Source organism: Streptomyces filamentosus, from assembly GCF_014654895.1.
Classification (GTDB): Bacteria; Actinomycetota; Actinomycetes; order Streptomycetales; family Streptomycetaceae; genus Streptomyces; species Streptomyces filamentosus.
Genome location: NZ_BNBE01000003.1, coordinates 1 through 49,971 on the forward strand (window position 1 = coordinate 1; position 49,971 = coordinate 49,971).

Consider the following 49,971-nt stretch of genomic DNA (forward strand, 5'->3'; position numbering starts at 1 on the left):
GAACCTGAATGAGTTCGCCGTTGGCACTGCGGATCTCCGCGCGGGCGATAGCCCGCACCGGCTCACCGTCGATGAGCACCTGCAGGGACATGTCCCCGAGGCCCCCGCCGGCCGACCCCTTGGCCAGCGCCCCGAACTGGGCCCGGGTCAGTACCGGCTCGGGGCGGCCGGTGCCGTTGTAGGCGAGGTTCATGCCCGGCTGGAGGAAGCCACCCGAGTCGTAGGACGCGGCCGGCACGAAGCCGTAGAGATCGGTGAAGAGCGAGCTCTTCGCTCCGCGGGCCCTGGAACCGACGATCACGCCGTCCCCGCCCCGCGACTCCACATTCACCCCGCCGAGGGTCCCGGCCGTGTGGCCGACGCCGGCGTTGGTGATGCCGATCTGGAACGGGCTGGCCGCGCCCCTGACCCATCCGGGCGGGGCCGTGTCGCCACTGAAGGCCATGGTGGACCAGCGGCGGTGCGGATCCTGCCCCCGCAGCACGGACTCGATCGCCGACATGAAACCGGAGCAGTCCCAGCTGGGGTTTCCGTTGCCGCCCCACTGATAGGGCAGGCCGTTCTGCGTGCGGGCCCACCGGAGCGCGGCCTGCACTTTCGGGCCTCCGAGACCGCCACCGCCCCGCTTGTCAGCCTCCTTCGAGTAGCCGAACAGGGCGTCGATGATCCGGGTCGGGATGCGGCGGATCGACTGCCCGAGCGCGGTGTCCATGCCAGGGAACGACCGCAGCAGCGGGTCGACCACATGGTTCACACCGGCGCGAGCCGAGGCCTCCAGCCCGTCCTTCAGCCAGGAGGCGCCCTTCTTCACCCCGTTCCAGACCGCGGTGCCGGCGCCGGCAACCAGGTTCACACCCGAGCCGATCCAGTCGAAGATGCCGCCGTCCGCATAGCGCTGCGTCGGCATGTCCGGGTTGCCGCCGAACGCAGGCGCCAGTGCCGCCTTGATGCCGCTCGCGCCCCGCGAGCGGGCGATGCTGTTCATGCTGTTGACGAACCCGGCGCCCACCGCGCGGGTGAACTCGGGCCGCATGATTGCCTCGCCGCCGGACAGTTCCAGGGCACCGCCCGTCGGGGAGACGAACCGGTGCACGTCACGGCCCGGCGTGTAGCCCGGCATCACGCCGCCCCGCGCGAACCTGAACTCCTGCAGTTCATCGGCGCCGAAGGCCGTCGCCACCTTGTTCCAGACGCCGACGATGCCCTTGTTGTAGACGATGTCGACGACGTACTGGATCGGCGCACGAGCGATCTTCTTGAGGCCGTTCCAGGCTCCCTTGATGCCCTCCCGGGCCGCCTCGAACGCGCCGACCATCTTGTCCTTGAGGCTGGTGCCCCACCCCGGGATCGTCTTCGTAAAGAAGTCCCGGATCGGGAACAGGATCTGCGTCTTGATCTGCTCCCAGCCGTCGCGGAGACCGGCCTTCATGTCGTTCCAGCCGGCGACCGTCTTCTCGCGGAGAGTGCGAACCCACCCCGGGATCGTCTTCGTGAAGAAGTCCCGGATCGGGAAGAGCACCCACTCCTGAACAAGCCGCCAGCCCGCCCGGAACACGCCGGGCAGCGTCTCCGTCCAAAACCGGGCGAAGGGGCCGGCAAACCATGCCTTGACGTCGGCTGCAGCGTCCTTGATGCCCTTCCAGACCACGCGGACCGCGTCGCGGAACCACTCGCACTTCGTGTACAGGAAGAAAATCGCGGTCACGACCGCGCCTATCGCCAGCGCGATCCAGCCCCACGGGCCAGCCATGGAGACCAGGTTGAAGGCGGCCATCGCGGCCGCCGCGAGGAGCATCGCACCCCGCCAGGCCAGCATCATCAGCCGCCAGGCGCCCATCGCGACGACGATGCCGTATATGCCCTGGATCACCCACGGCGCGTTGTCGGCAAGCCACTGGACCGTGGTCGCGATGGCGCCGATGCCCCGCAGCAGCTGCCCAGTGATCGGAGCGAGCGCCTGGGAGATGGCGAACAGGGCACTGAAGACCTGCCCGAGGGTGGTGGAGACGACCGGCAGCATCGTCGACGAGTACGAGAGGAACCGCTCGAACGCGGGGCTGCCCTTCAGGTTCGTACCCCAGTCGGCGAACCGCCCGCCGATGTCCTGCATCCGCTGGCTGATGGAGTCCATGTGCGGCAGGAAGGCCTGGATCACGCCCGCCATGCCCTTGAAGACGCGACCGAAGGTGATGCCCATGCCCTCGATCGCAGGCCCGACAGCGTCGGTGAAGTCCTCCTTGAACGACTCCCACCAGGGCGACTTGAACCCGGCCGACACCCTGTCCTGCAGGCCCGACACTGCGTCCGCGGCCGCCAGCACGATCGGCGTCAGGCCCGGCAGGGAGTTCTTCAGCCCGTCGAGCGCGCGCGTGAAGATCGGCATGATCGCAGGCTGGAGCGACCGCGACCAGCCCCCGAACGCCGTGCGCAGCCCCTCGAAGGACCGCATGGTGTCCCGGGCCGCCGGAGTCAGCTTGGCGAGAGCGTCCTGGTACTTCTGCTGAGCGGTCGCCGCGGCGGACACGGCCGGAACCGTCTCGATGTACGACGACGCAACCTGCCGCTGAGCAGATGCGACCTGCCTCTGGGCAGCCGCCACCTGCCGCTGGGCCGAAGCAACGGACTCCGCGCCCTGCACCTGGGCCTCGGAGACCTTCTCCACCGCGTCGGCGACACGCTCCTCGGCCTCGACGATGTCGCGGGCATTCTGCTCTGCGGCGCGCGCCTGCTCGGTCTGGGCGTCCGTGACGTCCACCGTGCGGTCGGCAACCTTCTGCTGTGCCTCCTGCAGCCGCTCCTGGGCCGCGCGGACACTGTCTGAGCCGTCGACACCGGCCCGGTTCGCCTGCTCCACCTCAGCCTTCAGCCGCGACTGCTCGTCCCGCTGGTCGGCGAGCGCCTCCACCGCCTGGTCGTAACCGAGCTGGGCCCGGTCGCGGTCCAGCTCGGTGGCCTTGGCGCCCAGCTTCCTCACCCGGGTCAGCTCGGCCTCGGCCTCCTGCACCCGCAGGACAGCGCCCCGCTCGTCAAGAGCCGCATCCGACAGCCGCTCGTTGAGGTCACGCAGCTGGTCTGCGGCCTCCTGCCGGGCCCGAGTCAGATCCTCCTGCACCCGCAGGACATCCCGCTGGGCATCCCGCAGGGCCCTCTCGGCATCCGCGACCCGGCGGGCCGCATCCTCTGCGCGCACCGCCGCCTGCTCGGCCACGAGGGCCGCCTGCTCGCGGGCCCGCGTGACCTCCGTCTCGGCGTCGACGATGCGACGGGCCGCGTCCCGCTCGGACGAGGCCAGGTTCCGGCGCGCGTTCGCCAGGGACTCCGTTGCCGCAGTCACAGCCTGCGCGGCGCCCTCCTGCTGCAGGGCCTTCTGCTGGGCCCGCGCGGCCGCGTTGGCGCCCGCGTTCGTCGACACGTTCGCGGCATCCTGCGCAGCCTTCTGGGCCTGCAGGGCGCCGGCGATGTCCTTGATGGCCGGCACGGCAGCCAGACCGAGGGCGCCCAGGCCCACGGCGGCGGCCGTGCCCGCAGCAGCGACGGAGCCGAGGCCTGCGGCCACGATCGGCAGCACCGGCAGAATCGCCGGGCCGAACGCGACAGCGGCCGCGGTGAGGAGCCGGAAGCCGTTGATGGACGGATCGACCCGGATGTTGATGTCCCGGCCATCGAGCCGGTTGATCTCGGTTCGCAGCGCGGCCAGCTCCGCAATCGCCGCCGCAGTGTTGATGCGGACGTCGACATTCGGGTGCCGCCGGCCGAGGTCCCTGAGCTGCCGCTCGACCAGCTCGACCTGACGTCGCGCGGTCGCCGCGTCCACGTCGATGCCGACGCGCTGCGTCGACAGCCGCTCCAGCTGCGAGCGCAGAGCCCGGATGTCCGACTCCGCTTCCGACGTGTCCGCGCCGATGACGATGTCGGGGAGACTGCGCACCGCTGCCTCCACGCGGGTACGGAATGTCCGGCCGAACGTACCGCCGGCATCCGAGCCCTGCCGGGACGCGGCGGCCGACGCCTGCTGGCCACCGCGCTGGATCCCGCTGCGGACCGCACCCGCCACCGAGTTGGCCACCCGGCGGCCGATGATGTTCCCCATCTCGGTGCCGACCTGCTCAGCCGGAGCGGTCAGCCCCGACCGGAGCCGGGCGTAGATGTTCCGGGTGTTCGGGACGACATCGACCTCGACCGAACCGACCTGGATCGCCACGGAAGGCCTCCCTTCCGCGCGTCAGGCCGCGCCCCCGTTGATCAGCGTGAACAACTTCTCGGCGGCCGCTTCCGACATCGGCTCGCGCCGCCTCTGCCGGGCCGTCCCCGGCCGGCGGATCGGCTCCGGGCGCCGCGGCTTGCGGGCCTTCTTGTCCGAGTTGACGAGGATGAGGATGTGCTGGAGCTCCCGCACAGCGTCTGTGATGCCGGCGAGGAGCTGGTCCGTCATCGACCAGCGGCCCTCCTCGGGCCGGCCGTCCTTGGCCTGTTGCTCGTACTCCTCGTCGGTCAGAGAGTTCCGCAGGGCCGTCATCGTCGCCGACTCCGGCGGCAGGTGCTGGATGAGAACCCGCAGCTGCCGCCACGTCATTGACCCGCGGTGGACGTCGAGCAAATCGCGGTGGTAGTAGCGCCAGAGGTCAGCCTCTACCGCTTCCGCGTACTCCTCGACGACCTGCTGGGTCCACTGGACTTTCCCCGCGGCTCCCCGCCGGCGGAGTCGACCTCCTCCATGAAGGCGTTCAGGTCATCGTTGGTCGGGTCGAGGTCGAGGTAGACGTCGTAGGACTCGGGGCTGAGGACGTCCTCCAGGAAGGCGTCCATGTCGCCGCTGCGCAGGATGCGCATCGTGGACTGGCGCCAGGCGCCGGCAGGCATCACCTGCAGTTCCTGGCCGCACAGAGTGGCGGTCAGGTAGTGGCCGGACGCCTCGATCTCCTGGGCCTCGGCGGGGGTGGTGTCGGTCTGGTCGGTCATGGCGCGGGCCTCCAAGGTCGCGGCGCGGGCGAAGAGGGGGTAAGGATGAGCGGGCCGGGCCCGCGCCAACGGTGTGTACGGCCCGCTCATCCAGCTCAGGACAGCGGATCCGCCGGCGTGACCGGGATCTTGTCGGCGTGGTAGACGGTGTTGCCGGAGGCGTCCGGGTAGGTGGTGATCGTCCACTCGAAGCCGGACATCGTGTCCTGCTTGTACTCGACGTCACCGCGCTCGGAGATCTCGCCGTCGGGGACGTAGAAGCCCCGGTAGTTCTCGCCGTCGACGACGAGGAACCAGAAGGCGCGGCGGTCCGGGGTCGGGGACGCGGTCTCCGCGAAGCGGGTGATGCCCTCCACGTCGGCGGTGAACTCGGTCTCGTCGATGCGGTACTGCAGGCTCATGACGGACTTGCGGGACGTCTCCCACATGGTGAGGCTGAACGTGCGGACCGACTGGGTGATCTGAGTGCGGAACGGGCTGGTGAGGCCCCACGGCGTGAAGGCCTGGGACTCCTCGTCCCAGCCGTTGGTGAGGCCGTCCTCGGAGATCGCACCGAGCGCCGCCCAGGGGGCCAGCGGGTGAGTGAGCGGGGAGTCGGGTGCGGCCGTGCCGACAGGGGCTACCCAGGCGCCTCCGTTGGCGCCGACCATCGTGAGGTCGGCCGCGCGGGTGATGTTGACCATGGTGTCTCCAGACATGGAAGTGGCCCGCGCTCGGGCGGGTGACTGTGGCTGGCGCGGGCCCGCACCGGCTCACGCCGGGTGGCTGTAGATCTGGTAGGTGGCTCCGGCCCTGCGCAGGGCGGTGTTCTCGTAGGGGCGGATCGCCGGAGGGGACGTCGTCGTCACCCGGCCGACCACGGCGCCGCCGGTGGTGGCGCCCGGCAGCTCGGACAGAAGCCAGCCGCGGACCGTGGCAGCCAGAGCGATCGCCTCGGCGCGAGATGCGGCGTAGACGTCGACATCGACGAACGCACGGTCCAGTCGGAAGCCGTCGTCAGCGCCCGCCGGAAGACGCTGCACCTGAATGGTGGGCAGTTCATTGAGCAAGCTGTTGTCGAGCTCGTCGCGCACGACAACCCCGGAACCCGCCTTGGCCTGCAGCCACTGGATCAGGGCCAGCTCGATGTCGACGCTGCCGACAGGCGCCATCAGTCGCCTCCCGCCGCCTGGGCTGCGCGCAGCAGCACGTGGTGGGCGGGCACCCGCTCGGTGCCGTACTCGACGTGTGCGCCGTAGGAAGACGAGTTGCCGACCACCGCGATCGCCCGGTCCCGGCGCCGGCCGCCGCGTGACACGGGGCGGACGAAGAAGGAGGCCTTGTAGTGGCCCCGGTGCGGGTCGCCGGGGCCGCCGACGGGAGCGATGCCCTCGGCGGCGGTCTTGATGGCCTCGGCGCGGCGGACCATCTCGGCGAGCACCATAGGGCTACGCAGCAGCTGCCCGACCCCTCGCCTCGACATCCGGAATCGTGCGGCCATGTGCACCTCCTGGACGGTTCATCCGGTCACCCGGTCTGCTGCGAACTGGACAGGGCCGGGAGTGCCCGTGAAGACGCTGTGGCCCCAGTCGCCCGGCTCGCCGGTGATCTCACACAGCTCGCCGCGGATCCGGACCTGGTCCGTGGTGCGCCAGTCCGAGCCCGGCGGCGCGTACACGGTCCAGCCGACGATCACCGTGTCCCGGCCCTGTTGCTCGTCGCCTCCGACATCCGGCGCCGACTGGCGAGGGGTCACCACGCAGCCGGTGACAGTCGTCTCGGTGAGTGGCCCCGGGATCGGCTGGCCCCGTGGATCCCGGCCCGGAGAAGGGCCGCGACGCAATCGGACGACGTCCTCCCCGAACGGGTACGGACCGGGCATCAGGGCCACCCCCAGCCGGGCTCGTAGGGCTCGCCCGTGTACAGGTCGTCGATCGGCCACGTCGGAGACGGATCCGCGTCCGCCGGTGTCGGATCGACCGTGAACGCGCCGCCCCGGCCCGCCAGGGACTTCAGAGCCGCCTTGTCGGCCTTCGTCAGATACAGACCGCCCGAGCCGGCGGGCCGCTGCACGGTCTGCGGGCCGATTGTCTCGTAGGTGACCTGCTGGGGGTTGACGTAGGCGCGTCCCGCCACAGACAGCACCACCGCGGTGGCCTGGTCCGGCAGGGGTTTGACGACCGATTCGGCCAGTGCGATCGCCTGTGTGATCAGGAGGTCCGCCCGGGGACCGTCGATCTCCCCCAGGCCCAAATAGAGGGCCAGGTCCTCGGCTGTGGGAGGAGTGAACGCCATGGCCGCCTCCTAGCGGGTCAGGGCCTCCACGGCCTCACACCAAGCGGCCAGATCCGGCGCCGGGTCCAGCTCGGCAGATCGGGCGCGGGCCCGCTTCACGGCCAGCCGGTACTCGGCCGGCGCCAGAAGCTTGCGAAGCACGACCTCGTAGCCGTCAAGGTCGTTGCGGTCGACGAAGAGGCCGCCCTCGCCGAGTGACTCGCACAGCCCCGGCGTGGGGTGAGCGACCACAGGAATGCCAGACGCCAGCGCCTCGACGCCGGCGCGGCCCCAGGACTCATACGAGGAGGGCATCAGCAGCACGCGGGTGTGTGCGTAGACCTGCTCGCGCATCTGCTGGCCGTCGACGTGCTCGACGATCTCCACGTTCGGCAGGTCGGGCAGCACCTGCTCGCCGTAAGCGCCCTTGACCGCCAGGAACTGCTGGTCCGGCATGCGGCGGGCGAGGGCCGCCAGGACATGCCCGCCCTTCTCCGGATTGCAGTTGATCAGCGTGATGGCCTTGCCGGGCTTCGTCGCGTACTCGTCGGCGAACACCGGCGGCCGCACAATCAGAGACTCGGCCGGCCGGACCGCCTTCGGGTACTCGGCGAAGAACAGCTCGGCCTCCGCCTTCATCCACCGGCTGTTGTAGACCGCGAGTGCGGTGCCCCCTGCGGCCATGTCGCGGAACGTCGGCCGGTGCGTGTTGTGGCAGATCGTCACCATCGGCCTGCCGAAGCCGCGGGCCAGAGCCGACGTAGACGGCACACACTCCAGGTGCGAGAGCAGAACATCGGCCTTGCGGACCGCGGAAGGGAAGTCCAGGCGGGCCTCCAGCGGCACCACACGGATGCCACGGTAGTCGTAAGGCTCGCTCGCCTTCCCGTACCGGGACAGCCACACCTGCACGTCATGGCCGCGTTCCACCAGCGGCCGCAGCATCGAGACGAGCATGTGCTCGGCCCCGGCATTGTGCTGCGGTGGCATGAGGTGAACGCGGGCCACGACCGACAGCGGCCTGGCCGTCCCGCCCGGCGCGGAAGCCGGGACAGCCCTGCCCATCAGGTACCCGACGGGGTGCCGGTGAACTTCACGAACGCCTCGACGTCACCCAGGACGAAGCCGTAGTAGGCCTCGGCCAGCAGGAGGACCAGGTTCTCCTGGAACGCCGAGTGCACGCCGCCGTCCTCGTCGATGTACGTCGCCTCGCGGGACAGCTTGACCGTGATGTCCATACCGACGCCGTAAGCAGCCTGGGACCAGTCACCGCCGATCGCACGCAGCCCGGAGTCAGTGCTGGTGGACTGCCGGCGAAGCTTGCCGGAGACGCTGCGGGAGTAGGCGAGCGGCTCGCCGATCAGCTCGCCCTGCAGAGCCGCACCGGTGCCGGCGCCCGGCTGGCGGGTCGCCACGAACAGCGGCTCGCCCGTGGTGGACGTCGCGGCCAGCAGCTTCGGCTTGAGACGGTTGTCGGCGACGGTGCCGGTGTAGTCCCAGTCGTCGTCGATGATCTCTTCCATGCCGGCGACGAAGTCGCCCCAGATCCCGCCCTGGTTCTGCGCGGTCGTACCGAGCGCGACCGCCTTTGAGGTGGCAGCCAGGTAGTCGGCGAACGGGCCACCGCCGCCCTTCATGTTCTTGCCGTGGATCGTGGCCATGTCGAAGGCGCGGGCGAACGCGGTCGGCAGGTCGCGCTGCAGCTGCGTCCACAGGCCGGCCGCGTTGGACTGGGCGACCTCCATCGACACGGGGATGAGGACGGCGACCTTCTTGCCGCTCATCTGCTTGACCTCGGTGCCGCCCGAGCTCAGCGGCTTACGGCCGCCCTCGGACACCCAGTCCGCTGTCGGCACGTCCAGCGGCACCGGGACCGCGGTGTTCGCCGTCATCGACAGCGGCACCCGCCGGGCCAGCGACATGACCGCGCTGCTCTCGACGGACTTCTCGAAGATGGGGCCGACCAGCGTCTCCGGCAGGAAGACCGGGTCGACGGCGGACAGCTTGATCGGATTGGTGGCTGCCATCGGAGGCTACCTTTCTCAGCGGCCCTGCTTCAGGCCCTGGCTCATGAACTCGGCGAACACGGTCGCCGGATCGTTGGGGGTGCGGTTGCCGTTGCCCGACGAACCCTGCGTGCGGTCCGGTGCCGGCCGGCGGGGGCCCTCGGCCGGCTTCGCCCAGTGCGGCTTGCGCTGCAGCAGGTCTGCCAGATCGGTCTGGATGCGGGCCTCGTCGATCGAGCCGGACTCGTCGACGTAAGCCGACGGGTCCAGGGCTCCGGCCGCGTCCGTCGGGTCCGCGAAGGTGGTGGCGGCGAGCGCCTCGACCTTGGCCGTGACCGCGACACGAGTAGCGCTGGCGGCACGCTCACGCTCGGCGGTGAGCTGCTCGGTGAGCCGCTCCGCCTCCGACTTCTGCGCGTCCTCCAGCTCCTTCGCCTTGGCGGCCAGGGGCTCCAGCTCCCGCACCTTCGTGCGGTGGCCGGCGTTCTCCCGCCGGAGCTTCTCGATCTCCCTGCGGGCCGCCTCGGGGTCCGCCCAGGGGTCCGTCTTGCTGTCCCCTTCGGGGGACACGTCCGGCTCCTGCGGCTCTTCGGCCTGCTCGACCTCGGTCTCTTCGGGCATGACTGTTTCGCCCTCCTGGGGCTGAGAAAGGCCACCTCCAGGGCGGCCGAGTTACTGAGTGGAGCCCGGCAGCGGATTGCTGTCGTGCTCGGCCAGCGCCCGCCGGAACCGGCGAAGCTGGTCGCCCGGGTGGCCCGCCGCGTACTCCTGGTACAGGCGGTTCCACTCGGCAGCATGAGAGGACAGCTCGAAACGCTGCCCACGGAAGACGGGGACGATCGTGCAGTGGCAGTTGTCGTGGAACTTCACGACCGAGTCGTCCCCGGAGAAGCGCTCGTTCGCGTCACGGCCGGCGCGGTCCGCGTCCTTGTAGACGGCGCCTCGGGAGGCCATGAGCTTGCAGAAAGAGCAGGCGCCCAGAGCCGCGGCCCGCGCGTAGGCGACGGCGCCGCGGTCGCGGTCTGCCGACTCCCGCATCGTCGCCCGGGCCCGGTCCGCGACCAGCTTCTGCGCCACGCCCTCCGCGCGGGCCTGAGCGGCCGCGAGGCGGACGTCGAACGGTTCCTGCTCCTCCTCGGTCGGCCACAAGTTCGCCGTGGCCCACCTCAGGCTCTCCTCGACCTGCTCGTCGGGAGCGTCGGGCGCCGGGCGGGCGTCGAAAGACCCCGCCACATCCGCCATCAGCCGCTGCCGCTCGTAGGAGTCGGCGGCCAGTGTCGCCGCCGCCGCCCCGTATCGGTCGATTAGCGCAGCGACCGCCGCCCTCCACAGCCCGAGGGACGCCTCCAGGCGGCTCGGGACGATCAACCTCTGGAGGCGGTTCAGGTCGCGGACCATGAGGCGGGTCAGCAGTGCCTGGCGGGCGCGGTCTCGGGCCGCGGCGGGAGCGGCATCAGAGACCGTCGTCGCCATCGGGTTCCTCCGGCTCGTCCGCGGGAGCCCCCGCGGACTGCAACAGGCGGTCCATCAACGCCGCGCCTTGAGCACGGCGCCGGTCCGCTCGAACTCGCCTCCGCTGGTCTTCGGTCAGACCTGCCATCTCCAATGCCACGTCCGAGTCAGCGGGGATGATGCCCCCCTGAACCAGCTTGACGGTGGCATCCGTCTGGGCCGCCAGCGTCGGCGTTGCCGGATTGCGCCACACGCACTCAATGCGACGCTCCTTCGGAGGCGGTTCCCCGTTCTGGAACCACAGCGCGAGCCGCATCGAGTCCCGGTGCGTCACCGAGAAGCGCCGGATCCTGCGCTCCGCCTTCTTGATCTGCCGGTTGTCGGCGTAGCGGATCGCATCTGCGGACGCCGGATTGTCGCTGCTGTAGCCCAGAACATGCGGGGCAACCGAAAGCTGCGATGCCATAATCCGCGCGTACAGATCGATGATCTTCGTCTGGCCCGACGGGTCGTGCGAGGAGAACTGGCCAACCTCCGGCACGTTGCCGTCCTCATCCCGCTCCAGCGCCAAGACACGGCCGATGTACGTCTCCCAGGCGCTCTTCGTGTTGCCCTCGGCGTCCTGAAACGCGCTCTCAGACGCTCCCAGGATGTACCGGGCCGGCGCCCCGAAGAACTCGCTAGCTACCTCAATGCCCATCAGCCGCCGGCAAGCCGCGTCCGTGATGGACATGACCTCCGAGGTGATCTCGCTCTTGCCGACGCGGTCCGCAGTGCGCTGCCGGTTCGCCATCCGCAGCACCGGAGGCACCCCCAGACGGTGCTGGTCGCGGTCGATGACCTCCCATCCGCCATTCACCTCGACTGCAAAGATCGTCTCGTTCGGCATGTAGAGGGTGATCAGCCGCTCCTCAGGCGCCAACCCGTACCCGAACTGATCCAGCGACTCCCGCAGCGCGAAACGAGGGATCCGCAGCCGGGCATCCCAGTCGAGCGTCATGTCGAGCGGTGACTCGTAGGTGATCAGCGGCGGGAGATCCGGGTCGTCCGACGAGCCCACCGTCACGTACTCGCGGCCGTAGGTCAGCGCATCAAGATGCGCCAAGCTCGACTCGTCGAACAAGTCGTTGGCCTCGGCGATCTCCTCAAGGTCCGAGGAGTCCGAGCCATCCGCCCAGCGGAACGCCTCCAGATCGAGACGCTCCTCCAGCGACTCGATACCGGTCCTCGGCCAGCCGATCACCGTATGCAGGCCCTTGAGCTGCGGCGGGATCGAGATTCCGAGATCCCGGATCAGCTGCTCGCCGTTGAAGTACGCGTCCAACAGCTCCAGTTTGAACCGCTGGCTGAACAGGTCCGAGCGCAGCATCGTCAGGATCTGGAGCTCTTCGTCCGACAAGCCCACCAAAGGCAGGATGGGGATCGTCATCGCAGCACCACCACCCTTCCCTTGCCAGGCGAGCGCCTCTTGGCGCGCTTCGGTGAGTTGAGGATCATGCGGCGCAGCATCCGCGCCCCGACCATGCAGACAGCGAGGTCGATCTTGCGAGCAGACTCACGGTGCTCCTTGCCGATCGTGACGCCCCACCGGTTCGTCCTGCGACGAGCGTTGATCACGTGAGTGCGGAGCACCTTGTGCCCGTCATGCGCCAGAGTCCGTTCCAGCACGTCGGCGTGCGTTCGCTTCACCGCCTCTGTGAACGTCTCCTGGTTGCGCAAATCGCGCATGTCCCAGCGCACCGCATGGGCCTTCGCGCCTGACGAGACTGACCGCAGAGCCAGCTTTGCGCCCCACTTCTGGCCCCAAAGATCGATGTAGGTGTCCCAGTACATCTCGCCGTCGTCGTCCTGCCCCGATCCCGGGTCCGCGAAGAAGGCCGAAACCTTGAACCGGGCGAACGTGTTCTCGACGACACCGTGCACGTCCTCGCGCGGCACCCGGTACGGAACGAACCCAGGCGTGTTCGGAGCCGGCCAGTTGGGCGGCTTCTGCCACACGCCGAGCGCGGTCACGAACCCGTCAGACACCCGACAAGCGCAAAGCCCGGTAGCGTCGTCCGACTTGGAACCGTCGAAGAACAAGACGACCTCGTCGCCATCCGCCAGTTGCAGGTCATCGCGCTTGCAGGCGTCCCACTCGTAGCGGGCCATCCAGGCATCCTCGGCCGCGACGATCTGGTTGTACCAGAACCGTCGAGACCGGCTCGGCGGGTTACGAGGGTCCAGGATCGACTTGATCAGGCGCGGGATGTTCAGCCAGTCCGAGTCTCCCCGGACCGCCTCCAGCACCTTCGCCAGCCACGGCTTGGTGAGCTTCGCCTCGGGAGGAGCTTCCAGCGAGTCGTAGAGGATCCCTGTGTCCTCGGCGCGGCCGGCTTCGGCCGCCTCGTAGGCGTCACGAGTCTGTTCGGCAACCGAGTCCTCGCCCGGCTCGAATGCGTTGGTGATCGCAAAGGTCCTGGCCGAGCCGTCCGCCGACTTGGTCGCGTTTCGCTCGATCGTCGCGGCCATCTCGTGGCCCTGGTTGGACTCGATCCAGTGGTGCGTCTCGTTCAACAGGGTGAACGTTGTGCGACCGCCCTCAAGGGCTCGCGGAGACGAGGTGACAGCCTCGATCCGGGCCAGCCCCTTGTGTGCGTAGACGACCTCTTTACCGATGTCGATGCCGTACTCGGCTCGCGCCTTCGGAGTGAAGAGCGACCCGAAAATGATCATCGTATTGCGAGTTTGGTCCTTCGAGACCGCCGCCACCTGCACCCAAGGCTCAGGGTGCGGCTCGCCGATCGGCTGCCCCTCCGGAACGCCGCTTTCGTCACCCGGGCCCGCGATACGCCCCGACCAGCGAGACGGACCGACGAACTCCACGGCGCACAGCGTCGCCCCGAAAGGGTCCTTACCCCAGCCCTTCAGGCGCTGCAGCACCGCGTCCCGGTACGCGAACTCGCCCGTCACGGGATCCAGTGCGAACCACCACAGGATCAGGCGGACTTGCTCATTCGTATACCGCCACTCGCTCCCGCGGTGCTGCAGGTACGCGCCCGTCCACACGAGAACGTGCCAGCCCAACGTGAAAGCCGGCCGGACGAACATGCCGTCCTCGCCGCGAGTCCACGTCGGCCCGATGACAACGGGCGTGATCTCGTCCGGAACCTCCTCGACGGGCTGCTCAGCCACCGAAGGCGGAACGGTAGTCATCGAGCGCCGTCACCTTCGCCGAGGTAGCAGCCGGGGGCTTCTTCCGCTCCAGCTCCATCCGAGCCCGCCTACGATCGCCCTCCGTTGTCAGGAGAGTGCCCATCAGGCTGTTCAGAGCGGCCACGTACTGCCCGTTCGGCGGCCGGTCGGACGACAAGCCACGCGACATCAGCTCAGCCGCGTAGCGGGCAACCGCCCAGTCCGACGGCTGGTAGAAAGCCGCCTGCCCCGATGCCTGCAGAGACAGGTACCAGTCGGTGGCGATGGGATGCCACAGCGGACTGGGCTCCGGGAGATCCGGCAGGTCGGCCGGCGGCCCCGAAGGTGCCTTCGTGATCGCGTCCTTCTCGGTTTTCGAGCGGTGGCCCATGCGCTCCTCGGAACGCTTGCCCACAGGTCCACGAGCGCCCATATCGACCTCCAGGGTCCAAGGCGCCACCAGGGCGCCGGGCGGGTAACTAGAGTCCCACCGGGCGCGCCGCCAGGGCGTCAAGCCAGCGAGACCAACCGTTCCGCCGCATCCGGCAGTTCGGCGAGCTCAAGAGGCGTCCCGGGAACCCGGTCGCCCACGATCATGTAGCGGCGGTCGCTGTAGAACTCGACAGCCCGCCCGCCCCGGCGGATACGGCGCCCCGCAGGGACCTCCCCGCGGAACCACAGATGCAGGCCCGTACCGGACCGGCCGCGCTCCATGTACGTCGCCGGCAGCCTGTCGACAATCGCCTTCGCCCACGGTGCCACCCGGCCGTCCTCGACCGCATGGTCCAGGTCGAGGACGACAATGCGGTCCGAGGCTGTGAGGACGAACCCGACGCCTGCCCCCGGCTTGGCCGCCGCCGCGGCAGTGAAGTCCGACCAGGACGAAGGGTCGTTGACCGAGGCGAAGCGGCCATCGACCCTCAGCGGCACCTTCCGCGAGCTATACCGAACCCACCGGGGGCGTGACGTCAGTTCCACAGGCACCCGGGCGGCCTGCTCGCCGGCAAGGGCGGCTTCACGGGCGCGCTTCCTGGCCCGGGCCGCGAGGACGCGGTGACTGCTGGAGCAGTAGCGGCGATCGGAGCGATGCACCATCGGCAGCGGGCCACCGCAGTGCTCGCATGCCCGCTCCATCGTCTCCATGTGCCCCAGGGTATCGCCTGCTGTTAACGGCTACGAGTGCTTGACCTGCACCGTTACCTTCCCGTGATGCCTCGCCAACAGGCGGCCCGCAAAGCGGGACGCGCATCTCCGCAGGTCAGCGGCCTTGGAAACCCGGGGGCGGCCTCAGGTGCTATACGGCCCCGATCGGGAAGATCGCCGGGAGGGGGATCTCCCCCCACCCCGGTCCGGCCGGCGTGATCATTACCAGCCGGTTCGTGATCATGGTTGGTGGGTCCAGGAGTGGGCCCAGACGTCGGTGAGGTCCGGCTCCAGGACCAGCTGGAGGACGCCGGCCTGGCTGGTCATCCCCTTGGTCTGGAGGGCGATCGGGATGGCGACGCCGCAGTCGGGACAGTGGACGTGTGCTGCCTCAGCCTCTGTCATCGTCTCTTCCTCCTCGCTTCACCGTCGCCTCCGGCCGGCCCCCGGCCAGGCCCCGGTCCTCGCCTTGTGGAGCCGCGCGCAGTACCCCTTGGCCCTGGGGCCGAGGTACTTCTGGAGCTGCCGGCTGCACCTGGTGAAGTCTCCGGCCGTGCCCCATCGGATCTTCGCTGCGCCTGGGCCTGTCGCCCAGTACCTCCTGAGGGTGGCCGCGTTGCCGGCTCGTGCCATGGCGATCACTCCTTCGTCGGCGCGGGCTGTTCTTCGTCGGGGTCGATGCGCTGGATGTGTGCGCCTTGGCCTGCCGGGATGGCGAGGCATACGCCGTTCGGGTCGGTGAAGACTGCCCAGCCGGCCTGGAAGGTGAGCTGGAGGCGAGGGTCCTCGATGAGGATGTCCTCCTGCGCCTGCGCGGCGGGGTGCTGTACGAGGTAGGCGGGCATCACTTCATCCCGGGGTGCTGTTCGGGGGGCCGGGTTCTTCCGGGCCGGGGGTTCGCTCGCTGGGCGGCGTTCCCTTCGGCGCTGCTCTTCTGGTCGTGGCATGGTCCGCACACGCCTTGCAGGCCGGTCTCGCTGTGGTCGTCGGCCTTGGCGACGATGTGGTCGCAGAACTGGCTGGGCCTGACCCCACAGATCTTGCAGATCGGGTCGCGGGTGAGGATGCGGGCCCGGATGCGCTGCCAGTTCGGCGGGAGCCGGCGGGCCCGGTTCGAGTTCTGCCAGCCGCCGCTCATCGGCGTCGACTCCACCACCACACGCCGAGCGTCTCGCCTCGCATGGACTCGACGCTGCCACCAAGCTGGGCGAGGACGTTGTCCATGTCGTCGGCGTCCCAGTGGTGGACGTGGGCCTCGTGCGGGTTGCCGTCGACTTCGCCTTGTGGGGCTTCGACGATGGGCAGGGAGATGAGGATGTGCCAGCAGCCGGCCGCCTCGGCCTTGGCCAGCAGGGCGACGGCATCCTCGCGGGGCATGTGTTCCAGGACGTCGCCGAAGATGACGAGGTCCCGGTGGAAGAGGTGCTCGGCGGACTCTCGGGCGTCTTCGACGTGGAGCTCGTCGTACATGGCCCGGGTCTTCGTGGACTTCAGCTTGTGCTTGGCCACGTAGGGCTTGTGGATCTCGATGCCGGTCCACCAGATGCCGTTGTGTGCGGGCCGGAACAGCTTGGCGTAGGTGCCTTCGCCGGGGCCGACGTCCGTCACGGTGTTGGGCTGGTGGCGGGCGAAGTGGCCGAGGGACCAGTCCTTGCCTTCGGCGATGCTGGTGGGCATGGGGGCCTCCTTCGGGTTGCACGTTCGCCTTCGGGCGCATGGGGCGGACGGATACGATCCGGGGCACCGAAGAAGGGGTGGGAATGGGCAAGTTCAGTGATCGGCCGGACATTGAGGCGGCCGCTCAGAGGGTGAAGCCGGCGGTCGGGGCGAAGCGGGAGATCCGGCATCTGCCGACGGTGCTGTGGGAGGGCGAGACGGTCGAGATGCTTGCCGCTGGCCAGTACGGCAACGGCATGGGTCTGGTCGCGCTCACCGACCGGCGGCTGCTGTTCCTGAAGCACGGGTTCATGTCGCAGGCGCTGGAGGATTTCCCGCTGGGCAACATCTCGTCGGTGCAGTGGTCGGCCGGCCTGCTGATGGGGACGCTGTCGGTGTATGCGTCGGGGAACCGGGCGGACATCAAGGCGGTTCCGAAGCCGCACGGTGAGGCCCTGTCGGCGCGGCTGCGGGCGTTGCTCGCTGCTCCGCCTGCGGCCGCGCCGGTTGCGGCTGCGCCGGCGCAGGATGTGGCATCGCGTCTGGCGACGCTGGATCAGCTGCGGGCGACCGGGGCGATCACGGATGCGGAGTACCAGGACCGGCGGACGGCGATCCTGAGCAGCATCTGACCGCCTGCCGGAGCGGGGCGGGGTGGCTGCGCTGCGGTCTACGCGGCCCCCGATCGTTAGGGGCGCCCGTCGCGGGGTTACCAGCCACGGACGCCCCTTCGAGATTAGGGGGTGGGTGTGGCGGCGTCTTCGATGGCCTTGCGGAGGGCGTCCTGGCCGTCCTTGTTCTGCTGCTGGATGACGGCGAGGACGGTTTCCAGGTAGTCGGCGTCGCTGATGGTCGCGCACTCGGGCGGCTTGGTGAGGCTCGCAGCGTCAGTGGCGGCGGTGTCCTTGACGACGGCGTAGACGGCGTCACTGCATGCCTGGGCGGCGGCTTCGACGTCGACTGTAGCCGTGGGCGTGGCCGTGGAGGCTTCGGCACCCTGCTTGTCCGAAAGCGTGGCGGGCGGGTTGTCGGCGGCGCCGCACGCGGTGAGCGTGAAGGCGAAGAGCAGGCTGGCCATGGTCGTGATGGGTCTGATGTGCATCGGGCCAGGCTGCCGGAGCTGAGGACCGTCTCGGGCCGGTGTAGCCGTGCTGTTACCTACGCGGCGTCGGCAATGTGCTCCATCAAGGAGGGGATGCCGCCGATCCGTTCCACCTTGCTCGTATCCGGGTCGCGCAGCGCGGGGACGAACTCGAAGACGTCGTATCGAGTTTCTCCGCCCTCGGTCTTGTACCGCGTGATGCGTCCTTCTGCCGCCCATCGACGAATCGTGGAACTCGGACGGGCTGTGTAGTAGGCGGCCATCTTGTCATCGATGAGAGCCGGCTTCCCGGGCATCGTCACCCCCAGAGGAACGCGAAAGGCCGCCCAGGGAGGGCGGCCTTCGGAAGTCACGATGAGTCCAACGAAGCACATCGTATGCTCGGACCCGGCCTACCAGCAAGTGTCACTTTCTGCGACTATGCGTCGAACCAGTTCTGTCCATCCGGAACAATGGACTTCGTCCACTTCGGAGAGCCGAGTTCGTCCCGCAGCTTTCGAATGTGGTCTTGCAGTGCCGGTCCGGGGTGGAAGTACTCGCCTCCCGCTCTCATGCTGGCGAACTGGCTGTGCAGCGCGGTCTCGTCATCCAGTCCGCCCGGCTGTATCGCCAGGACTTCGTTGGGGCGCAGGCTGGTGAAACGGCGGGCGAGGTTGGTGGTCATCCCGATCTTGACCAGCTGTCCGATGCGAATGAAGTACACCCAGCACTCGCGAGTATCGGGCATCGCCCGCTGCCGCTCCAGTTCGGCTGTCTGCGCGGCGGACTGCTCGGCTCTCCTGGCCCGTTCCCACCTCATGTACTTGGCGGCGATCTCTACGGCTCGCTCATCTATCTCGACGCCGGCGAGCTCGAAGCGGTGGACCATGAGCAGGATGTCGGTTCGATCAGGGTCGTTGGGGTCCACCTTGTCCATGTGGGGGATGCGGCGTCCGGAGTTGTTGGAGTGCTTGGTCGAGAACGGATCTCTTGCGGATACGCGAGGTTTGCGGGGCTGAACCACTGATGCCTCTTCTGTCTGTTCGCGGCTCTCTGCTGCCTGTTTCGTACCCTCTGGCCGGGGGCGCCCTACCAGTCGTCGTCACCATCCATGGTGGGCCCGTCGGGCTGGTGGATGATTCCTCGCCCGTCCCAGAGCGCGTCGTCGTTCACTGGCTGGCCTGCGTGCGCGCGATGGCTTCGCGAATGAGCTGGAGTGCGTCGCCGGCGCACCGTTCGGGCCGGTCGTTCCACCGGTGGTAGGGCTCGTTGATGCCGCGGCGCCGGAGTACGTTCTGCATCTGCTGGCCGGCGGCCTGTGCGGTCTCTTCGTCGCCGTAGCCGAGGCGGTAGAGGACGGCTTGGGCGCCGAGGATGCAGCGTCGTCCGCTGAGGGATCGGAGTCCGCCGCGGTGGTGTCCGTACTGCTCGATGACGAGGGCGGTGAGCTGGAGGTGCTGGGTGACGGTGATGGGGCGTCCGGCGCCGTGGAGGCGGCGGGCGGGGGTGATGGCGAGGGCCCAGTCGGGGATGATGCGCCACCAGCGTGCGGGGGCGGTGAGTTCGGGTGCCGCGGTGGTGGTCTCGACGGTCGGCTGCTGGAGGGCTTCGGCGATGAGTTCGGCGGTGGTCTTGGTGACGAGCGGGTGTGCGGTGCGGGGGGCTTGGGTGGCGAGGTACTGCTCGATGTCGCGGATGAGGGTGGCCGCGTCGACCGTCAGATCGGCGGGCCGGACGGCGGTGGACGCGGCCATCTCGGGTTCTCCTTCGAGTGGTGGGGGCGGGTTACTTGAGGCGGCGGAGGGTGTCGGTGTGCTCGTAGTCGGCGCAGTGGTCGCCGCAGGTGGGGCCGCATTCGACGATCTCGACGCCGAGGAGGGTGGCGGTGATGGTGCCGGCGGCCTTGGTTCCCTTGTCGCCGGCGACGCGGGCTCCGGCGTTGTGGACGGCGGCGACGAGGCGGCCGCGGAGGCTGGGCTTGGGCATGGCGGGCCTTTCTGGGCTCGGGGCTGTCCCGGCTCCCCTCACCGCCCGTGCGTGTCGGGCGGATCGGGCAGCGAGCAGTCCTGGCTCAGCGGTCGGCCTTGGCAAGCTTCTTGGCGTGCTGGGCCCGGTAGTGGTCGATCATTTGCTTCCCAGCGGCGAGGACTCCGGCCTCCGCTCGCTTCGCTTCGGCGTAGTCCTCGCGCTCGGGGCCGCGCAGCCTGATGCCTGCGGGCTCCTGGGTGTAGATCTCGCGCTCTCGCGCGAGGAGGCTTTCGAGGCTGTCCCAACCGCTGTGGGTGGGGGACTTGACGATGGGGTTCCTGGTGAAGGGCATGCGCTCGTCGGTGACGACCCAGATGCTGTAGCTGAGGCCTCCGCCGCGGTGCTCGTTGATGACGTAGAGCGGGGTCCCGGGCGTGATGTCGCGGAGGAGTTCCTTCTTGTCGCCGCGGGTGGCCTTGTAGACGGTCTTCATGTCGGGGTCCTTTCGGTGGGGTTCTGGGTGTGGATGGCGCCGTATCGGGCGAGGAGCTGGTGGAGGGTGACGCGGCCGGGGTGGCCGTCGGCGGGGGTGAGGATGGGGCTGCGGAGGACGCCGGTCTGGTCGGTGACGGTCCAGGCGTGGGTGCGGCCGTCGTGGTGGATGTAGAGGGTGGCGCCGGGCTGGATGGCGGCGGTGAGGGCGGCTGCGTCGGCTCGGGTGCGGTGGTAGGTGGGCCGGAGGGCGTCCGTCGGAGGGCTCCTTCCAGATCGTGATGTTCTTCGCATATAGGGCGTGATGTGGGCTGGTACGGCCCGTGACGCTGCAGGTCAGCGCGTTGCGGGAGGGTGTGACGGGGGTGTGACGCGTAACGGCCTTCAGGGGGCTGTCACGCCCCCGTCACGGGGGTCGTCACGGCCGTGACCTGCGGCGTCACACCCGGCTAGGCGGGCCTTTCGGCGGCGAGGGCGTCGATCGTGGAGAGGTAGTAGCCGCGGCCGCCGCGCCACTGCTTGGTCTTCATGTCGGCGTTCGGGTCGAGCTCTGCGGCCTGCTTGCGCAGGGCGTCCTGGAAGCGGGCCATGGCCTTCGCCGGGTCCTCGTCGTCCTGCGGCGCCCACGTCTCGGACGCGGAGGACACGTACTCGTAGATCTCCTCGCTGGTCATGCGCTCGGGGTCCCCGTTGGCGGTGAACGCGAGGCGGGCGAGCTCGACGGCCTCGGGCAGGGCGGCACTCGGCTTGACGGTGTCGAGATCGTCGAAGGTGACGCCCGCGGTCTTCAGGCTGATGTCGTCGATCCAGGGGCGGCCGGCGGCAGCACGGGCGGCGGCACGCTCCTTGCCCTCGGCGGGGGTCATGGAGATGAACTTGTGGATGAGCGGGTCGCGCTGGCCGCCGCCCATGATGTAGGCCTTGCCGGCGTCCGCCGGGTCCTCGCCTTCCGCGGGGTGGAGCCGGTCGGGCCGGTAGCCGTTGGCCCCCGCCCCGGCACCGAAGACCTGCACGATGTCCTGGTGCCGGGACGGGCCGAGGATCTTCAGGGCGATGCTGTCGGCGATCGCGGCGCCGATCGAGTCCTTCGTCGCTTCCTGGGCGGCGAGACCGACCTGCACGCGGGCCTTACGGCCGACACGGAGGATCGCGACGACGAGGGCCTTGGCCTTCGGGGACAGCTGCGGGTACTCGTCGATGAGGGCGACGATCGCCGGGTACTGCCGCGACGGCACCCAGTTGTCGTCCATGCCGAGCCGGCCGAGGAGCGTGGCCCGGGCCTTCGCGACCTTGAGGAGCTTCTCCAGCACAGCTTCGATGACGTGCATCTGGTCGGCGCCGACGACCCGCACACCGACAGCATCGGCGAGGGGTTCGAGGCCGTTGCCGCCCGGGTCGAGGTCGATGACGACGGTGTCCTCGCAGGCGGTGAGGACGTCGCCGATGGACCGCATGGTCACCGACTTACCGCCGCCGCTGCTGGCGATGACGATGAAGTGCAGGCCAAGGAACGACAGCTCGGTCGGCTGCCCGTCCATCCGCAGGGCGAGCAGGGCCCGGTCCCGCAGACGCCCGCTGTTGGGCGCCCGGTCGGGCAGCGGCGGCATCTTCACGAACGGGTCGCCCTCGACAAGCCGGAGGACGGCGCGGGCCCGGCTGGTGCGCAGCGGCTGGCACAGGAGGCCGTCGACGGGCAGGTCGAGCGGCGTCTCCAGGTCACCGGCCTTGGCAATGAGGTCGGCGGGGGTGCCCTTCTTGAGGCGGACGTTGATCTCCCAGCCCCAGTCGTAGCGGCGGCCGGCCTCGACTTCGGCGACCGCGATGCCTTCGGAGACGAGGGCCCGGCGGACGCACTCGGCGGCCTCGGTGCGGTTGGTGGCGTCAGCGATCGGGAACGGCTCACCCTCCTCGGAGAGGATCTCGATGCGGCCGGGGTCGTCTTCGGTGGCGACGACGGCGGGCTGGCCGCGCCAGGCACCGTAGGCGATGGTGACGATGCCGAGGAGGAGACTGGTCCACACGCCGCCGGTGACGACAGTGACGGTGCCGGCAGCTCCAGCGGTGGCCGTCCAGGCGCCGGTCTTGGCGCTGTAGATGAGCCGGTGCTGCTTGCGGGCGGCCCGCAGCTGGTCCACGCGGCGCTTGGCGGCCTGCTCGGCGTCGCTGTCGCCGCGGGCGGCCTTCACGTCGGCGCGGGCGGTGCGGATCATCTGCCGGTAGTCGTCGTCCAGGCCGGCGTACCACTGTCCGGCGAGGCGCCCGTAGCCGCGGGCGGCCCAGCCGAGGTAGAGCCAGTTCTCGGTGGCGTGCTTGCGGGCGGCCTTCGCACGGTCACCGATGGACAGGATCCAGTCGGGCCGGGTGGCGACGGTGGCGCCCTGGTGCTCGACGACCGTGCCTTTGAGGGGCTCGCTGGCGTTGTCCGTGACAAGGGTGAGCGTGGGCCGCTCGACGGACTGCTGCGGGGCGGTGGTCATGGTCGTGGTCCTCAGCTCTGCTCGGACTGGACGGCGTCACGGATGCGCTGGGCGTACACCTTGGAGCGGCCAAGGAGCTTCGCAACGGCGGGCGTGGAGAACTGCTCGGGGGCGGCGGCGTGGAGCTTGCGGGCGGCGTCGAGGTCCGCTTCCGCGAGGGGCTCCGTGGCCTCCTTGTAGCGCGGCGCGGAATCACCCTCCTTCCCAATCCTCCCAAGGGCTCCCGGGCCCTTGGCGGGGCCTCCGGACGGCTTCTTGGGGGCGTTCTTCGCAGGGCTTCCGCCGCCCTCACCGCCGCGTCCGAAGATGTCGGCGATGAGCTCCTCGACGGCAAGGTGTCCGGCGGTGTCGAGGTGCTCGGCGACAACCTGCTCGACGTACTCGCGGGCAGCGAGCTCGACAGCAAGCGTCTCGATCGTCTGCCCCAGCGGGAGGCCCTTCACGGACTTCCACGCCTCCGCCCACAGGTCGGCCGCCTTCACGTTCGCCGGCCCGTTGAGGGTGAGGATCTGGTAGCGGGCGTACACGTCCGGGTGGTCGGCCGCGCGGCGGGCCTCGTCCCACGCCCGGTCCCGGCTGATGGCGCCGAGCGGGTGCGCGGCGAGGATCCGCTCGTACTGCGTCCACGCCTCCGGGTAGAAGGTGCGGCGCTGCTCGTCCTGCGCGGCGAGCGCCTCGTCGGCAGCGGCCTTGTCCGCGGCGGCCTTCGCCTCGTGTGCGGCCCGGCGCTCGGCCTCGACAGTCCGCTTCTCGTCGGCCTGCCGGGTCTTCTCGACCGCCTCGGCGTCGAGTTCGGCCCGACGCCGGGCCAGCTCGGCCTCGGCCTGCCGTGCCGCAGCTTCGGCAATCTTCCGTTCGATGCGGGTGGCCTTCGCGCCGGCAGCGCGGGCCCCGAACTCGTGGATGACCTTCAGCGCGGGCCCGGCGATCGACGCGAACCCGCCGACGATGCCGAACGCGGCGCCGATCTCGGCGTGGGCGAACCCGTCGTAGACGTTGACCCCGGCGGCGAACGAGGCGCACAGGCCGACACCCAGCAGGTAGTGCCACACCATCCGCCGACCGGAGATCGCGGCCTCCGCCTGGCGGATGAACACCCACGCCAGGCCCTCCAGGAAGATCGGGATGGCAACTTCCCACCAGCGCTCCGGCGTCCAGAACGCCCGCAGCTGCAGCGGCAGAGCGACGACCAGGGCGGCGACCACGCCGACGTTGACGGCCTTCGCGGCCCGCTTGTCGCGCTTGTCGGACTCCCGCAGTCGGGCGGCCTCCTTGCGGGCGGCCGTGTCCTTCTCCTCCTGGGCGGCGCGGTCGGCTTCGGCCTTGGCGGCACGGGCCCGCTCGGCTTCCTCAGCCGCTGCTGCGGCCTCTCGGGCGATGCGGTCGGCTTCGGCCTGGGCGGCGGCGAGCTTCGGGGCGTCGAGGATCTCGCGCCGGCGCCGGTTCGCTTCAGCGTCGGCGACCCTGACCGCGGTCTCGGTCCGGATCTTGTCCGCGTTCGCGGACTGCTCGGTGAACGACGTGCCGCTCACGATGGATCAGTCCCTTCAGGTGTTGGCGCGCTGCGACGGGATGGTGGGCTTGAGGAGGCGGACGGTCGTCGGCGTCTCGGTGAGGCTGGTGGCGAGGGCGGCACTGACAGCGAGGGCGACGAGGGTGATCCGCCACAGGACGGACACCTGCGGGCCGAAGACCCAGGCGAGGCAGCCGAGGACAGCGAACGCGTGGAGGATCCGGACGGCCTGGGGGCGGTCGACGGTCACCGGACCGCCCCCATCAGCACGGACCACAGCCGGTCGTCGCGGCCCCAGACCGGGTCGTAGAAGGTCAGGTGGACGCCGTGGGAACGGAGCTCGCGGAACGCCTGCCGGCCGATGCCCTCCCACTCGCGGGCGAGCTGGTTCCGCGGGTACTTCACCGTAATCCCGGTGATCGGCTGGCCATCGCGGTCGGTGAACGGCACCGGCACCGCCGGCACCCGGTTGTTGCGGATCACGCCCAGTCCGGCAGACTCGGCAGCCCTCATCGCCCGCTTCAGGAGCGGGCCACGGTCGTCGATGAAGGTCTCCACGTAGGCCTTCTGCCGCCAGTGGGCCCCGTCGTAGCCGCGGCCGGCCAGCCCGGGCTGGCTGTCGACGGTGACGATTCCACCTCGGTTCAGCACGACCAGGCTGGGGACCAGGTGCAGCGTCTCCGAATCGGGCCGGCTGTCGAGATAGCCGGGCCGGGCGGAGATCCGACCCTCCAGCCAGCCGGCCATGTTCTGGCCCAGGTCGGCGATCGTGCGGGCGTCACGCCAGACGTTGCCCATCAGGACCACCGCCACTGCTCGTTGGCGGACGCGGCACGGAGCGCGGACTCTCCGATCTGGCGGGCCATGGCGGCCCACTCCGACGGCAGGTAGCTGGCGGCGAGGAGGAGCGCTTCGCCGACCTTCCGGGCCTGCCGGGGCTTCACCTCGAACGAGTCCCCGGACCCGGGGCGCATGACGGAGGTGATGGTGCACTGATCGCCGCGGGTGAGGATGCCACTGCATCGGTGGACGAGCTCGTCCACGTCGCTGTACGAGTAGCCGTGGCGGGTGCCGCCGTGCGAGATGTACCAGCCCATGACGGGCTCCCTTCGGTGGGGTGGTCAGGCGTCGGGCAGGTCGAGGGGCGACGGGCCGCCGAAGTGGGCGAGACGGTCCAGCCGGTACTGGCCGGTCGGGTAAGCCGCCCAGTCCTCCCCGGTGAACGGCATCTCGCCATCGGGGCCGGCCATGTCGACGGCCAGGCGGTCCCCGGAGAGCAGGTCGGCGGCGAAGGTGGTCAGGCCGGCGGCGACATCAGCGAGCTGAACGGTGGGCTTCGGGTGCTTCGGCTTCCGAGAGAACAGGGCCATGACGGGACTCCTCTTCGGCTAGAAGGTGGGCTTGAAGTTGCTGCGCTCGCGCTTCGCGGTCAGCAGACGGGTCTCGGCCTCTCGCAGCTCGTTCTTCGCCTCGTCCCGTGCGCGGATCGCGAAGTCCCGGCCCTCGTGGTCCTCGCCGCGGTTGGTCATGCTGCGGACGATGCGGTCCCACTTGTCGATCTCTCGGCGGGCGTCGGCGGCGGCCTTGGCGGCGGCTTCCTCGCCCGCCTCCAGCCCGGCGGCGAGCTGGCGCATCCGGCCGACGTACTCGGAGTTCTTGCTCTTGCGGTTGAACAGGCCCATGACGGGCTCCCTTCAGTGGGTTAGCGGAGACGGACGGCGCTGGACGGGACGTGGTGGATCTGGCCCTGCCGGGCCCACACGCCGCAGTCCTCGACCTGCACCTCGGCGGTCCGGCCGTTGTCGGCGAGGACCCGGACGCGGATCGTGGTGCCGGTGCGTGTGAGCTCCGGCCAGATCGCGGACTCGTCGACGACGTGCACGTCAGGCCGCGGCGGGCTGGTAGTCGTGGGCGTCGAGCTCGGCGACGAGCGACGAGGCGGTCGGGTTGGCGCGGTCGTAGGCGACGGCCTCCCAGCGGGCCGCGGTGGCCTCCCGCTCGGTCTGGGCCGTGACGTAGGAGTGGATGATCTGGAGGCGGGCGTCGTGCTCCGCCCAGGCCAGCTCGGACTCCAGCGGCATCGTCAGCAGGGCAAACGTGGTCATGGCAGGGCTCCTTCAGGTGCGTGGGATGGTCTGGTGGAGTGCCCCGGGCCGGATCCGATCCGGCAGCATCACGCCGGGTCCGGGGCTGTGGTGGGCTAGTTGGAGAGGCGACGGACCTCGACGATGAGGTCTCAGCGGCAGGCGAGCGGATTCGGGCCGGTCCCGCGCTGCTCGGTGTTCGCGCCGTCACGCTCGGCGATGCTGGCGATGCGGGCGTCGGGGATGGTGAGCGTGTAGTCGCCGTAGTGGAGGACCACGCAGTCCATGTCGCACTCGAAGGTGTCGAGGGTCTCGGAGTCGGCGCCGATCGCGGCGAGTTCCGGGACGAAGTGGGCCTTCTGGCCCTCGGAGTAGACGTCGCCGCTCGTGGTGCGGATGACGAACTTGGGCATGACGAATCTCCTCGTGGCAGAGGTGGAAGGGTGGGGAGCCGGGGCCGGCAGCAGGGGGTAGGACTGCCAGCCCCGGCAGTACAGGGGTGCGGGCTACAGGCCCAGCAGGTGGTACGGGAAGCGCTCCGACTGGTGATCCACGGACCAGGCACGCAGCCAGCACCAGCGGAAGGAGAAGTCGGCGATGCCGAGCTTCAGCAGAGCCAGCGCCCGGTGATGCCCGTCCGAGACGTAGATGTCGTGGTAGCGGTCGTCGACACCGAGGAGGATCGGCTTCCGCTGGCCCTGCGGCAGCGACTCCATCAGCCCGGCGAGGACCTTCCGGTCCTTGCTGCGGCTGTCGAAGTCGCGGGCCGCGTGACCCCACGTGGGGTACGAGCCGGGGCGGATGGCGTCGTCGTTCAGCAGGCGGGTCGGCAGGGTGCCGACGTACCTGCTCACCGTCGGCTGTTCTTGTTGCGCTCGGCGAGCTTCCGCGACAGCTCCTCGCGCTCCTCGTCCGTCAGCGGCGTAGCAGCCGTGCGACGGATCGAAGCGGAGGGCCGAACATAGGAGGCGGCCTCGTGGGCGGCGATGTCAGCCGCAGACATCTCGAACACGGCGATCACCGGGCCGAGGGGATGCGGGCCGGCTGCGGGGCCGGGGCGGGCATCTGGATGACGATCGGGCCACGGCCCGACTTCCGGCCCACCAGGACCAGCCGGCGCTCCGGCGCCGCCGCCTTCACCGGACACCGCCGAACGAGCGGGACTCCAGCGAGGCGGGCAGCGGGGCCAGGTCGGTACCCAGCAGCCGGCCGACCAGCACGCGGGCCATCACGTCCCGGTGCGCCGCCGAACGGGCCTTCGGCAGGACGATCTGGATCCGGCCCGAGCGGGGCTTCAGGGCGACACCCTCGAAGACGTCGTACTCCGCCGGGGCATCCAGCACCTCCGCGTCCACCTCGGCCAGCAGATCAGCCAGAGGAACGGAGAGGAGACGGGCGGGGGTGAGGGGCTGGTCGCTCATGACGCCACCGCCAGGTCGCTGGCGGGGATGCCGCGGTCGGCGACGTACTGGTCGAAGGCGGTGCGGCTGATGCGGATCGTGCCGCGGCCGGCGCCCACGCGGTAGGCGGGGAGGTCGCCCTGGCGGATGGCGAGGTAGACCGTCGACACGTCCACACGCAGGGCGGCGGCAACTTCCTTCGCTCTCAACGGAGCGATGCCGGGGGCGGTTACGACCGCCTCCACGGTAGAGTTCTCCTGCATCGGTTCTCTCCTAAGGGGCACGATGCGCGGCCTCGACGGGCTCAGTGTTCGCAGCACTGAGACACCCCCGTCGGGGCCTTTTGCATGATTTGGCCTGCCTTGCCCTGTTCCCGGGCTCGGCGTAGGACTAGGATGTTCTAGAAGGATTGCTAAGTCAACAAGCTTCCAGAAGATTCTAGGAGATTGAGAGATTCCATGACCCGAGACCTCTCCCACCTGCCCCCCTACCGCCGAATCGCCGAACAAATCATCGAGAGAATTCGCACAGGCGCTCTGCAGCCCGGTCAGGCGACTCCCTCTGTTGACCAGATCATGCGAACCGAGAAGGTGAGCCGCGCGACGGCTGCACGCGTCATCTCAGTCCTGCGTGATGAGGGGTGGGCTAACGCCATCCCCGGGGTAGGCACCATCGTCAAGGAGCGACAGCCACTCACCCAAGGCGCGAGCCGGATCGGCATGGTGCGCGGCGGTGGCTCGGGCCTGCTCGACGGCGAGACGGTCGAGTTCGTTGAGGCCCGTACCGAACCGGCCAGCCAGGAAGTCGCGGACGCGCTCGGCGTCGAGGTCGGCGCTGACGTCGTACTGCGCCGGCGGCGCTACATCGACGGCGCAGGTGTTTCGGTCGTCTCGACCACGTGGGTCACGTCCGCGCTTGCCGAGCGGCTGCCCGCGTTCACGCAGCCCGAGAAGCTGCCGAAGATGACGATGGGCTACATCGAGGACCAGACCGGCCGTCGGGCCACGCAGCAGCGCGAGACGCACTCCGTCGACTCCGTACCCGAGGACATCTCTGCGCAGCTGGACGCTGAGGCCGGCGAGCGAGTCCTGAAGGTGACCAACCGCTACGTCGACCAGGATGGCGAGCCGACGGAGTACGCCGTCGACTGGCACGCGCCGCGGCGTAGTTGGGTCGACGAACGCCCCGTCGAGTAGTGCGGTCAGCGGATGAGCAACACCTCAGCCGCGCGCGAGAAGGCCCCGCCGGATGTCCGGCGGGGCCTTCGCTGTACTGCGGCTAGCCGCCCACTTCCTCATTATTGATCATCTGTAGCTGCATGCGCTTCCACTCTTCAAGGGCCTGGCTCAACTGCTCGGGTGTCGCCCCCTCTGCGGCGCGCACGACGACGATGATCCGCGCGTCAGAATCCCCCAACTCGATGACCTTCGAGTCGACAAGGTCTCCGATGCCGAGTTCGTGAGCCACGGCAAATGGCAGGTCGGCATGGGGCGCCGATGCCTCGGGCTTCGCGGACGGCGGTTCTTTCGCGGGAGGTCCGGACGCCGCACCTGCAAGGAGCTGTTCGATGTGCGCGTCCGGCCAGCCGAGGATGGTCGCGATCTCTTGCATCTTGCGGCTGATCCTCTTGCGTGGATGGCCGCTCTCAAGGTTCTGGATCGTGGAGCGAGAGGTGCCAGCTCGTTCCGCCAGCTCCTCCTGCGACAGCCCCATTGCGAGACGCGACGCCCTGAGCGCATCGGCCACGCTCTGCCAGTTCTCTTGCATGCCCCCATGGTGCACAGGAGCATGGCCTATGCCAAGTTAAAGCCTCAGAAAGTAGAGAACTACTTGCACAGTGACCATCTAAAGCTTAGTTTTAGCGCGACAGGCCCACCCGGTACTTGGCGGTTCGGAGTGGGCCCTGCGATCAATCCACTGCGTGTACAGACAGGAGAGACCATGCCCATGGTCGCATCCCCCGACGGCCCCAGCGAGAGCGGGGCCGTCGAGCGTTTCAGCTTCGAAGGGTCGGAGGTCCGGACAGTGATCCGCGACGGCGAGCCCTGGTGGGTGGCCCGCGACGTCTGTGCGGTGCTCGCCATCCGCAACGTCGCCGACGCGGTGGCCAGCCTGGACGATGACGAAAGGGGGGTCGCCACTACCGACACCCTCGGCGGCGTCCAGCAGGTGGTCACCATCAACGAGCCGGGCCTGTACTCGCTGATCCTCCGCTCGCGGAAGCCGCAGGCGAAAACCTTCAAGCGCTGGGTCACTCACGAAGTGCTCCCTGCCATCCGCAAGACCGGCGGCTACGGCCAGCCCCCGCAGCCTCGCGAGATCACGGCCGCGGCGGGCCCGGTGCCGTACCGGGAGCAGGCGGAGATCCTGTCGATCCTGCGCCCGGTCCTCCCGGAGGCCTACGCGACGGCGACGGGCAAGGTCATCATGGCGCGCGTGATGGGCGAGCGGCCGGAGCTGGAGTCGTCGGAGACGCCGCTGTACGCGTCGACGTTCCTCGCCGAGAAGGGGCACAAGCCGAAGACCGTCGCAAAGTTCCAGTCCGGCTTCGGCTCGCGGGTCTCGAACCGGTACTTCAAGGTGCACGGCCGCCGCCCCGGCAAGATCCCCGGCCCGGCCGGCTCGCGCATCGACCAGGTCGCCGCGTACACCGAGGACGACCGTCCGATCCTGGAGCAGGTCTACCAGGAGATCGCCGACATCATCGACGACTTCGAGGGTGGCGGCCAGCTCCGCATGTCCGCCTGACCCCGCCCCACTCCTGAAGCCCGCCGGCCCACCCCCGGCGGGCTTCGGTTCGAGTGCTGTTCTGTCGATGAGAGGTGCCGTTTGAGGATCGATGAGGCTGTCGCCGAGGCGTTGGACGCGATTGGCGACGATGCTGTTTACGCCGAGGCCCGGGGGCTGTTGGTGAAGGCGGATCGGCTTCTGCGGGAGGGGACGTCTGGGGAGGCCGCACGGGCTCTTGATGAGGCATTGAGGGTGCTGGACGCGGCCTGTCCGTTCTAGTGCCCCTGAACCGCACCCGCCCCCAGCCCGCCGGCCCACCCCCGACGGGCTTCGTCGTACCCGCCCGCAGGCGAGCGCCCGCCGTCGGGGCCAGCGGGCGCTCGGTGGGGGTTCTGCGGGTGGGGCGGGTTCGGATGCGGGGGCGATCAGTCGTCAGTGGGCTTTCGGCGCCAGCGTTTGACAGTGGTGATGCCAACACCGATCCGTTCCGCTGCTGCCTTGTTCGTCATGCTGCGGGTTCTGTTGATGGCGTCCTGCATTGAGGTGAATCCTGAGGCGTGGGCCTTGGCTTCTAGGGCGTCTTGGCGGGCTTGCTGTGCGGCTGGCAGGGTGCGGTGCGCTCCGGCGGCCCGGGCTGCCTGGATGGTGGGCAGGTTGTCGGTGCCGGCCCGTGCCTTGGCACTGCGGCGGAGGAGTTCCTCTTGTGGGAGTGCCGCAGTGCGCATGCGCCCTACGAGGTCGGGGTCGTCGGCCATGGCGGCGGTGCGGGTGCGGGAGAGGGAGGCTCGCACGTCGTCGGCCATGAGTGCTGTGGTGGCGGGGAGGCGGTGCTCGGCCCGGTATTCGGCGGCGGTCATCTGGTGGGTGCGGGCGAGGTGGGGGCCGAGCGAGCGGTAGCGGCGGCCGCAGGTCAGGCAGGTGACGAGTCCGTCGGGGTCGGAGCCGGCGCGTCGCCGGGAGCGCACTTCCCCGCGCTGGCTGATGTCCTGGAGGGCTGCGAGTTCGTATAGCAGGGCGCGGCCTTTGACGCGGCAGGCGACGGGGGCGGGCCAGCGGTTTTTCTGCTGCTGCATGACGGCTTTGAGGCTGCCGGGTGCGTAGCCGAGGAGGGGTTCCGCCTCCCTCCTGGTGACCAGGCGGGAGGCGGGTTCGGGGAGGCTGGGGGTCACGCGGCTACTTTCCGGCTTTGTCGGTGCGTGCACCCTGCCCGGGGCGGCTGGCCAGGGCTTCACGGACGTCGCCGGCGAGGTAGATGGCCTGGGGGCGGCCGGAGTCGGGGTGGGGGCGGTAGCTGTGAGGCTGCACGCTGAGTCGGGACATCGCTTTCGAAGCGGCTTTCGCGGGCTCCTTGGCCTGGGACTTGAGCTCGTCACGGCCGATGGCGTCGAGGGTGAGGAACTCGTAGCGGGCGACGATCTCCCAGAAGTCGATGCCCTCGATGATCTCCTTGATGTCGAGGTCGCCTTCCCAGTCCTTGTCGGCTTCGTAGGCGGGGCCGATGAACTCGTCGCCGGTGAGGAAGACGTGGGTGGGGAGGGCGTCGTTGATGGCCTTGGCCCATTCGTCGGCGATGGCGTCGACGTCGTAGTCGTTTCCGTAGTCGCCGAGGGCGGTGATGACGCTGGACTTGATGGTGAGCTCGTGGCCCTGGTGGTTGAACCAGGAGCCGTAGTTCATGGTGGTGACCATGGTGATGTCGTCCTTCCCGAGGTGGGTGTCAGAGGGCGGTGATTGCGGCGCGGACGGAGGTGAAGATGCGGTCGGCGATCTGGTCGCGGCTGAGGTCGCGGGGCCGGCCCCATCCCCACTTGATGTGGACCTTGCTGTCGGCGGCGTCGAAGTAGACCTTGTCGACGGCGGTGGCGAGGCGGGCGCCTTCGGCGTTGGAGATGAGGTTCCCGTCGAGTGACGCGCCGCTGATGCTGCCGGACTTGTAGTGGCTGAGTTCGAGGCCGGGGACGGTCTCGAAGGCGTTGAGGTAGACGCGGTCCATGCCGTTCTTCTGCCAGCGCCGCCCGCCGATCGCGGTCATGGTCTCGATGGTGAAGGTGGCGGCCTTGCGGATGGGGGTCTTCATGGCGCCGATGGCGATGCGTCGGGCGAGGGAGGCGGTGTCGATGATCCAGCGGCCGGCGTGCTTGGTGGCGGCGATGACGCCGCGGCGGCACCAGATGCGAATGGTGGCGGTGGTGACGCGGGCTTCGGTGGCGGCTGCGGTGGTGTTCATCGGGGTCCCTCCTTTTCGACACCCCCAACCTTGCCGTACGTACGGCGAGGTGTCAATGGAGAACCCCCCACTCGTTCGAGTGAAGGGCTCTACCGCGTCCCGACCCGCCTACAGCCCACCCGCCCGCGTCTGCATGATGGCCCGGACCTCGATGGCATCGGCTTCGGCTTCGATGGCGTCGGCGCCGCTGCGGAGGTCGCATTCGGGGTCGTCGGCGAGGCCGCGGTGTCCGTCGGCTATGGCGCGGAGGAGCTGCACGACTGCGGTGGCGGGGATCCATGCCTGCCCGTCGGAGGCGGGCGCCATGGGGATGACGTCGCCGACGCGGAGGCCCTGATAGTCGCTCATGCCGCGGCCCGCCTGTCGGCGAGGGGTAGCCGGAGAACCTCCGTGTGCCCGTACTCGGCGCCGCAGGCCCGGCATGTTTCCCCATCGGTGGAAAGCGTGACACCGAGGGTGGCGCCACAGGGGCACTGGACTCGGACGCGGATAGGGGGCTTCTCCCCTTCGACAACCGCCGAGCACTGGCGGACCATGCTGTGAATCTCTCGAGCGAACTCATCGAGAGCGGGATGCTTGAGTGCCGCCTGGCCCAGGTTGAGCCGGAGGGTGCGGACGGCGTGGTCGATGCGGTGCTGCAGCCGGCCGCCTTCTCCGATGTCGGCGAGCCCGTAGGTGGCCCAGTCCTTGACCCAGGATTCCAGGTTGCTGACGATGCCGCCGTTCGCGACGAGGTTCAGGACGTGTTCGCTGGGCGGCATGCTGGATCCGCGGGTGCCGGAGACTGCGGGGCCGCCGCTGCTCTTGCCGGGGGTGGTGCGGAGGCAGAGCCGGGCATAAAGGCCGCGGGGTCCGGCGATGGACTGCAGGTTCCGGTCGACGTGCTGCTGGCAGAGCCGGCAGATGAGGCGTCCCTGCTCGTCGTTCCAGAGGTCGCGGTTGCAGATCGTGCAAGCGGGGTTGTGGTCCACGGCGGCTCTCTCCTTGCTGGCGGTGCGGTGGGTCAGTGGCTGATGTGGATCTCGGCTGCGGGGTGGGCGAGGCAGGCGATGCGGAGGCGGGCGAGGTAGTCGAGGGCGCCTTCGTAGTCGCCCCAGCCGTTGCGCGGGTTCATGGCCTGGTAGTGGTCGGGGCGTTGCTGCATGTCGTGGACGGCGCGGGTGAGGGCGTCGCTGCAGTCGCCGGCGCGTCGGCCGTGGAGGTCGGCGAGGCGGTGGCCGAGGGCGTCGTGCCACATGCCGGCGACGTTGGTGGTGTAGTTGCCGATTTCGGCGGCGCAGTAGTCGATGGGCTCGGGGTCGCCGGTGTCGACTTGCAGGTAGAGGCTGATGTCGTAGCTCACGTCTGCTCCCAGTGCATGGCGTAGGCGTCGGTGTGGGGGCCGGCGTGCTGGGCGGGCCGGATACAGCGGTCCTTCGTGGGGGTCTCGGTGGTGCACTGGCTGGCGGGCTGACCGTGGAGGAGGTCGTCGGTGGCGCAGGGGTTGGGGCAGTCGATGCGTGCGCAGGTGACGTGTCCGCCGGTGCCGAGGAAGAGGCTGGTTCCTCGGCAGGCGGGGCATCGGCCTTGGACGGCGGGGTTCGGGTCGGGCGGGGTCATCGCTCGCCCTCCGTACCGCTGACGGGCCCGAGGTCGATGACGTGGTCGCCGTCGACGCAGTGCGAGGAGACGCAGCGGCCGACGGGTGTGGCTTCAAGGGCGGCGTGGACGGCGCGCCAGATCATGGCGTTGCGGTGGACGGGGTCCGGCGGCATGTGGTCGCCGAGCTCGCAGATGTGGGCGTACACGGCGTCGTAGGCGGGCTGTCGGGGATCGGACATGAGGGCTCCCTTGCTAGGTGTGCGGTGGGTCAGTGGCTGGACTGGAGGGTGTCGAGGACTTCCCGCAGGTCGTTCTGTGCGTCGCGGTAGCCGTTGCCCCATTCGCCGCGGTGGGTGACCTCCTCGGCGGCGAGTTCTTCGAGGGCCTGGATGACGCCTTGGAGGCGGCTGACGGCGAGGCCCCGGCGGATGGCTTCGCGGCGCCATTCGGTGAGCTGCTGGTCTCGGACGCGGAGGACGGCGTCGCGGACGGCGTGGACCATGTCGGGGCCGGTGCCGCCGGAGTTGAGACCGATGGCGCATTCGATGTCGCGGGCGTACTGCTCGCTGTCGGAGGGGTTGGCGGGGCCGGCGGTCGCGTCGCCGCGGAGGACGCGGAGGAGTGCGTCGCGCTGGTCGGCGGGGAGGTTGCGTCGGGCCCAGTCGCGGGCGGCGTCGAGGCGGGTCTGGAAGGTGACGGCGAGACGCTGGACGACCTCAAGGCTCTGCGTGCCCTTCTGGGGCCCCGGAGCGACCCGACCCTCCCCGACTACCTCCGTGCCCTGTTCGGCGCTTACGCGGCCACTCAGACCCTCTCCTGCCGCCTTGTTAGGGTTCACGCTGCCTCCTGGTTCGCGTTGCTGCGGTTTCTCATGGCTTGCCGGTGGGCTCGTTCGCCGAGTCGGCAGGGCTCGCACTGGGTGGGGTCTTCGCCGCGGCGGCGGTGGGCTTCGTAGCCGGCGTGGTCGCCGTGGCGTCGGGGCCGGCCGTCGAGGATCCCGGCCTGGCAGGCGAGGAAGACGGCGTGGACCAAGGTGGTGGCGCCGAGCTTGCCCATGAGCCGATGCCTGGCGTCCTGGACGGCAACTGCCGACTTCCCTATGGCGCGTGCGGTGGCGGCGATGGTGAGCCCGTGGGCGGCGTGCTGGAGAACGGCAAGGTCGAGTTCAGTGAGCTGCCCGCCGGGGGCGAGGGCGCGTGTCACAGCGTCTCCAGGACGTCGTCGACGGCCCGGCTTTGCGGTACCCGTCCGCCGCCGCAGGGTCGGCCGTGGTCGTGGAGCGGGTAGAGGGCGGGGGCGTGGAGGTCTCGGGCGGCTTGCTCGTCGGGGTCGATGCCGGCGCGGCGGTCGGCTTCTTGCTCCCAGTCGTCGGGCCAGAGCTCGAACTGCGTGGCGGTGGCGTTCACGGTGCTCCTTGGTGCGGGCCGCCCCTGGTGGTGGGGCGGCCGGGGGTTGGTCGGGTCAGGCGGTGGTGTCGAGGACGGTGAGGGTGGGGCAGGGGGAGCAGACTCCGCAGTGGGCGCAGGGTTGGGCGTGGGCGCCGTGGTGCTCGCAGCCGAACGGCTTCCAGCTCCAGTCCCAGCCGGGGGCGTGGAGGGCGCGGACGCGTGCGATGGCGGTCTCGGCCTGCTCGACGCGGGTGAAGTGCCGAAGGTGCCGGACGCTGCCGAGGATGTCGGTCCCGGCCGCGCGGCCGATTGCGGCGAGGGAGGCGTGCGGGATGTAAGTGCCGCGCTCGTTGACGTCCCACTGGGCGACGGCGCGCTGGTAGCAGGCAACCTTGGACTCGGCTTCCTGGGCCCGCCGGTTGAGGCGCTGGATAGTGGCGTACAGCTGGTCGAGCATGTCGTCGGTGAGCTGGTCGAGGCGGGGCCGGTCGGTCATCGGTTCTCCGGGGTGTCGAGGACGTAGCCGGTCTTGGTGTGCTGCTCGCACTCCCACTTGGCGCCGATGTTCTTGCGGTAGTGGCGCATGGTGATGAGCTCGGCGGTGAGTCCCGCGCGGGCGGCCTGGTCGCGTTCCCGCTTGGTGCGGTGCCAGTGCTCGGCGGCCTGCTCGGGGGTGGCGAGGGTCCAGTTGTCCTCGACGACGGCTACGACGGCGGAGACGATGCAGCCGCAGGGGCGACGCTCGATCCAGGCGCACTCGTCGAGGGGTTCCTGCTGGCCTTCCACGTCTGCGTAGAGGATGGTCATCGGTTGTCCTTGCGTCGTCGGGCGGCTCGTCGTGTGGCGCGGTTGGGTCGGGGCTGGGGTGTGTGCTCGCCGTGGGGGTTGCTGCTGGGGCCGGTCACGGCTGGCTCCCGGTCTTGGCGAGGGCCCGCTTGCAGGCGGTGCAGGTGACGGGTTCGGCGTCGGGAAGCCAGCGGTCCTCGGGGCAGGTGATGCTGCCGCAGGTGGTGAAGACGGCGGCACTCTGGGCGGGCTGGACGGCGTGGATCGGGTCTGTGCCGACGAGCCGGACGCGGGTGGTGGGCTGGGTCACGGCTGGCTCCCGGTGATGGCGCGGGCAACGGCAAGGGCGGCGCCGACGAGTTCGCAGGCGTAGTCGTCGCAGGCTTCGCGGTCGTGGTCGTCGCCGAGCTCGGGCCAGACGTCGACCATGGCGGCGGCGGTGTCGAGAAGGGTGCGGAGTTCGCCTCGGAGGCTGATGTCGATGCGCTGGTCGCCCATGCGGACGCGCTCCTCAGCGGCTCGGAGTTCGTCGGCGGGGCTGGGCTGGGTCACGGTGTCTCCGGGGTGTAGGCGCGGGTGAGCTGGCTGGTGGTGGTCCAGCGGCCTCCGGGGCGGGGCTGGCCGGTGGTGGGGTCGATGTCGGCGATACGGATGCGGGTGCCGGTGGTCTCGGTGACGGTGACGCGGAGGCCGGTGGTGTACCGGGACAGCCAGACGCTGCCGACGGTCGGGCTGGGCTGGGTCATCGCTCGCCCTCCACGGCCATACAGCGGAGCATGCTGACGATGGCGGTACGTTCGCGGTTGCGGTCGACGGCGTCCTGCCCCATGCCCTCGTAGGCCTCCACGCGGCCGAGGACGGCCTCGATGGCTTCGTCGAGGATGGCGGCGCGGTCGACGCCGTGTGCTTCGGCCGGCTGCCCGACAGCGGGGGCGGCGAACTCTTTCCTCTGGGGCAACGGTTCGCTGAGCACCTGGAGGACGGCGTCGGCGTGGTCGCCGTACTCGTCGGGTTCCAGCATGTCGGTGTCCCAGGTGAAGCCCTCGGCCTCGCAGATGGCGCGGCGGAGGCGGTCGCGGAGGGTGGGCTCGGTGTCGTCCTGTCCGGTGGTCTGGCGGGCGGCGGTACGGGCGGCGTCCCGGACCGTGGCGGCGAGCTGGGCGTACACGCGGCTGGCCGTGGGGTACTCAATCCCGGCGGCGTCAATCGCCTCGACGAGGTGCGCAGTGGCGTCGTCGAGAGACGGCGTGCAGCGGTGGCAGAAGCCGTGGACGGCACAGTGCTGGGTACTGCGGCAGGGCTTGGGCTGGTCGGTCATGGTGGGCTCCTGGTCAGGTGGTGGGGTGGGTGATGCGGTACGCCTCAACGGCCGTCCTGCCGTTGACCCGGTAGCCGGGGGCGAGGCGGCGGGCCAGGGCGAGCGCGTCGTCGAGATGGGGCCGGGTGATGGCGGCGTCGTAGTCGAGGGACCAGTAGCCGTCCACGCTGACGATCCAGGCGGCGCCGTCGGTGATGCCCCAGCCGTCCTGGCGGAGAACGACGTTCAGGGCGTAGGCGCGGTGGTTGATGTCGTCGGCGGGCAGGAGGGAGACGGTGTACCGGGTGGCGGTGACGATGACCTCGGGCAGGTCGGTCATGGTGGGCTCCTGGTGGTGGGGGCCGTCCCGGAGGACGGCCCGACGACAGAGGGTCAGGCGGAGACGAGCGGGCGCGGCAGGACCGCGCGGTCAAACCCGGCTCGCCAGGCGTCGCACTCGCAGAACACGCTTCGCGCCGGGTGCTCCTGGCATCCCGCCCGGTACCGGTCGACTGCGGCGACCTGACTGGGGTGCGCGGGCCGGACGAGGCCGACGCTGCCGGTGGGACCCGGGAACCCGTTCCAGGTGGAGCGGACGGCGTACCCGCGTCGCTCCAGCTCGGTGGCCAGGCCCGGCAACTCGGCGGGCGTGAGCGGGTTGCCCGGGACCATGTCGCCGTGGGGGCCCTCCTTCCACGCCGGCTTCGTCACTCCGATGACAACGATGGGCAGTGCGACGGTGCTGGTCGGTGCGAAGGCGAGGAACCGATTCCCGGCGATCGGGATCTGCTGGCTGTGGTGGTGCATCCAGGCGTCGGCGGGCTGCTCGGTCTCGTACAGCCACCGAAGTCCGGCGGTGAGGGCGTCGTCGAGGGAAAGGCGGTCGGTCATGGTGGGCTCCTGGTGGTGGGGGCCGTCCCGGAGGACGGCCCGACGGCTGGGGGTCAGGCGGAGGGGCGCGGCGGGAAGACCTCGTCGAGGAGGGCGCGGATCTCGTTGGCGTCGCGCTCGTCGAGGTCGGCGGTGAGCAGGTTCCTGGACCGGCCGGCGTACTTCGGGCCCATGAGCCGGTAGCCGTGGCCGTTGCCCTCGTCGTCGACGGCGTTGAGGCTGATCTGGTGAACGGGGAACTCGCGGTCTCGGCTCGCAGAGTCGAGGGTGACGGTGAGCCTGCGGGCGGGCTGCTCGGTCATGGCTGCTGCTCCTGGTGGTGGTTGGGATGCTGGGGGTGGTCCCGCTCGCGTGGCCTGCGAGCGGGACCGGGGGCGGGTCAGGCGGCGACCGCGACGGCGTGCTCGGGGACAGCAATGCCGGTGGCCGCGGAGACGACATGCGCGCCAAGACGGGGCGGGACGGCATTGCCGATCTGGAGGGACCGCTGGCCCTTGTTGCCGTGGAACGGGTGGTCGCGGCGGAAGGACTGGAGGACGGCGCCTTCTTCGGGCTCCAGGCCGAGGTGTCCGCCGGCCTGTTTGCCGCCGACGTGGCCGACGGTGCCGGAGATGGTGCGGGAGGGCTGGCGCCAGGCCCAGTGGGTGGGGTCGTTCATGGCGGCGCGCATGGCCTGGCGGGTGGCGTTGCCGAACGGTTCGGCGCCGCCGGTGTTCGCGCCGCCCCCGGTGACGGTGGGTGCGGGGCGCTGGGTGTAGCCCCAGCCGAGGGCCTCGGCCATGGTGATCCAGCGGGGCAGGCTGCTGCCGAACAGGGTGTCGCCCGGGTGCTGGGTGTGCGTGGGGTCGGGGGCGGTGGCGTGCCGGGTGCGGGAGGCGATGAGGATGGCGCGGCGCCGGGTCTGGGGGACGCCGTAGTCGGCGGCGTTGAGGATCCCGGTCCACACGCTGTAGCCCCAGCCGCGCAGGTACACGGTGTACTGCTGCCACAGGGGGAGGACGTCGGGGACTTCCTCCATGCACACCCATTCGGGGCGCAGGTCGTACAGCCAGCGCATGGGTTCGGCGGCGAGGATGCTCCGCTCGTCCTGGCACGCGGTCCGCAGCACCGCTCGGGTGTCGCGGCCATGGGCGAGGTCTTCGACGGCCTGGTGGACGAGGGGCTGGTCCTGGAGGCCGCCGCGCTTCCCGGCGCGGGACCATGCCTGGCACGGCGGGGAGGCGATGAAGCCGGTGGTGCGGCCGGCGAACGGGCCCGTGGGGTACAGGGCTACGTCGGTCTGGACGGTGAGGTGGCCGGCGGCGGCTGCGGTACGGCAGGCGGAGGTGTCCCATTCGAGGCCGATGTCGCGCAGGCCGAGGAGGCGAAGGCCCTCGGACCAGCCGCGGGGTCCGGCGAACAGGTCGACGATGTCGACGGGGCGGGTCACGGGTTCTCCTGGGCGGGTGTGGTGGTCCAGCCGGCGGTGGCGAGGTAGGTGGCGACGCGGGTGGCGCGGTCGTGGTCGGGCACGGCGGGCTCCTTCGCGGGTAGGGTCGGGGTGGGACGCCCCCGCTTACCTCGGGGGCGTCCCGTCTGCGTTCAGGCGGCTTTGAGGGCTTCGAGGAGTCGGGCCCGGTTGGCGGCCTGCTGTGCGGGCGAGGTCGGCATTCGCTTGGGCCGGTAGTCGTCGACGCGCCGGCCGGTCTCCTTGTCGAGGGCCCGGCGGGTCTTGCCGACAGTGCTGCGGTCGCAGCCGAGGCGGAGGGCGATGGAGGCGTCGGAGTGGCCGTCGCGGACGAGGGCGGCGATGGCGTCTCTCGTACTCAAGCGGCCATCTCCTCGGCTTCGAGGTAGCGGCGGGCGTGGACCTCGGCGCCGGGGAGCGGGATGCCGTCGGTGTGGCAGGGGGTGCCGGGGGCGACCTGGCAGTGGGGGCAGACGGCGGTGGCTTCAGCCCAGACGGAGATGCGCTGCGGGTGGGGCCGGTTGAGGACGCGGCCGCTGGAGGGGATGCGGCAGGGCCGGTGTTCGGCGGCACCGCAGTGGGGGCAGGCGACGGCGCGGGCGGGGTGCTGGCCGGCGCGCATGAAGTGCCGGAGGCCGTCGGGCATGGGGGCGTTGGGGCGGATGGTCACTGGTCCTCCTTCTGGGTGAGCGGGGTGCAGCCGGTGCAGCCGCAGGTCTGGCCTTCGTCCATGAACTCGGGGTGGTCGGCGGTGCGGAGCCATTCGCGGTACTCGCCGAGGGCGGCTTCCCAGGCCCCTGGCGGGTACTGGACGGGCTGCTGGGGCTTGGGGGTGGTTCCGGTGGGCCAGGCGCCGGGCGGGCGCCCTGTGGGCCTTCTGGCGGTTTTCTGGGCGGGCACCTGCTGCCGGGCCCTACCGATGGCGATCTGGGCCCGCATCAGGGCGCGGAGCCCGCCGTCCTCCTTGCGGATCGCGGCGATGTCGTCGGGGGTGATGTCGTCACTCACCGGAGACCTCCTGGGCGTCGTCTTCGAGCTGGGCTTCCGCGGCTTTGCGTTCGGCCTGCTCGGCCTTGATCCGCTCCAGGGCGAGCCGGGACGCCTCGCGGATCCGGTCCTCCTCAGCTGCCTGCCGCGCCATGTCGGGCGGGGGCTCGCCGGCGGCGACCCGGATGCGTGCGGTGTGGGGCTTGGCGAGCGGCTTGCCAAGGGGGTGCTTGGCGGTGGCCAGGCCGGAGTGGCACGGCCGGCCGAGGGCGGCGGAGCAGGCGGGGCACTCAACGCCGAGGGGCCCGGCCCGACGGACGGTGTCGGCCAGGGAGCCGGCGGAGACGTCCTCGTCGGGGACAGTGCGATTGCCCTGCCAGCCGCGGGCTTCCAGCTCGCGCATGAACTCCTTCGACGGCCCGCCTTCGAGCATGGGCGCCCGGGTGGGAGCGGGGATGCGGCCGGAGGCGATGGCGTGGCGCTGGCCGCGGAGGCGGGCGAGGTAGTTCGGGTCGAGCTCTCCGGCGGGCGGCTCGTACTGGAAGTTCTCCAGCCGGGCGTCGCGGAGCTTGGCGCGCAGGGTGCGGACGTGGTGCGGCAAGATCCACAGACGCTCGTTCGGGTTCTGCGGCGGGGTCGTGTAGTAGGCGGCGACAGCGGCCTTGGTGTCGTTGTCGAGGGGCACGTCGTACAGGGCCGAGGCCCACGACTTGGCGGCAACGATGGAGGGCTGTCGGTTGTCGAAGCCGGAGCAGTGGCCGAGGAGTTCGGCGGCCTCGTCGGCGTTCATGCGGGGTCTCCTTCCTGGCGGAGCTGTTCGGCGAGGGCCAGCCAGCCAGCGACCTTCGCGTCGGTGCCGACGAGCGGCTGGCCGGTGGGCAGCTGAAAGACGTTGGCTGTGCGCTGGGGGGAGGCGTTCATGGCTTCGTTGACGAAGCTGGGGATGGCGGAGGGGGCGGAGCCCTTGCTCATCCAGCGGCTGAGGCCGGCCCGGATGTCGTCCGGCTCGATGCCTTCGTCGAGGAGCTTCTTGATCTGCTTGCTGGTCTGGCCGATGACGTTGCTCGGGGGCCGCTTGTTCACTCGGCTCAGCCATTCGCCGACGATCGTCTGGGCGCTGACCGTTTCGGCTTCGGCTCCGGGGGCGGCTTCTGCCGCTCCGACGAAGTCGGCTTCGGTGATGACGATGACTTCGCTCTGCCCGACCTCCTCCGCCACCCCTCTCTCTTCCGGGGCTGGGGTAGGGGTAGGGGAAGGGGAAGGGGAAGGGGAATGCGCGCGTGACGCGCCCGCGCGCCCGCGCGTAGAGGGTCTCGGACCCCCCTCGGCACCCCCTTCGGAAGGGGTATCGGAGGGGGTTGCCGAAGGGGTTCCGGAAGGGGTTGCCGAGGGGGGTACGGAACCCCTTCCGGAGGGGTCTGGGGTGATGTCCCCGAAGGCTTTGCGAAGGTCCTGAATGTGCGAGGCGATCTGGGCCCGGATCGACGGCCCATCCTCGCCGCGGTACTTCGTCGGCTCGTCGCTCAGCTCGTCGAGCGGAATCCGGTCCATCTCGTCGAGGAGTGCCCTCCGCAGGTGCTTCGAGGAGATCTCCAGGGCGTCGGACACCATGGCACCCATGACCCGAGGCTGCTTGTAGACGCGGTCGTTGCGGACGAAGGACCGGATGAGGAGCTCCTCGGTGTCCTCGTCGATGACGACGAAGCGTCCGGCCTCCAGAGCGTCCAGGCGCTTCTCCAGCTCCAGCGAGGTGAGCCCCCGGGCCTTGCGGGACCAGCGGCGCAGGGTGAGCGGGAGCAGGCCGGCGTGGTTCAGGTTGGGCTGGGAGATGAGGAAGAAGAACAGCCGCTGCTGCTGCTCGTCGAGGGAGATGAAGTCGTCGTCCTCCCAGATGCTGGAGAGGATCCGGCCGTGGCCACGTGCCATGGGAGGTCTGCTTCCTGGATGAAGAGGGTGGGTGGTCTAGGCGGCAGCTATGCCGCGGCTTCGTACTGGCTGCCGCCGTCGAGTCCCTCGCGGGCGAGGTCGTTGATGTACTTCTCGTTGGCGCGCATCCGCTTGGCGATGGAGGTCACGGACTCTCCGCAGCTGAGGAGGTGCTGGATCTCCTGCCGTCGCATCGAGTCGCGGCCGCCCTTGGCGATCGGCCGGTACGGCTTGCACGTCTCCGGCTTGGCCGCGGGGTCGTCGATGTCGTCCCAGGCGAGCGGGCCGTGCCAGCCCTTGCCGACGGCACAGCTGGCAACCTGGGCGCACAGCCCCTTGACGTTGCACAGGCGCCGGTAGACGCGCGCGATGGACTGTGCCTCTTCAGGACGCACTTCGTTGAGGCGTCCGCGGGCCATGTCGCCGAGCCGGTCGTCGGTGATACCGGTCTGGAGCGCAATGACCTTCCACGTGTGGCCCAAGGTGGCCAGCGCCCGGAGCCGACGCATCGAGCCGACTGCGGGCACGCGGGCTTGGGCGCCGGGTCGGACAACGCGGCCGATCGGAATGGCCAGGATGGCGGCTACGTTGGCCGCGCTCGTGGCCTTCTGGCCGTTGGCGAGGAGGCTGATGAGCGAGCGGGAGATGCCCGTGGCGCGAGAGACATCGGCCTGGCGCCACTTCAGGGCGAAGAGCTTCTCCATGTGCTCGCGGGCCTGAGTGGCGTCCTGCTCGCGGAACACCCCCTGCGCGTGATCCACGCCAAGCTGCTTGCTGTACCGGTAGTTGGCGCGCTGGCATTCGGGGATACGGCAGCCTCGCTGGTAGCAGCCGCGGGTTCCATGTCCCTGTCGCTTGCGGTTGGTCACTGTCCGGTCTCCTTCCGGGGCTGTCGTGCGGGGAGGTTCCACAGGGCGTGGCAGGTGTTGAGATCGGTGATGGCCTGCCGGGTGCGGAGGTCGGCTTGCCAGCGGCGGAGGTCGATGAGGATCCAGGAGGCGGCGATCTCCCGCTGGACCCACGGCCGGCGCCTCACGCGGCGGCCTGCGGCTGCTGGCCCCGGGCCCGGCGCTGCTCGGCTATGACGAGACCCTTGACGCTCAGCCGCCAGACTCCGAGCCGGTGACCGTGGGTGGAGGCCAGAGTGGAGGGCACGACGCGGCCGGTGTGCTCGATGACGCCGGCGGTCCGCAGGCTGTTGATCGCGGCGCCGAGGAAGCCGTGGGCGAGCTCGGGCAGGACGTCGCGCAGGTCGTTCGCCGAGAACTCGCTGTGGCGGGTGCCGAAGTGGTAGACGGCCTGCTCGACGAGGAACCGATCCCAGCTCGACTGGTCGGCGATGTCTTCGAGCAGAAGGTCCTTCTCGGCGGAGGCGAGACGCTCAGCCGGGGAAAGGCGGCGGGTCATGGCAGAGTCCTTCCGGTCGGGGTGGGGTGGCTACTGCTGCTGGCCAGTGATCTCGGCGGCGGTGATGCGGGGCGGCGGGAACGCTTCGTCGCGGCTCATCTCGCCCTTGGCGACGGACTGGAAGACGACCTGGAGGTTTGCGATGTCGGCCTCGTCCCAGCGGGCCCGCGGGTAGCCGACCTTCGTCTCCAGCTGCTGCACCGTGACGCCGACCCGCTTGTAGCTGTCGATGGCCTGCTGGATCCGCTGCTCCAGGGAGGTCCCGTCGCCCTTTGCGAGGGTCTCCTGGCAGATCGTGATGGCTTCGGCCGTGTACCAGGCCGGCAGCATCGCGAAGATCGCCTCGCGGAGCCGGCGGGCGCCGAGGTTCGCGTTGTTCTCGTACACGTCCCGCAGGTCGGTGAGGTCCTTCTTCCCCTTCCGGGTGTCGCGGACGTGCGGGGCGATGAAGATCTGCGACGAGCGGGAGTTGCGCTGGAGGTCCCAGGCGTAGGCGAGGATCTCGGACTGGCCGAGGACCGTGTCGCGGGACAGCTCCATCGTTCCGTGCTGGACGTTGCCCCAGATCAGGGCGAGCTCGCGGGCCAGGTGAATGGAGGGGCCGCTGACGGTCTCGCCGGCCTTCGGGTAGGAGAAGAACGCCTTCTCGGCGAGCGCGTACTGGCGGCAGGCGAACCGCATCTCGTTCTGCGCGTTCTCGATGTTGCGCGGGTTCTGCTGGGCGATGAAGACCGCGGCCTTCACTTCGGCTTCGGCCCGCGACATCTCGATCGCCGTCGACTGGCCGATGCGGCTGGCGGGGCTGGGGCTGGGGGCGTTCACAGGTAGGTCTCCTTGTCGCGGTTCTCGGTCCAGCCGGGGAGGGACACGTAGTTCGGCTCGTCGCCGTAGCCGGTCCACACCCCGGTCTCCATGCAGTCGGCGAAGGTCTCGATGGCGGCCCGGTTCTTGGCGCGGCCGATCTCGCGGGCGAAGTAGTCGATGCCGATGACGTTCACCAGGTAGGGCGGCTTCTTTTCCTGCACGATGAACAGGAGCTCGGTGTCGTCACCGCCGAGGCCGAGGACCTGCGCGGCCTCCTCGTACCAGGCGGCCTGCATGTTGTAGCCGTACTTCGCGACCGCCCTCTGGAAGGCGTCCTCGCTGGCGTCGTCCGACGTCTTGTAGTCGGGGATGATCAGCCGGCCGGACTGGCCGGTGGGGAGCCAGTCGAAGCGGACGCGGCGGCGGATGCCGGTGGGGCCGTCGAGCCAGAAGCCAGACTGTTCGGGGGCCCCGGAGGCGGGGTCGAGGAGGGCGGCGGCGAGGGGGTTGGAGAGGAGCGCCTCACCCATCGCTTTGATCATGTCGAGTTCGTGGCGCTTGAGCGGGATCCCGCCGGCTTCGCGGATGGCGGCGACTTCGGCCCGGATGGCGTCGGTGTTCCACAGGTCGTGGTCGACGAGGACGAGTTCGGGTCCGTTGCCGAGGACTTCCTTGTGGGCGGCGTTGCCGTAGTCGAAGGTCTTGGTGGCGGGCTGGGGGTGGTCCTGCTCGTGGCGGAACTTGGCGGGGCAGGACGGCGGCAGGAGCTTCCGGGCGCCGGACGAGGACAGGCTGGTCTTGTCGGCGTGGTAGGCCTCGTTGGACAGGTCGGTGTGCAGGCCCAGCTCGGGGGCTCCTGCCGCCGCGGTCACTGCTGGCCGCCTTCGGTGTCGGCGCAGTCCTCGCAGCGCGCGCCCTGGGGAGTGCGGACGAACGGGCCGGCGGTGTCGCCGCAGGGGCAGGTGATCACGCCGCCACCTGCTCGCCGGCCGCGATGGCCTTGAGGTGGGCCACGCCGTTGGGGTCGTACTGGATGGCGACGACGGCGGCGACGTAGCCGGGGAAGCCGTGGGCGAGCTTGTCGCGGTTGTCGACGTCGGCCATGTCGATGGCCTTGATGATCTGCTCGGTGAAGCTGCCGGCCTGGTAGCCGCCGCGGCCGTAGTGGGCCAGGACATGGTTGGCGACTTCCGGAGTGATGGCGTGGTCCATGAAGGGCTCCTTGATGGCTTGGGGCCCAGGCCGCCCCGCGCTGGGGGCTTGGGGCGGCCTGGCTGGCGCGGAGCCGGGGGGAGGGCTCGACGCGCCGGTCTGGGTGGCTTGGGCGCCGGGCCTGCGGGTCGGGTCACCGCCGGCCCGGCGAGTTCAGGCGGCGGCCTGCGGGTTGGTGGTGATGGGGAGGAGCAGGTCGGCCTGGTAGCTGGCCGACACCTCCGGCAGGCCGTGGACGCGGATGAGGCGGTCGGTCATGGTCTCGGCCGCGGTCTCGCGGTTGGCGCCGGTCGTGTGGTGCGTGCAGTGGGGCGCCGGGCAGCGCAGGTAGCCGTTCACGCCGCAGCTCCGCTGATGAGCACCTGCCGCAGCTGGTCCTTCTCCGCGCGCAGGCTGTCGACTTCGGCCTGCAACTGGTCGATCCAGTCGAGGAGCCGGGGGATGTCGGTACGGGCCCGGGCGATGAAGTGGGCGTCGGCCCACGTCTGGGCGGCGCCGTCGAGGCCGGCCTCGTTGGTCATCGTGCAGATGGCGGTGCCGGCCGCGGGGTCGCCGGTGATGCTGTAGGTGGCGCCGTCGTACTCGATGCACCAGGTGCCGTCGGTCGCGGCGTCGGCACGGTCCTTGATCTCGTTGAGCCAGTCGGTCATCGGGGACTCCGGTTGAGGTGGCGGCCGAGGGCCAGCAGGAAGAGGGAACCGGCGGTGGTGGCGGCGAGCTGCAGCCAGGCCCGGGTCACGAGGCAGCCTCGGCGGCGATCTCGGCCTTGACCTCGTCGTAGCGGGCGATGCCCCACAAGATCGCGCGGAGACACCAGAGGAACTGCGGCGTGGGCTCAGTCAGGTCCCACTCGAAGATGTCGTGGAAGCGGAAGTCTCCGAAGCTGAAGGAGTCCAGGGCTTCGCGGGCGGCTTCTTCGCCGCCGAAGGAGAAGCCCTCCAGCAGTTCCTCGCGGACAGCCGCCATCAGCTTCGAGTCGGCGCCGTAGGTCTTGAGCTCCTCGACGACCTGCCGGCGGAACGCATCGGACGAGAAGCGGGTGACGCCCTCGCCGCCGCGGACCTTCTGCGCCCAGTACGACGGGTTGAGGCCGTTGCCGCGGAAGTACGGCAGCATGTCCTCGGCGAGGCTGAGCATGTACGTGGTCTGCTGGGAGAACGCGTGGTCGCTGACGTCGCCGCGGATGACGAGGCTGCCGGGCCAGGTGACGATCTCGAACCAGTAGAAGCTGTGGTCGGGGGCCTTGAAGCGCAGGTGCCGGTGCACGCCCTGGTCGAGGACGATCTCCAGCTCGTGCTCGGCAACGTCCTCGGCGAATCGGAGGGCGGACTTGGTGTCGCTCACGAGGCCCTCCCGGGCGTCCACGTGGGGTAGGTGTCGGGGGTGGAGCAGCGGTCGCCGTGCTCGCAGGCGAGGCGGGCGAACGCGGCATCGAACGGGTCCATCTGGTGGGCCTGCTCGGCGAGACAGCCGGAGCGGAGAGCCGCCAGCAGATCGGACAGCGGGACGTCCAGGCGGGCGATGTCGGCGGCGGTCATCACCAGCACCTGCCGATCTCGCGGAGGGAGCCGGTGCGCTTGGTGATGGCGAGGGCGGGCTCCGAGCCGCCCGCCGCCATGCTGGAAAGCTGCACCAGCCAGTGCGTGCCGTCCGAGGTCACAGACTGGTCGATCCAGCCGTCACCGTGGCCATCGACGTAGATCCGGCGGCGGCGGTCCGACATGTCCTCGCGAGGCAACGCCTTGGCGATGACGGCGCGCAGCTCGCCCGGGGTGACGTTCTCGTCGTACTTGTCGAGCTCCGCCAGCACAACGCGGAGAGCAGTCTCAACCGGGTTCAGCGGGAGGCCAGCGTGGTGCTCGGATCGGGCCAGCCAGTTGATGAGCTCGTACTGTGCCGCCAGCGCCTCGGTGCCCGGGTCGCTGTGATCCTGGATGAAGTGCTCGTGTGAGACGGCGACACGAGAGGCACGGGCGACCAGCTCGACCTGCTCGGCCTCCAGCTCGGCGACCCGGGCCCGCAGCTCAGCCGCCTCCCGGACCGCGTCGTCGAGGGCCTCGTTCGTCGAGTGCCGCTCCTCACGCAGCCGCTGCACCTCGGCAGCCGGGGTGATCAGCTTCAGGGCGTCATCCCACGGGAACTTGCCCTCATCTCCGTGCCTACCGAGGACCTCGACCGGAGCGACCTTGTAGGCGAGGGTGTCGGCCCAGTCGTGCCAGGCGTCACGCTGTCCGCAGACCTCGGCAACCTGGGCCCGCAGCTGGTTGTTCTCGGCCTTCAGTCGGTACAGCTCCGACACCCCGGTCTCGTCGTCACGGACCGCGCCACGCGACAGCTTGTCGGCCATCCGGGCCACCGCGTCCGACGCCGCCCGGTTCTCCCGGTTCGACCGGCCGAACTCCCCGGCCTTCTTCCCGAGCCACGAAACGGTCTGCGCGTCCCGCTCGGCCAGCGCCTCGGCACGGACCGACGCGACGATCTCCCGGGCGATCTGCTCCGACCAGCCACCATTCACGAACGCCTGCACGGCGTCTTCACGGGCGTTCATGCGGCACGCTCCCAGGGGGCGACGATCAGGTTCGGGTGGTGGGCGGCCAGCGTCTTGTTCGCGGCGGCGAGGCGGCCGAGCTCGGCCTCGAAGTCGACGCGGTCGTCGGCGGAGGCCAGCGGGCGGAGCCGGCCGATCTCGCGGAGGGCGTCCTCCGTCTCCATCACGGCCTGGCAGACCGGCTCCGGCATGGCGGCCAGCACCATCTCGGCGACCCGGTGCGGCATCGGGACGGAAGCAAGTCGGAAGGTGATCACGCTGCACCGCCGAGGCTGAGCTGGGTCGGGTACTGGCTCGCGTAGAAGCGGTCCCACGTCTCCTCGAACAGGGGCAGGTGGCGGGCCGTCCAGGCGTAGGTCTCACGGACCGATCCGTTCGGCAGGTCTGCCTGCCGGCGTCCCGGCTTCTCACCGTGCTCGGCCTCGTACAGGGCGGCGGCGCGGCGGCCGAACCAGGACTGCACCGACTCGATCTGCTTCCGCTTCAGGCCCTTGTCCTTCAGGAAGTCGGGCACGTACAGCGGCACGTCGAGGGGGTCGATCTCCGGCTCCTCGCCGAGGGCGCGGGCGGCGACGAGGCGGCCCTTCATCTCCAGCCAGTCGGGGGCGACGATGCCCGACAGGATCGACAGGATCTCGGCCTGCTGCTTCGCGCGGGAGATCAGGGAGTCGAGCTGCTCTTCGGTGGCACGCGGGTTGATCGCGCCGCCCTGCGTCCAGTACGCCTCGATCGCGTCCGCGGTCTCGTTCTGGAACGCGACCAGCGTCGGGCGGGCGGACTCGGCGACCTTGTTCTCGTTCACGGTCGCCAGCAGCATCAAGAACGTGCGGACCGTGACCGTGGTGTGCGTGCGGGTCTGGTCGTCGCCGGGGACCTGCATTGCCCTCTGAGCAACGGAGGCCCAAGAGCGGGTCTGGAGCTTGCGGTACTGGGCGGGGTAGCTGAGCCCGAGCTCTTCGACGGCCGGCTTGAGCACGATGTGCGGGTGGCCGTCGACCATGGTGGTGTGGATGGAGCCGACCGAGAGGTCGAGTTTCACGACCTGCCGCGACTCGGGGGATGATGTAGGCAAGGGTCTGCCC

The 49,971-nt window shown here is 70.0% G+C and carries 84 protein-coding genes; 3 read left to right on the plus strand and 81 right to left on the minus strand.

The features are described from left to right. From IE326_RS27230 to IE326_RS27325, 20 genes are all read right to left on the minus strand, one after another. The coding region (locus IE326_RS27230; RefSeq protein ID WP_190043539.1) for a hypothetical protein at positions 1-4,201 on the minus strand (4,201 nt) is incomplete at its 3' end. A 21-nt stretch (positions 4,202-4,222) separates the two neighbouring features. Beyond that, entirely contained in the window at positions 4,223-4,573 is a 351-nt protein-coding gene (locus IE326_RS27235; RefSeq protein ID WP_190043540.1) for a hypothetical protein, read from the minus strand. A 56-nt stretch (positions 4,574-4,629) separates the two neighbouring features. Then, positions 4,630-4,959, minus strand: a complete 330-nt coding sequence (locus tag IE326_RS27240) for a hypothetical protein (protein WP_190043541.1) — start codon at positions 4,957-4,959, stop codon at positions 4,630-4,632. A gap of 95 nt (positions 4,960-5,054) precedes the next feature. After that, positions 5,055-5,642, minus strand: a complete 588-nt coding sequence (locus IE326_RS27245) for a phage tail tube protein (RefSeq protein WP_190043542.1) — start codon at positions 5,640-5,642, stop codon at positions 5,055-5,057. Between the two features lie 69 nt (positions 5,643-5,711). Then, complete coding sequence (locus IE326_RS27250; protein WP_190043543.1) at positions 5,712-6,110, minus strand: phage tail termination protein; 399 nt, start codon at positions 6,108-6,110, stop codon at positions 5,712-5,714. Then, positions 6,110-6,439, minus strand: coding sequence for an HK97 gp10 family phage protein (locus IE326_RS27255; RefSeq protein WP_190043544.1), 330 nt, complete (start codon positions 6,437-6,439; stop codon positions 6,110-6,112). The genes IE326_RS27250 and IE326_RS27255 overlap by 1 nt, the downstream gene beginning before the upstream one ends. 18 nt (positions 6,440-6,457) lie before the next feature. After that, the gene (locus IE326_RS27260) at positions 6,458-6,694 is read right to left on the minus strand and encodes a hypothetical protein (RefSeq protein WP_229915708.1); all 237 of its coding nucleotides are present in this window, start codon (positions 6,692-6,694) and stop codon (positions 6,458-6,460) included. Positions 6,695-6,819: 125 nt separating this feature from the next. Then, positions 6,820-7,233 (minus strand): hypothetical protein, encoded by a 414-nt coding sequence (locus tag IE326_RS27265; protein ID WP_190043546.1) that lies wholly within the window; start codon positions 7,231-7,233, stop codon positions 6,820-6,822. 9 nt (positions 7,234-7,242) lie between these two features. After that, the gene (locus tag IE326_RS27270) at positions 7,243-8,202 is read right to left on the minus strand and encodes a glycosyltransferase family 4 protein (protein WP_308440346.1); all 960 of its coding nucleotides are present in this window, start codon (positions 8,200-8,202) and stop codon (positions 7,243-7,245) included. 74 nt (positions 8,203-8,276) lie between these two features. Continuing rightward, positions 8,277-9,239, minus strand: coding sequence for a phage major capsid protein (locus IE326_RS27275; protein WP_190043548.1), 963 nt, complete (start codon positions 9,237-9,239; stop codon positions 8,277-8,279). Between the two features lie 15 nt (positions 9,240-9,254). Then, a complete protein-coding gene (locus IE326_RS27280) occupies positions 9,255-9,839 on the minus strand; it encodes a hypothetical protein (protein ID WP_190043549.1) in 585 nt (194 codons plus the stop codon). A 51-nt stretch (positions 9,840-9,890) separates the two neighbouring features. Further along, a complete protein-coding gene (locus IE326_RS27285; RefSeq protein ID WP_190043550.1) occupies positions 9,891-10,691 on the minus strand; it encodes a VG15 protein in 801 nt (266 codons plus the stop codon). Continuing rightward, positions 10,672-12,099 carry a phage portal protein gene (locus tag IE326_RS27290; RefSeq protein WP_190043551.1) on the minus strand — a complete coding sequence of 476 codons (1,428 nt, stop codon included), beginning with the start codon at positions 12,097-12,099 and terminating at the stop codon, positions 10,672-10,674. Before IE326_RS27290 ends, IE326_RS27285 begins: the two co-directional genes overlap by 20 nt. Beyond that, a complete protein-coding gene (locus IE326_RS27295; protein ID WP_229915709.1) occupies positions 12,096-13,844 on the minus strand; it encodes a terminase large subunit domain-containing protein in 1,749 nt (582 codons plus the stop codon). Before IE326_RS27295 ends, IE326_RS27290 begins: the two co-directional genes overlap by 4 nt. Continuing rightward, positions 13,837-14,259, minus strand: coding sequence for a phage terminase small subunit (locus IE326_RS27300; protein WP_229915710.1), 423 nt, complete (start codon positions 14,257-14,259; stop codon positions 13,837-13,839). The genes IE326_RS27295 and IE326_RS27300 overlap by 8 nt, the downstream gene beginning before the upstream one ends. Positions 14,260-14,354: 95 nt before the next feature. Next, positions 14,355-14,987: a bifunctional DNA primase/polymerase gene (locus IE326_RS27305; RefSeq protein WP_190043554.1), complete on the minus strand. Its 633-nt coding sequence runs from the start codon at positions 14,985-14,987 to the stop codon at positions 14,355-14,357. A gap of 240 nt (positions 14,988-15,227) precedes the next feature. After that, positions 15,228-15,392 (minus strand): hypothetical protein, encoded by a 165-nt coding sequence (locus IE326_RS27310; RefSeq protein ID WP_190043555.1) that lies wholly within the window; start codon positions 15,390-15,392, stop codon positions 15,228-15,230. A gap of 233 nt (positions 15,393-15,625) precedes the next feature. Continuing rightward, on the minus strand, positions 15,626-15,832 hold the full coding sequence (locus IE326_RS27315) for a hypothetical protein (protein WP_190043556.1): 207 nt from the start codon (positions 15,830-15,832) through the stop codon (positions 15,626-15,628). Beyond that, positions 15,832-16,125, minus strand: a complete 294-nt coding sequence (locus IE326_RS27320; RefSeq protein WP_190043557.1) for an HNH endonuclease signature motif containing protein — start codon at positions 16,123-16,125, stop codon at positions 15,832-15,834. The genes IE326_RS27315 and IE326_RS27320 overlap by 1 nt, the downstream gene beginning before the upstream one ends. Beyond that, positions 16,122-16,664 carry a class I SAM-dependent methyltransferase gene (locus IE326_RS27325; RefSeq protein WP_190043558.1) on the minus strand — a complete coding sequence of 181 codons (543 nt, stop codon included), beginning with the start codon at positions 16,662-16,664 and terminating at the stop codon, positions 16,122-16,124. Before IE326_RS27325 ends, IE326_RS27320 begins: the two co-directional genes overlap by 4 nt. 83 nt (positions 16,665-16,747) lie before the next feature. Here IE326_RS27325 and IE326_RS27330 point away from each other — a divergent pair, with 83 nt between their 5' ends. Next, the gene (locus tag IE326_RS27330) at positions 16,748-17,275 is read left to right on the plus strand and encodes a PH domain-containing protein (protein WP_229915711.1); all 528 of its coding nucleotides are present in this window, start codon (positions 16,748-16,750) and stop codon (positions 17,273-17,275) included. A gap of 104 nt (positions 17,276-17,379) precedes the next feature. Here the strand turns inward: IE326_RS27330 and IE326_RS27335 are convergent, their stop codons facing one another. The 21 genes from IE326_RS27335 to IE326_RS27435 all read right to left on the minus strand — a co-directional run bounded on the left by IE326_RS27335 (position 17,380) and on the right by IE326_RS27435 (position 27,921). Then, positions 17,380-17,745: a hypothetical protein gene (locus tag IE326_RS27335; protein WP_190043559.1), complete on the minus strand. Its 366-nt coding sequence runs from the start codon at positions 17,743-17,745 to the stop codon at positions 17,380-17,382. 56 nt (positions 17,746-17,801) lie between these two features. After that, positions 17,802-18,098 (minus strand): DNA-binding protein, encoded by a 297-nt coding sequence (locus IE326_RS27340; RefSeq protein ID WP_229915712.1) that lies wholly within the window; start codon positions 18,096-18,098, stop codon positions 17,802-17,804. A 65-nt stretch (positions 18,099-18,163) separates the two neighbouring features. Continuing rightward, positions 18,164-18,661, minus strand: coding sequence for a GIY-YIG nuclease family protein (locus IE326_RS27345; RefSeq protein WP_190043561.1), 498 nt, complete (start codon positions 18,659-18,661; stop codon positions 18,164-18,166). A gap of 232 nt (positions 18,662-18,893) precedes the next feature. After that, positions 18,894-19,478 carry a DUF6197 family protein gene (locus IE326_RS27350; RefSeq protein ID WP_190043562.1) on the minus strand — a complete coding sequence of 195 codons (585 nt, stop codon included), beginning with the start codon at positions 19,476-19,478 and terminating at the stop codon, positions 18,894-18,896. Between the two features lie 31 nt (positions 19,479-19,509). After that, on the minus strand, positions 19,510-19,710 hold the full coding sequence (locus IE326_RS27355; RefSeq protein WP_190043563.1) for a hypothetical protein: 201 nt from the start codon (positions 19,708-19,710) through the stop codon (positions 19,510-19,512). Positions 19,711-19,795: 85 nt separating this feature from the next. After that, positions 19,796-20,185, minus strand: a complete 390-nt coding sequence (locus IE326_RS27360; RefSeq protein WP_190043564.1) for a hypothetical protein — start codon at positions 20,183-20,185, stop codon at positions 19,796-19,798. After that, positions 20,182-20,478, minus strand: a complete 297-nt coding sequence (locus tag IE326_RS27365) for a hypothetical protein (RefSeq protein WP_190043565.1) — start codon at positions 20,476-20,478, stop codon at positions 20,182-20,184. The genes IE326_RS27360 and IE326_RS27365 overlap by 4 nt, the downstream gene beginning before the upstream one ends. 155 nt (positions 20,479-20,633) lie before the next feature. Then, positions 20,634-22,661 (minus strand): hypothetical protein, encoded by a 2,028-nt coding sequence (locus IE326_RS27370; RefSeq protein ID WP_190043566.1) that lies wholly within the window; start codon positions 22,659-22,661, stop codon positions 20,634-20,636. A gap of 11 nt (positions 22,662-22,672) precedes the next feature. Then, the gene (locus IE326_RS27375) at positions 22,673-24,193 is read right to left on the minus strand and encodes a hypothetical protein (RefSeq protein WP_190043567.1); all 1,521 of its coding nucleotides are present in this window, start codon (positions 24,191-24,193) and stop codon (positions 22,673-22,675) included. Positions 24,194-24,208: 15 nt separating this feature from the next. Further along, positions 24,209-24,424: a hypothetical protein gene (locus tag IE326_RS27380; protein WP_190043568.1), complete on the minus strand. Its 216-nt coding sequence runs from the start codon at positions 24,422-24,424 to the stop codon at positions 24,209-24,211. Then, entirely contained in the window at positions 24,421-24,972 is a 552-nt protein-coding gene (locus IE326_RS27385) for a DUF6919 domain-containing protein (protein ID WP_190043569.1), read from the minus strand. Before IE326_RS27385 ends, IE326_RS27380 begins: the two co-directional genes overlap by 4 nt. After that, a complete protein-coding gene (locus IE326_RS27390) occupies positions 24,972-25,271 on the minus strand; it encodes a DUF7739 domain-containing protein (RefSeq protein WP_190043570.1) in 300 nt (99 codons plus the stop codon). Before IE326_RS27390 ends, IE326_RS27385 begins: the two co-directional genes overlap by 1 nt. Positions 25,272-25,295: 24 nt before the next feature. Beyond that, on the minus strand, positions 25,296-25,544 hold the full coding sequence (locus IE326_RS27395; protein ID WP_190043571.1) for a hypothetical protein: 249 nt from the start codon (positions 25,542-25,544) through the stop codon (positions 25,296-25,298). Between the two features lie 18 nt (positions 25,545-25,562). Then, complete coding sequence (locus IE326_RS27400) at positions 25,563-25,856, minus strand: hypothetical protein (protein ID WP_190043572.1); 294 nt, start codon at positions 25,854-25,856, stop codon at positions 25,563-25,565. Positions 25,857-25,876: 20 nt separating this feature from the next. Next, on the minus strand, positions 25,877-26,056 hold the full coding sequence (locus IE326_RS27405; RefSeq protein ID WP_190043573.1) for a hypothetical protein: 180 nt from the start codon (positions 26,054-26,056) through the stop codon (positions 25,877-25,879). 1 nt (position 26,057) lies between these two features. Beyond that, a complete protein-coding gene (locus tag IE326_RS27410; RefSeq protein ID WP_190043574.1) occupies positions 26,058-26,279 on the minus strand; it encodes a hypothetical protein in 222 nt (73 codons plus the stop codon). A gap of 131 nt (positions 26,280-26,410) precedes the next feature. Beyond that, the gene (locus IE326_RS27415; protein WP_190043575.1) at positions 26,411-26,671 is read right to left on the minus strand and encodes a hypothetical protein; all 261 of its coding nucleotides are present in this window, start codon (positions 26,669-26,671) and stop codon (positions 26,411-26,413) included. A gap of 93 nt (positions 26,672-26,764) precedes the next feature. Continuing rightward, the gene (locus IE326_RS27420) at positions 26,765-27,112 is read right to left on the minus strand and encodes a hypothetical protein (protein ID WP_190043576.1); all 348 of its coding nucleotides are present in this window, start codon (positions 27,110-27,112) and stop codon (positions 26,765-26,767) included. After that, positions 27,109-27,261 (minus strand): hypothetical protein, encoded by a 153-nt coding sequence (locus IE326_RS27425; protein ID WP_190043577.1) that lies wholly within the window; start codon positions 27,259-27,261, stop codon positions 27,109-27,111. Before IE326_RS27425 ends, IE326_RS27420 begins: the two co-directional genes overlap by 4 nt. A gap of 133 nt (positions 27,262-27,394) precedes the next feature. Further along, positions 27,395-27,679: a hypothetical protein gene (locus tag IE326_RS27430; RefSeq protein ID WP_190043578.1), complete on the minus strand. Its 285-nt coding sequence runs from the start codon at positions 27,677-27,679 to the stop codon at positions 27,395-27,397. Next, complete coding sequence (locus IE326_RS27435) at positions 27,676-27,921, minus strand: helix-turn-helix domain-containing protein (RefSeq protein ID WP_190043579.1); 246 nt, start codon at positions 27,919-27,921, stop codon at positions 27,676-27,678. Before IE326_RS27435 ends, IE326_RS27430 begins: the two co-directional genes overlap by 4 nt. Before the next feature lie 195 nt (positions 27,922-28,116). Between IE326_RS27435 and IE326_RS27440 the strand changes: the two genes are divergently transcribed. After that, positions 28,117-28,854: a GntR family transcriptional regulator gene (locus tag IE326_RS27440; RefSeq protein WP_190043580.1), complete on the plus strand. Its 738-nt coding sequence runs from the start codon at positions 28,117-28,119 to the stop codon at positions 28,852-28,854. 82 nt (positions 28,855-28,936) lie between these two features. Here IE326_RS27440 and IE326_RS27445 read toward each other — a convergent pair whose 3' ends face one another. Then, positions 28,937-29,425: a helix-turn-helix domain-containing protein gene (locus IE326_RS27445; RefSeq protein WP_190043581.1), complete on the minus strand. Its 489-nt coding sequence runs from the start codon at positions 29,423-29,425 to the stop codon at positions 28,937-28,939. 174 nt (positions 29,426-29,599) lie between these two features. Between IE326_RS27445 and IE326_RS27450 the strand changes: the two genes are divergently transcribed. Then, positions 29,600-30,406 (plus strand): BRO-N domain-containing protein, encoded by an 807-nt coding sequence (locus IE326_RS27450; protein WP_229915713.1) that lies wholly within the window; start codon positions 29,600-29,602, stop codon positions 30,404-30,406. 407 nt (positions 30,407-30,813) lie between these two features. Here the strand turns inward: IE326_RS27450 and IE326_RS27455 are convergent, their stop codons facing one another. The 39 genes from IE326_RS27455 to IE326_RS27640 form a co-directional block, all read right to left on the minus strand. Then, entirely contained in the window at positions 30,814-31,557 is a 744-nt protein-coding gene (locus IE326_RS27455; RefSeq protein WP_190043582.1) for a MucR family transcriptional regulator, read from the minus strand. A gap of 4 nt (positions 31,558-31,561) precedes the next feature. Next, on the minus strand, positions 31,562-32,077 hold the full coding sequence (locus IE326_RS27460) for a hypothetical protein (protein ID WP_190043583.1): 516 nt from the start codon (positions 32,075-32,077) through the stop codon (positions 31,562-31,564). Positions 32,078-32,105: 28 nt separating this feature from the next. Continuing rightward, entirely contained in the window at positions 32,106-32,615 is a 510-nt protein-coding gene (locus tag IE326_RS27465; RefSeq protein WP_190043584.1) for a helix-turn-helix domain-containing protein, read from the minus strand. 108 nt (positions 32,616-32,723) lie between these two features. After that, positions 32,724-32,963, minus strand: coding sequence for a hypothetical protein (locus IE326_RS27470; protein WP_190043585.1), 240 nt, complete (start codon positions 32,961-32,963; stop codon positions 32,724-32,726). Further along, the gene (locus IE326_RS27475; RefSeq protein ID WP_190043586.1) at positions 32,960-33,586 is read right to left on the minus strand and encodes a TFIIB-type zinc finger domain-containing protein; all 627 of its coding nucleotides are present in this window, start codon (positions 33,584-33,586) and stop codon (positions 32,960-32,962) included. Before IE326_RS27475 ends, IE326_RS27470 begins: the two co-directional genes overlap by 4 nt. 32 nt (positions 33,587-33,618) lie before the next feature. Continuing rightward, positions 33,619-33,957 carry a hypothetical protein gene (locus IE326_RS27480; protein WP_190043587.1) on the minus strand — a complete coding sequence of 113 codons (339 nt, stop codon included), beginning with the start codon at positions 33,955-33,957 and terminating at the stop codon, positions 33,619-33,621. Beyond that, positions 33,954-34,214 carry a DUF6085 family protein gene (locus IE326_RS27485; RefSeq protein WP_190043588.1) on the minus strand — a complete coding sequence of 87 codons (261 nt, stop codon included), beginning with the start codon at positions 34,212-34,214 and terminating at the stop codon, positions 33,954-33,956. The genes IE326_RS27480 and IE326_RS27485 overlap by 4 nt, the downstream gene beginning before the upstream one ends. Further along, positions 34,211-34,435, minus strand: a complete 225-nt coding sequence (locus tag IE326_RS27490) for a hypothetical protein (RefSeq protein WP_190043589.1) — start codon at positions 34,433-34,435, stop codon at positions 34,211-34,213. Before IE326_RS27490 ends, IE326_RS27485 begins: the two co-directional genes overlap by 4 nt. Before the next feature lie 29 nt (positions 34,436-34,464). After that, positions 34,465-35,034 (minus strand): hypothetical protein, encoded by a 570-nt coding sequence (locus IE326_RS27495; RefSeq protein ID WP_190043590.1) that lies wholly within the window; start codon positions 35,032-35,034, stop codon positions 34,465-34,467. Continuing rightward, entirely contained in the window at positions 35,031-35,399 is a 369-nt protein-coding gene (locus tag IE326_RS27500) for a helix-turn-helix domain-containing protein (protein ID WP_190043591.1), read from the minus strand. The genes IE326_RS27495 and IE326_RS27500 overlap by 4 nt, the downstream gene beginning before the upstream one ends. Next, positions 35,396-35,602, minus strand: a complete 207-nt coding sequence (locus IE326_RS27505) for a hypothetical protein (protein ID WP_190043592.1) — start codon at positions 35,600-35,602, stop codon at positions 35,396-35,398. The genes IE326_RS27500 and IE326_RS27505 overlap by 4 nt, the downstream gene beginning before the upstream one ends. 55 nt (positions 35,603-35,657) lie before the next feature. Further along, positions 35,658-36,080 carry a hypothetical protein gene (locus tag IE326_RS27510; RefSeq protein ID WP_190043593.1) on the minus strand — a complete coding sequence of 141 codons (423 nt, stop codon included), beginning with the start codon at positions 36,078-36,080 and terminating at the stop codon, positions 35,658-35,660. After that, entirely contained in the window at positions 36,077-36,391 is a 315-nt protein-coding gene (locus tag IE326_RS27515) for a hypothetical protein (protein WP_190043594.1), read from the minus strand. The genes IE326_RS27510 and IE326_RS27515 overlap by 4 nt, the downstream gene beginning before the upstream one ends. A 94-nt stretch (positions 36,392-36,485) precedes the next feature. Then, the gene (locus IE326_RS27520) at positions 36,486-36,680 is read right to left on the minus strand and encodes a hypothetical protein (RefSeq protein WP_190043595.1); all 195 of its coding nucleotides are present in this window, start codon (positions 36,678-36,680) and stop codon (positions 36,486-36,488) included. Further along, the gene (locus tag IE326_RS27525) at positions 36,677-36,922 is read right to left on the minus strand and encodes a hypothetical protein (RefSeq protein ID WP_190043596.1); all 246 of its coding nucleotides are present in this window, start codon (positions 36,920-36,922) and stop codon (positions 36,677-36,679) included. Before IE326_RS27525 ends, IE326_RS27520 begins: the two co-directional genes overlap by 4 nt. Beyond that, positions 36,919-37,116, minus strand: coding sequence for a hypothetical protein (locus IE326_RS27530; protein WP_190043597.1), 198 nt, complete (start codon positions 37,114-37,116; stop codon positions 36,919-36,921). Before IE326_RS27530 ends, IE326_RS27525 begins: the two co-directional genes overlap by 4 nt. Next, entirely contained in the window at positions 37,113-37,688 is a 576-nt protein-coding gene (locus tag IE326_RS27535; RefSeq protein WP_190043598.1) for a hypothetical protein, read from the minus strand. Before IE326_RS27535 ends, IE326_RS27530 begins: the two co-directional genes overlap by 4 nt. Positions 37,689-37,701: 13 nt before the next feature. Continuing rightward, complete coding sequence (locus tag IE326_RS27540; protein WP_190043599.1) at positions 37,702-38,007, minus strand: hypothetical protein; 306 nt, start codon at positions 38,005-38,007, stop codon at positions 37,702-37,704. Positions 38,008-38,060: 53 nt separating this feature from the next. Beyond that, a complete protein-coding gene (locus IE326_RS27545) occupies positions 38,061-38,558 on the minus strand; it encodes a hypothetical protein (RefSeq protein WP_190043600.1) in 498 nt (165 codons plus the stop codon). Between the two features lie 53 nt (positions 38,559-38,611). Further along, on the minus strand, positions 38,612-38,860 hold the full coding sequence (locus IE326_RS27550) for a hypothetical protein (protein WP_190043601.1): 249 nt from the start codon (positions 38,858-38,860) through the stop codon (positions 38,612-38,614). Between the two features lie 77 nt (positions 38,861-38,937). Next, the gene (locus IE326_RS27555; protein ID WP_190043602.1) at positions 38,938-39,987 is read right to left on the minus strand and encodes a DNA cytosine methyltransferase; all 1,050 of its coding nucleotides are present in this window, start codon (positions 39,985-39,987) and stop codon (positions 38,938-38,940) included. A 152-nt stretch (positions 39,988-40,139) separates the two neighbouring features. Beyond that, positions 40,140-40,367: a helix-turn-helix domain-containing protein gene (locus IE326_RS27560; protein WP_190043603.1), complete on the minus strand. Its 228-nt coding sequence runs from the start codon at positions 40,365-40,367 to the stop codon at positions 40,140-40,142. Further along, complete coding sequence (locus tag IE326_RS27565) at positions 40,364-40,675, minus strand: zinc finger domain-containing protein (protein WP_190043604.1); 312 nt, start codon at positions 40,673-40,675, stop codon at positions 40,364-40,366. The genes IE326_RS27560 and IE326_RS27565 overlap by 4 nt, the downstream gene beginning before the upstream one ends. Then, entirely contained in the window at positions 40,672-41,013 is a 342-nt protein-coding gene (locus IE326_RS27570; RefSeq protein ID WP_190043605.1) for a hypothetical protein, read from the minus strand. The genes IE326_RS27565 and IE326_RS27570 overlap by 4 nt, the downstream gene beginning before the upstream one ends. Next, positions 41,006-41,782 carry a zinc finger domain-containing protein gene (locus tag IE326_RS27575; protein ID WP_190043606.1) on the minus strand — a complete coding sequence of 259 codons (777 nt, stop codon included), beginning with the start codon at positions 41,780-41,782 and terminating at the stop codon, positions 41,006-41,008. Before IE326_RS27575 ends, IE326_RS27570 begins: the two co-directional genes overlap by 8 nt. Beyond that, the gene (locus tag IE326_RS27580; protein ID WP_190043607.1) at positions 41,779-42,918 is read right to left on the minus strand and encodes a hypothetical protein; all 1,140 of its coding nucleotides are present in this window, start codon (positions 42,916-42,918) and stop codon (positions 41,779-41,781) included. The genes IE326_RS27575 and IE326_RS27580 overlap by 4 nt, the downstream gene beginning before the upstream one ends. Positions 42,919-42,965: 47 nt before the next feature. After that, positions 42,966-43,787, minus strand: coding sequence for a helix-turn-helix domain-containing protein (locus IE326_RS27585; RefSeq protein ID WP_190043608.1), 822 nt, complete (start codon positions 43,785-43,787; stop codon positions 42,966-42,968). Then, a complete protein-coding gene (locus tag IE326_RS27590; RefSeq protein ID WP_190043609.1) occupies positions 43,784-43,954 on the minus strand; it encodes a hypothetical protein in 171 nt (56 codons plus the stop codon). Before IE326_RS27590 ends, IE326_RS27585 begins: the two co-directional genes overlap by 4 nt. Further along, a complete protein-coding gene (locus IE326_RS27595; RefSeq protein ID WP_190043610.1) occupies positions 43,951-44,325 on the minus strand; it encodes a hypothetical protein in 375 nt (124 codons plus the stop codon). The genes IE326_RS27590 and IE326_RS27595 overlap by 4 nt, the downstream gene beginning before the upstream one ends. A 30-nt stretch (positions 44,326-44,355) precedes the next feature. Next, positions 44,356-45,147 (minus strand): hypothetical protein, encoded by a 792-nt coding sequence (locus tag IE326_RS27600; protein WP_190043611.1) that lies wholly within the window; start codon positions 45,145-45,147, stop codon positions 44,356-44,358. Continuing rightward, positions 45,144-46,001 (minus strand): PD-(D/E)XK nuclease-like domain-containing protein, encoded by an 858-nt coding sequence (locus IE326_RS41080; protein ID WP_268983044.1) that lies wholly within the window; start codon positions 45,999-46,001, stop codon positions 45,144-45,146. The genes IE326_RS27600 and IE326_RS41080 overlap by 4 nt, the downstream gene beginning before the upstream one ends. A 94-nt stretch (positions 46,002-46,095) precedes the next feature. Continuing rightward, a complete protein-coding gene (locus tag IE326_RS41085) occupies positions 46,096-46,341 on the minus strand; it encodes a hypothetical protein (RefSeq protein WP_229915714.1) in 246 nt (81 codons plus the stop codon). Between the two features lie 153 nt (positions 46,342-46,494). Continuing rightward, positions 46,495-46,680, minus strand: a complete 186-nt coding sequence (locus IE326_RS27610; protein ID WP_190043613.1) for a hypothetical protein — start codon at positions 46,678-46,680, stop codon at positions 46,495-46,497. Further along, positions 46,677-46,991, minus strand: coding sequence for a hypothetical protein (locus IE326_RS27615; RefSeq protein ID WP_190043614.1), 315 nt, complete (start codon positions 46,989-46,991; stop codon positions 46,677-46,679). Before IE326_RS27615 ends, IE326_RS27610 begins: the two co-directional genes overlap by 4 nt. Before the next feature lie 85 nt (positions 46,992-47,076). Continuing rightward, a complete protein-coding gene (locus IE326_RS27620) occupies positions 47,077-47,685 on the minus strand; it encodes a hypothetical protein (protein ID WP_190043615.1) in 609 nt (202 codons plus the stop codon). Next, positions 47,682-47,879: a hypothetical protein gene (locus IE326_RS27625; protein ID WP_190043616.1), complete on the minus strand. Its 198-nt coding sequence runs from the start codon at positions 47,877-47,879 to the stop codon at positions 47,682-47,684. The genes IE326_RS27620 and IE326_RS27625 overlap by 4 nt, the downstream gene beginning before the upstream one ends. Next, positions 47,879-48,889 carry a hypothetical protein gene (locus IE326_RS27630; RefSeq protein ID WP_190043617.1) on the minus strand — a complete coding sequence of 337 codons (1,011 nt, stop codon included), beginning with the start codon at positions 48,887-48,889 and terminating at the stop codon, positions 47,879-47,881. Before IE326_RS27630 ends, IE326_RS27625 begins: the two co-directional genes overlap by 1 nt. Beyond that, complete coding sequence (locus IE326_RS27635) at positions 48,886-49,146, minus strand: hypothetical protein (protein WP_190043618.1); 261 nt, start codon at positions 49,144-49,146, stop codon at positions 48,886-48,888. The genes IE326_RS27630 and IE326_RS27635 overlap by 4 nt, the downstream gene beginning before the upstream one ends. Next, the gene (locus IE326_RS27640) at positions 49,143-49,961 is read right to left on the minus strand and encodes a phage antirepressor N-terminal domain-containing protein (RefSeq protein WP_190043619.1); all 819 of its coding nucleotides are present in this window, start codon (positions 49,959-49,961) and stop codon (positions 49,143-49,145) included. Before IE326_RS27640 ends, IE326_RS27635 begins: the two co-directional genes overlap by 4 nt. Positions 49,962-49,971 lie beyond the last annotated feature (10 nt).

Excerpts from the sequence above, each read along its gene's own strand:
- IE326_RS27235 (WP_190043540.1), bottom strand. The coding sequence starts at position 4,573 with ATGACGTGGCGGCAGCTGCGGGTTCTCATCCAGCACCTGCCGCCGGAG.
- IE326_RS27240 (WP_190043541.1), bottom strand. The coding sequence starts at position 4,959 with ATGACCGACCAGACCGACACCACCCCCGCCGAGGCCCAGGAGATCGAG.
- IE326_RS27245 (WP_190043542.1), bottom strand. The coding sequence starts at position 5,642 with ATGGTCAACATCACCCGCGCGGCCGACCTCACGATGGTCGGCGCCAAC.
- IE326_RS27250 (WP_190043543.1), bottom strand. The coding sequence starts at position 6,110 with ATGGCGCCTGTCGGCAGCGTCGACATCGAGCTGGCCCTGATCCAGTGG.
- IE326_RS27255 (WP_190043544.1), bottom strand. The coding sequence starts at position 6,439 with ATGGCCGCACGATTCCGGATGTCGAGGCGAGGGGTCGGGCAGCTGCTG.
- IE326_RS27265 (WP_190043546.1), bottom strand. The coding sequence starts at position 7,233 with ATGGCGTTCACTCCTCCCACAGCCGAGGACCTGGCCCTCTATTTGGGC.
- IE326_RS27270 (WP_308440346.1), bottom strand. The coding sequence starts at position 8,202 with ATGCCACCGCAGCACAATGCCGGGGCCGAGCACATGCTCGTCTCGATG.
- IE326_RS27275 (WP_190043548.1), bottom strand. The coding sequence starts at position 9,239 with ATGGCAGCCACCAATCCGATCAAGCTGTCCGCCGTCGACCCGGTCTTC.
- IE326_RS27280 (WP_190043549.1), bottom strand. The coding sequence starts at position 9,839 with ATGCCCGAAGAGACCGAGGTCGAGCAGGCCGAAGAGCCGCAGGAGCCG.
- IE326_RS27285 (WP_190043550.1), bottom strand. The coding sequence starts at position 10,691 with ATGGCGACGACGGTCTCTGATGCCGCTCCCGCCGCGGCCCGAGACCGC.
- IE326_RS27290 (WP_190043551.1), bottom strand. The coding sequence starts at position 12,099 with ATGACGATCCCCATCCTGCCTTTGGTGGGCTTGTCGGACGAAGAGCTC.
- IE326_RS27305 (WP_190043554.1), bottom strand. The coding sequence starts at position 14,987 with ATGGAGACGATGGAGCGGGCATGCGAGCACTGCGGTGGCCCGCTGCCG.
- IE326_RS27310 (WP_190043555.1), bottom strand. The coding sequence starts at position 15,392 with ATGACAGAGGCTGAGGCAGCACACGTCCACTGTCCCGACTGCGGCGTC.
- IE326_RS27315 (WP_190043556.1), bottom strand. The coding sequence starts at position 15,832 with ATGCCCGCCTACCTCGTACAGCACCCCGCCGCGCAGGCGCAGGAGGAC.
- IE326_RS27320 (WP_190043557.1), bottom strand. The coding sequence starts at position 16,125 with ATGAGCGGCGGCTGGCAGAACTCGAACCGGGCCCGCCGGCTCCCGCCG.
- IE326_RS27325 (WP_190043558.1), bottom strand. The coding sequence starts at position 16,664 with ATGCCCACCAGCATCGCCGAAGGCAAGGACTGGTCCCTCGGCCACTTC.
- IE326_RS27330 (WP_229915711.1), top strand. The coding sequence starts at position 16,748 with ATGGGCAAGTTCAGTGATCGGCCGGACATTGAGGCGGCCGCTCAGAGG.
- IE326_RS27335 (WP_190043559.1), bottom strand. The coding sequence starts at position 17,745 with ATGCACATCAGACCCATCACGACCATGGCCAGCCTGCTCTTCGCCTTC.
- IE326_RS27345 (WP_190043561.1), bottom strand. The coding sequence starts at position 18,661 with ATGGACAAGGTGGACCCCAACGACCCTGATCGAACCGACATCCTGCTC.
- IE326_RS27350 (WP_190043562.1), bottom strand. The coding sequence starts at position 19,478 with ATGGCCGCGTCCACCGCCGTCCGGCCCGCCGATCTGACGGTCGACGCG.
- IE326_RS27355 (WP_190043563.1), bottom strand. The coding sequence starts at position 19,710 with ATGCCCAAGCCCAGCCTCCGCGGCCGCCTCGTCGCCGCCGTCCACAAC.
- IE326_RS27360 (WP_190043564.1), bottom strand. The coding sequence starts at position 20,185 with ATGAAGACCGTCTACAAGGCCACCCGCGGCGACAAGAAGGAACTCCTC.
- IE326_RS27365 (WP_190043565.1), bottom strand. The coding sequence starts at position 20,478 with ATGCGAAGAACATCACGATCTGGAAGGAGCCCTCCGACGGACGCCCTC.
- IE326_RS27370 (WP_190043566.1), bottom strand. The coding sequence starts at position 22,661 with ATGACCACCGCCCCGCAGCAGTCCGTCGAGCGGCCCACGCTCACCCTT.
- IE326_RS27385 (WP_190043569.1), bottom strand. The coding sequence starts at position 24,972 with ATGGGCAACGTCTGGCGTGACGCCCGCACGATCGCCGACCTGGGCCAG.
- IE326_RS27390 (WP_190043570.1), bottom strand. The coding sequence starts at position 25,271 with ATGGGCTGGTACATCTCGCACGGCGGCACCCGCCACGGCTACTCGTAC.
- IE326_RS27395 (WP_190043571.1), bottom strand. The coding sequence starts at position 25,544 with ATGGCCCTGTTCTCTCGGAAGCCGAAGCACCCGAAGCCCACCGTTCAG.
- IE326_RS27400 (WP_190043572.1), bottom strand. The coding sequence starts at position 25,856 with ATGGGCCTGTTCAACCGCAAGAGCAAGAACTCCGAGTACGTCGGCCGG.
- IE326_RS27410 (WP_190043574.1), bottom strand. The coding sequence starts at position 26,279 with ATGACCACGTTTGCCCTGCTGACGATGCCGCTGGAGTCCGAGCTGGCC.
- IE326_RS27415 (WP_190043575.1), bottom strand. The coding sequence starts at position 26,671 with ATGCCCAAGTTCGTCATCCGCACCACGAGCGGCGACGTCTACTCCGAG.
- IE326_RS27425 (WP_190043577.1), bottom strand. The coding sequence starts at position 27,261 with ATGTCTGCGGCTGACATCGCCGCCCACGAGGCCGCCTCCTATGTTCGG.
- IE326_RS27430 (WP_190043578.1), bottom strand. The coding sequence starts at position 27,679 with ATGAGCGACCAGCCCCTCACCCCCGCCCGTCTCCTCTCCGTTCCTCTG.
- IE326_RS27435 (WP_190043579.1), bottom strand. The coding sequence starts at position 27,921 with ATGCAGGAGAACTCTACCGTGGAGGCGGTCGTAACCGCCCCCGGCATC.
- IE326_RS27440 (WP_190043580.1), top strand. The coding sequence starts at position 28,117 with ATGACCCGAGACCTCTCCCACCTGCCCCCCTACCGCCGAATCGCCGAA.
- IE326_RS27445 (WP_190043581.1), bottom strand. The coding sequence starts at position 29,425 with ATGCAAGAGAACTGGCAGAGCGTGGCCGATGCGCTCAGGGCGTCGCGT.
- IE326_RS27450 (WP_229915713.1), top strand. The coding sequence starts at position 29,600 with ATGCCCATGGTCGCATCCCCCGACGGCCCCAGCGAGAGCGGGGCCGTC.
- IE326_RS27460 (WP_190043583.1), bottom strand. The coding sequence starts at position 32,077 with ATGGTCACCACCATGAACTACGGCTCCTGGTTCAACCACCAGGGCCAC.
- IE326_RS27465 (WP_190043584.1), bottom strand. The coding sequence starts at position 32,615 with ATGAACACCACCGCAGCCGCCACCGAAGCCCGCGTCACCACCGCCACC.
- IE326_RS27470 (WP_190043585.1), bottom strand. The coding sequence starts at position 32,963 with ATGAGCGACTATCAGGGCCTCCGCGTCGGCGACGTCATCCCCATGGCG.
- IE326_RS27485 (WP_190043588.1), bottom strand. The coding sequence starts at position 34,214 with ATGACCCCGCCCGACCCGAACCCCGCCGTCCAAGGCCGATGCCCCGCC.
- IE326_RS27490 (WP_190043589.1), bottom strand. The coding sequence starts at position 34,435 with ATGTCCGATCCCCGACAGCCCGCCTACGACGCCGTGTACGCCCACATC.
- IE326_RS27510 (WP_190043593.1), bottom strand. The coding sequence starts at position 36,080 with ATGACCGACCGGCCCCGCCTCGACCAGCTCACCGACGACATGCTCGAC.
- IE326_RS27515 (WP_190043594.1), bottom strand. The coding sequence starts at position 36,391 with ATGACCATCCTCTACGCAGACGTGGAAGGCCAGCAGGAACCCCTCGAC.
- IE326_RS27530 (WP_190043597.1), bottom strand. The coding sequence starts at position 37,116 with ATGACCCAGCCCAGCCCGACCGTCGGCAGCGTCTGGCTGTCCCGGTAC.
- IE326_RS27535 (WP_190043598.1), bottom strand. The coding sequence starts at position 37,688 with ATGACCGACCAGCCCAAGCCCTGCCGCAGTACCCAGCACTGTGCCGTC.
- IE326_RS27540 (WP_190043599.1), bottom strand. The coding sequence starts at position 38,007 with ATGACCGACCTGCCCGAGGTCATCGTCACCGCCACCCGGTACACCGTC.
- IE326_RS27545 (WP_190043600.1), bottom strand. The coding sequence starts at position 38,558 with ATGACCGACCGCCTTTCCCTCGACGACGCCCTCACCGCCGGACTTCGG.
- IE326_RS27550 (WP_190043601.1), bottom strand. The coding sequence starts at position 38,860 with ATGACCGAGCAGCCCGCCCGCAGGCTCACCGTCACCCTCGACTCTGCG.
- IE326_RS27575 (WP_190043606.1), bottom strand. The coding sequence starts at position 41,782 with ATGAACGCCGACGAGGCCGCCGAACTCCTCGGCCACTGCTCCGGCTTC.
- IE326_RS27580 (WP_190043607.1), bottom strand. The coding sequence starts at position 42,918 with ATGGCACGTGGCCACGGCCGGATCCTCTCCAGCATCTGGGAGGACGAC.
- IE326_RS27595 (WP_190043610.1), bottom strand. The coding sequence starts at position 44,325 with ATGACCCGCCGCCTTTCCCCGGCTGAGCGTCTCGCCTCCGCCGAGAAG.
- IE326_RS41085 (WP_229915714.1), bottom strand. The coding sequence starts at position 46,341 with ATGGACCACGCCATCACTCCGGAAGTCGCCAACCATGTCCTGGCCCAC.
- IE326_RS27615 (WP_190043614.1), bottom strand. The coding sequence starts at position 46,991 with ATGACCGACTGGCTCAACGAGATCAAGGACCGTGCCGACGCCGCGACC.
- IE326_RS27625 (WP_190043616.1), bottom strand. The coding sequence starts at position 47,879 with ATGACCGCCGCCGACATCGCCCGCCTGGACGTCCCGCTGTCCGATCTG.
- IE326_RS27630 (WP_190043617.1), bottom strand. The coding sequence starts at position 48,889 with ATGAACGCCCGTGAAGACGCCGTGCAGGCGTTCGTGAATGGTGGCTGG.